Source organism: Salinispora cortesiana (assembly GCF_000484695.1).
GTDB classification, from domain to species: Bacteria; Actinomycetota; Actinomycetes; order Mycobacteriales; family Micromonosporaceae; genus Micromonospora; species Micromonospora cortesiana.
Window position 1 is genome coordinate 1 of the sequence record NZ_AXVR01000037.1, and the last position, 49,734, is coordinate 49,734.

Below are 49,734 nucleotides of genomic sequence, written 5' to 3' on the forward strand. Positions count from 1 at the left end.
GGTGAGGTTGCCGCCGGGGTTGACGAGGATGCCGCCGCCGTTGTCGTCGGTCTGTCCGCCGGTGATTTTGAGTTTGTTGAGGGTGAGGTCGCCGCCGGTGTTGATGGTGAGGATTCTGAATCGGTCGGTGGCGGCGGCGCGTTCGATGGTGGTGTGTTTGCTGCCGTTGAGGGTGATGGGGGTGGTGATGGCGGGGAGTCCGGCGCCGTCGATGTCGGCGGTGAGCAGGTAGGTGCAGTCTGTGGCCAGGTCGAGGGTGGCGCCGCCGCGGGCGTTGGCGAGGGTGATCGCGGCGATGAGGGCGTCGGCGTCGCAGGGGACCGGGGTGCCCGGCGGCTTCCCCGTCTCCTTCCCCTTGTCCTTGCTGTCCTTCCCCTTCCCCTTGCTGTCCTTGCCGTTGTCCTTGCCGTTGTTCTTGCTGTCGCGCTGGTGGTTGTCGGCGGGGGGTTGGTTGGTGTTCTTGAGGCGGTCGCCGGTGGTGGTGTGGGGCTGTTCGACGGGGTTGGCGTCAACGTTGGCGTTGGCGGCGGGGGTCAGGCCGGCGGTGCTGAGGGCGAGGCCGGTCACGCCGGCCAGCCCGACGGCCCACCGCCGCCGTCGACGCGCGGTTGCCTGGCTTGTGCCAGGAGATCTGGTGTGGTGTTGGTGCTTCATCGCGGTGTCGATCTCCTTCCCCGTGCGGCGAGGAGCTGCCAACCCCGGGACAGGCCAGGGCGGCGCTTCTCGGCTACCAAGCCGGCGGCAGCAGCTAATCCGGACTTTAGGTGTGTAAGGTGACAAAGGAATATGAATCCGAAGAAACTCATAAAACTGGGTGAAAGTGACTTACGTTGGTTGAAGAGTGTGCGGGCGGCGTCCGCGAGCTGCGGGGCCTCGGCAGGCCGGCGGAGCTATCTGGCTGCCCCGGAGTCCAACTCCGCGTGGCTAGGCTCGGCGACCATGAACGCATCCCCCGCTCTCGCCGCGCCCCGGACCGGGGCGGCCGCCCGATTCTTCGCCGGTGTCGGCCTCTTCCTGCGTGGCGTCGGCCTCTACCTCCGCAGCCCCGGCCTGATGCTGCTCGGCGTCCTACCGGCCCTGATCTCCGGAGTGTTCTTCGTCGCCGCGTTCGGTGCGCTCGTCTACTTCGTGGACGATCTGGCCGCGTTGATTACACCGTTCGCCGACGACTGGCCCGCCACCGGGCGAGTTCTGACCCGGGTAGCCGCCGGCTTGGCGTTTCTCGGGCTGGGTGGCCTGCTCACGGTGGTCGCGTTCACCGCCGTCACGCTGGTCATCGGGGACCCGTTCTACGAGAAGATCTCCGAGCGGGTCGAGGACGGCCTCGGTGGTACGCCCAACGCGGTGGACGTGCCGTTCTGGTCGTCACTGCGGCACAGCGTCGTCGACTCACTGCGGCTGGTGGGGTTGGCGGTGCTGTTCGGCGTACCCCTCTTTGCCGCCGGCTTCATCCCGGTGGTCGGCCAGACCGTGGTGCCGGCACTCGGTGCGGCCATCGGCGGCTGGCTCCTCGCGGTGGAGCTGGTCGGCGCCCCCTTCTACCGGCGTGGGCTGCGGTTGTCCGACCGGCGGGCCGCCCTCCGGGCCGACCGACCGACCGCGCTCGGCTTCGGGGTGGCGGTGTTTGTCAGCTTCCTGATCCCACTCGGCGCCGTGCTGCTCATGCCGGCGGCTGTCGCGGGCGCCGCCCTGCTGGCCCGCCGCGTGCTGGGTCAGCCCACCACCGTAGGGTTGACCGGGACCACTCAGCACGGTGCGTAGCGCGCTGTCGCTCAGCTCATCTCCCGGAGGCAGCTCCACTGGGCGGCGACCGGCCGATAGCCGAGACGTTCGTTGATCGCGAGCATCGGCTTGTTCGCCTCGTCATTGCCGGTGTATGCGATCGTCACCCCGCTGGCCGCAGCCCGGCGCAGGGCACCAAGCTTCGCCGCCACGGCGAGCCCTCGCCCCCGGTGTTCCGGCCGGGAAGCGGTGTAGTCCGACCACATCCGCGAACCGTCCCGTTGGACCAGGCTGATTGCCGCCAAGACGCCGTCGACCTCGACGCCGGTGCTGGCTTCCCGGTCCAGGCCGACGTCGTCCCACGTATCGGCCCGCCAGTGCTCGTAGGTGAGGGCGTCGGAGGCGACGTCTCCCGGCTCGTCGGCGCTGGCGTCGCGCTCCACCTCGTACATGTGGTGGGGGTCAACCTCGGACAGCGGCATCAGCCGGGCGCCCGGGGGAACGGCCAGGGGTGGCAGGGCCGTCAGCTCGAGCGCGGAGTAGCGTTCCTGGCGGCTGGGTAGGAAGCCGCGCCGTCGCGCGTATGGCAACGACTCGGGAAGCACCCGCCCACGCAGCAGGGGAAGCCGGAGCGGGGCGAGGTGGTCCAGGACCGCGGTCAGCAGCCGGCTGCCGATCCCATGTCCCCGATGCTGGGGGTGGACGTGTAGGAGCGAGATCTCGCCGACGCTTCGGGAGGAACTGGCGTTGCGGAAGGCTGAGACCCAACCGACGATCTCGTCGTCCACCTCGGCGACGAAGGCGGTCCAGTGCCGCCCCGGGGGCGGTTGGGAGAGCGTTTGGCGCGTTGCCGCCACCCCACGAACCAGCTGCGGAAAGAGTTGGGTGCGGAGCGCCACCACGGCGGGCGCGTCGGCGGGCTGTGCGGCGCGGATCCTCACGCGGCGCTCACGGCGGCGACCGCCTCGACCTCGACGAGCTGCTCGGAGTAGCCAAGCGCCGCCACCCCGAGCAGGGTGCTGGGCGGGTCGTGGTCGCCGAAGGCGTCCCGGACGACCTGCCAGACGGTCACCAGGTCGGGTTGGTGCGCCGAAGCCACGTACACCGTGGTTTTGACGACATCGGTGAGGCGGGCACCCGCTGCGGTGAGGGCGGTCTCCAGATTGGCCATCACCTGCCGGGCCTGGGCGGCATGATCACCGGGGGTGACCGTACGGCCGTCCGCGTCGAGCGGGCACGCCCCGGCGGTGAAGACGAGGCGCGTTGCCGGCTCGACGGTGCTGACGTACGCGTACTCGGCCTCGGCGAGGGCGGAGACGTGGCGGAGTTGGGGCATGAAGTGACGCTAGTGCAGTCCCGACGGTTGTTCGATCTGGTTTTCGTCGGTGGGCTCAGCCAGAGTCACGGAGGATCAGCTCGGTGGGGAGCACCACCGCCGGTTCGATCGGCTCACCGGCAGCGAGGCGCAGTAGCTGGCGGGTCATTCGCCGGCCGATCTCCCGAATCGGCTGGCGGACAGTGCTCAGGGGCGGGTCGGTGTACGCGGCGGTCTCGATGTCGTCGAAGCCGATCACCGCGACATCGTCGGGCACCCGTCGCCCCGTCGCGCGTAGCGTCCGCAGGGCGGCGTGTGCCATCAGGTCGGAGGCGGCGAAGATCGCGTCCAGTTCGGGGTGCTCGGCGAGGAGCTGCCGGGTCGCGGTGGCCCCCGACTCGCGGGTGAAGTCGCCGTACGCCACCCACTCCGGCAGCCCGGCCGGGGTCATCGCGGCCTGGTATCCGGTCAACCGTTCGATCCCGCCCACCATGTCCTGTGGGCCGGCGATGGTGGCGATGCGCCGCCGGCCGCTGTCGATCAGATGTTGGACGGCCCGGTTTACCCCGCCGATGTGGTCAACGTCGACGTAGGGGACCGGGGCGCCGCCGAGCGGCCGACCGCTGCACACCACCGGAATGCCCAGCCGGGCCAGCCGGCCGGGGAGTGGGTCAGCGCCGTGCAGCGAGGCGAACAGCACCCCGTCAACGTGCCGGCCGGTGGTGTACCGCTCCACCCGCTCGTGCCCCGCCGGCGAACCGGCCAGCATCAGCACCAACTGTTTGTCGGCCGCCTCCAGCTCCTGGGCGGCGCCGCGGATGATGCCGGGAAAGTACTGGTCGTCGGAGAAGACCCGGGTGGCCGCCTCCGGCATGACCAGCGCGACCGAGTCCGTTCGCTGGGTGACCAGGCTGCGCGCGGCCAGATTCGGTACGTACCCCAGCTCCGTGATGGCTCGGCGGACGGCCTTTTGGATCGGCTCGGCCACTGTGGTGGAGCCGTTCACCACCCGGGAGACGGTGGCTCGGGAGACACCGGCGCGGCGCGCCACCGCCTCGAGCGTCGGCCGTTGCGCCGTCGTCATCGCCCTCCCCCGCGCGGAGTCCGTTCCCGGATCGACCTTCCCCGCTCAGAGCCCGTTCCGGGAGATCACCTGGTGGTACCAGTGGGCACTCGTCTTCGGTGTGCGTCGCTGGGTCCGGTAGTCGACGTGGACGATCCCGAACCGTTTCCGATAGCCCTCGGCCCACTCGAAGTTGTCCAACAACGACCATACGAGATAACCGCGTAGGTCCACCCCCCGGGCGATGGCCTCGTGCGCGGCGCGGAGGTGCCCGTCGAGGTAGGCGATCCGGTCGGTGTCGACCACCGCGCTGGCCCCCTCCGCCGCCGGCTGGTCCGGGCCGGCTGCAGGCGCGGCGTGGTCCGGGAAGGCCGCCCCGTTTTCGGTGATCATCAGCGGTACGTCCGGGTAGTCGGTGGCGAGGCGTTCCAGCAACCGGGTGAGCCCGGCCGGCTCGATCATCCAGCCCATGTCGGTCAGCGGTCCGGCGGGTGGCAGGAACTCCACCGCCCCGTCGGTGCCGGGGAACGCCCCGCCGCCGCCGGTGCCGTCCGGCCTACCCGCGACGTAGAGGGGCGCGTAGTAGTTGACGCCGAGCAGGTCGATCGGAGTGGCGATCACTTTCTCGTCGCCGTCCCGGAGGAACGCCGGTGGCACGATTCGGGCGACGTGCTCCAGCACATCCTCCGGGTACGCGGCCCGGAACAGCGGGTCCAGGAAGATTCGATTGTGGAGCCCGTCGACCAGGCGTACCGCTGCGGCGTCGGCGGCGCTGTCCGGGTCGGCGGGGCGGACATCGGCCGGGTTGAGCGTGATCCCGACGCTCCCCGCGCCGGCCGCGTGCAGCGTCCGGGCCGCCAGGCCGTGCCCGAGCAGCAGGTGGTGTACGGCGGTGAAGGCGGCACCCGGGTCCGCGATCCCGGGGGCGTGCACCCCGTTGCCGTAGCCCAGGTACGCCGAGCACCACGGCTCGTTGAGTGTGGTCCAGGAGTGCACCCGGTCACCGAGGCGACCGTGGACGGCGGCGGCGTACCCGGCGAAGTGCTCCGCGGTCTCCCGAGCAGCCCAGCCGCCCTGGTCCTGCAGGGTCTGCGGCAGGTCCCAGTGGTAGAGCGTGACCATCGGGTCGATCCCCCGGGTCAGCAGGGCGTCCACCAGGCGGTCGTAGAAGTCCAGCCCCCGCGGGTTGACCGGGCCGGTGCCGTCCGGCTGGACCCGGGGCCAGGACACCGAGAACCGGTACGTCTGGATCCCCAGCCCCGCCATCAGCTCCACGTCGTCGGCGTACCGGTGGTAGTGGTCGCAGGCGACATCACCGGTGTGGCCCTGGTAGACCTTGCCCGGCGTACGGCTGAAGGTGTCCCAGATCGACGGCCCCCGGCCGTCTTCGCGGGCCGCGCCCTCGATCTGGTACGCCGCTGTGGCCGTGCCCCAGCGGAAGTTCTCGGGAAAGTGAAGTGTGCTCACTGGGCCGCTCCCTCCGTTCGCGACTGCGGGGCTCGCAGGGTCGGCTCACTCCTCGCGCTCACCGGGCCGCTCCCTTCGTTCGCGCAGCGTCTCCCGACGCGTCACCCAATGTCAAGAGAGCGCTCTCCCTGGCTGAGCTCGGGTCCATGGTGGGGTGGAGCGCCGGGGGCGGCTCGTGCGCGAGCAGCCCCCGGCCGGATGCGGCCCCGGGCGGCGTCAGGCGGTCCGGAGGCCAGCCAGGAGAGCGCGTTCACCCGTTACCGCCAGGGTGTCGAAACTGACTCGCCCCCAGAGCGCGAGCAGTAGATCGCTGGCGGTGCCGACGACCTGGACCCGGGCGTGATGATCGTGGTCGTCGAAGATCGTGGCGGTGTCCAGCAGGGCAACCCCCTCGCCGCGCAACCGCAGGAACCACTCCTGTCCGGCGTCGGAGGCCGACAGGTGTACCACGCCGTGCCACTGCTCATGATCCGGACGTCGTCCGGCCGGCAAGCAGGTGTCGAGCACCTCGCTCACCCCATCGGTTGCGAGCTTCGTCTCGATCGGGTCGCCCGCACCGATGGCGAGCTGGGCGTCCCAGCGGTGCACCGCCGTCTCATGCGCGATCCGGCGAAGCCAGAAGCCGGCCTTCTTCGGCTGCGGTGCCCAGTTCCACGCCGGCGCCTCCGGATCGAGCGCGTCGAAACGCACCAGCAGCTCGTCGTACGTCCGCTGCCACAGCTGGAGGGGGGCCTCGCCCGGATCCGGCTCTGGCTCGGACCGGCTGGGCGGCGGGGTGACGGAGTTGGCCGACACGGTCCCGTGCACCCAGCGGTAGACGCTTGCCAGGTGCCGGGTCAGGTCGGTCACTGTCCAGCCGGGACAGGAGAGCACCGGAGCGTCGGCGGGTGCTTCGGCGATCGCTGCGGCGAAGGCTGGCCCCTCCGCCCGCAGCGCCCCGATCCAGAAGTCCTTCGTGCCGTGTGTTCTGTTCATCGCCATCCTCCCGGGGGTGACCGGGCCACCAGTGGGTGCCGCGGCTACCCCTCAGCTTAGGGTGATGAGCGTGGCAGAGGTTCTCCAGTCGACATCCGGTGCCCAACGCGACGCCGAGTGTCATTTGTCGCGATACACGACACTTCGTCTCGGCGGCCGGGCTTCCCGCGTGGTCACCGCCACCAGCGCAGATGACCTCGTCCGCGGGGTGCGGGAGGCGGGGGAGCGCGGCGAGCAGATCCTGGTCCTCGCCGGTGGCAGCAACGTGGTGATCGGCGATGCGGGCTTCCCGGGGACAGTGGTGTTGGTCCGGTCCCGGGGCCTGCGAATCGTCGACACCGACACCGACACCGACACCGACACCGACACCGTCACGGTGCGGGTCGAGGCCGGCGAGCCTTGGGACGAGCTGGTCGCCCACACCGTGGCCAACGGGTGGTCCGGCCTGGAGTGCCTGTCCGGGATACCCGGCTCGACCGGCGCGACGCCGATCCAGAACGTCGGCGCGTACGGGCAGGATGTCGCCGAGACCATCACCGGGGTGCAGGTGTACGACCGGGTGGCCGGCACCACCGGTCGGATCGAGGCCCGTGACTGCGGTTTCAGCTACCGGTCCAGCATTTTCAAGTACAGCGAGCGGTGGGTGGTGCTGTCGGTCGACTTCCGTCTCGCCCGGTCGCCGCTGTCCGGCCCGGTCCGCTATGCCGAACTCGCTCGGGCGCTCGGCGTGGCGGTCGGTGACCGGGTGCCACTGGCGAAGGCCCGCGCCGCCGTGCTGCGGCTGCGCGCGGGCAAGGGCATGGTGCTCGACCCCGCCGACCCGGACACCTGGTCGGTGGGCTCGTTCTTCACCAATCCGGTGCTGGACCAGGCCGACTACGAGCGGCTGCGGGAACGGTCCACCGAGTTTGGCGAGCCGCCGTCTTGGCCCGGTGCCGACGGTACGATGAAGGTCAGTGCCGCCTGGTTGATCGACAAGGCCGGCTTCGGTAAGGGCCATCCGGGCCCGGAAGGCGTCGTCGCCATCTCCACCAAGCACACCTTGGCGCTGACCCACCGTTCTGGCACCGCCCGGACTGAGGACCTGGTGTGCCTGGCCCGCGAGATTCGCCACGGGGTGCAGACCCGCTTCGACGTGACCCTGCACCCCGAACCAGTCCTGATCAACTGTGCCCTCTGATCGCGGCCGGTCACCGGGGCGGCGGGGAGTGCCGCCACCGGATCGACCGTCAGCGGGGAGCCACCGCCGCCCAGTCGACGGTGACCAGGCCCTGGCGCCAGCGGCGGGGTTGGTACGCCAACGGCCAGCCCCCGTCCCGGACGGCGGTCACCGTACGCAGCCAGCGGTGGCGGGGACCGAAGGGGGCATAGGGGGCAGCTGCCCGCCAGGCGCTCTCCAGGTCCTGGAGCAGGGCGTGGATCGGCTCCCCCTCGACGTTGCGGTGGATCAGGGCTTTGGGCAGCCGTTCGGCGAACCGGGCGGGGCTGTCCAGGGTGGCCAGCCGGGCGCCCAGGGTCAGGGTGCGCGGGCCGCCCTCGTCGATTAGCACCCACCCGCCGAGCCGCCCCAACTCGTCGCAGGTCCCCTCGACCAGCAGGCCGCCTGGGGCGAGCGCGCCGGTCACCGTCGCCCAGGCACCCGCCACCTCACCCTCGTCGTACTGGCGTAGCACGTTGAAGGCGCGCACCAGGGCGGGGCGGAGACCGGCCAGCTCGAAGCCGCCCCGGGCGAAGGTGAGCCGGGGTGGGTCGGCGACCGGTTGGGCGGCGGCGACGCGGACCGGGTCGATCTCCAGCCCGACCACGCGTACGTCGGGGCGGATCGCGTGGGCCAATCGGGAGCGCAGCTCGACGGCGGTGACCCCGGTGGCGCCGTAGCCCAGGTCCACGACGAGCGGGTCCGCTGCCGCACGCAGCACGTCCCCGCAGGTGGTGGCGATCCAGTTGTCCACCCGGCGCAGCCGGTTGGGGCTCGTCGTCCCGCGGGTCACGACGCCGAGCGGGCGTTGTGCCGGCACCGCCATCACCCGGCTCAACCGGCCCGGTGGACCTTGTGCTGCGCGGCCTGCGCCAACGGACGGACCACCAGCCGGTCCACGTTTACGTGCTGCGGGCGGGTTGCGCACCACGCGACACAGTCCGCGACGTCGTCGGCGACCAAGGGCTCGGACACCCCGGCGTATACGGCGTCCGCCCGGTCGGCGTCCCCGTGGAAACGGACCAGCGAGAACTCTTCGGTCCGTACCATCCCGGGGTCGATCTCGACGACCCGAACCGGCCGGCCGCACAGCTCCAGCCGCAGGGTGCCCGCGACCGCGGTCTGCGCGTGCTTGGCGGCGGCGTAGCCGCCCCCGCCCTCGTACACGGTGAAGCCGGCGGTGGATGACACGACGACGATCGTGCCGGCTCCGGAGGAGACCAACGCCGGTAGGAGCGCCTGGGTGACCCGCAGCGTGCCCAGAACGTTCACGTCGTACATCCACTGCCAGTCACCGACCGCGCCGGTCTCCACCGGGTCCAGGCCGCGTGCTCCCCCGGCGTTGTTGACCAGCAGGGTGACCGGACCGGGCGCGGCCGCCGCGGCGGCGGCGAGGCCGGCCACCGACTCGTCCGAGGTCACGTCGCAGCCGATCGCGGTGGCTGCCCCGCCGTTGGCTTCGACCTCCCGGACCAGGTCGGCGAGGCGGTCGGTGCGCCGGGCGGCGGCCAGTACGTGGAAGCCCTCGGTGGCGAGCCGGCGGACGGTGGCCGCCCCGATCCCGCTGGATGCCCCGGTGACGACAGCGACGGAAGTCATCCGCCCATTCTGGCCCCGAGCCCGGGAGCGGGGGCGATGAGGTCCGTCACGCCTGGGGACGGCCGGGAGGAATTACCGATCCCCGATCGGGAAGATGACACCTGGCGTGGAGGTTGACCGAGAAGCGCCGGTCGTGCGGGACGGCAACCGTGACAGAAGGAGCGGACGTGGCGGAACAGCACACCGGTGTCGGTCGTCAGCGAGGTGCCCGTCCGTGGCCCCGGCCCCGCCGAATCGCGACACTCTCCGTGCACACTTCGCCGCTGCACCAGCCCGGCACGGGTGACGCGGGTGGGATGAATGTCTACATCCTGGAGGTCGCCCGGCGGTTGGCCGAGGCGAACGTCGAGGTCGAGATCTTCACCCGGGCGACCGCAGCCGACCTGCCGCCGGTGGTCGAGATGGTGCCGGGCGTACACGTCCGGCACATCATCGCCGGACCGTTGGGTGGGCTGACCAAGGAGGAGTTGCCCGGCCAGCTCTGCGCGTTCACCTCGGGGGTGCTGCGGGCCGAGGCCGCGCGGGCCGCGGGGCACTACGACCTCATCCACTCGCACTACTGGCTCTCCGGGCAGGTCGGCTGGCTGGCCAAGGAGCGGTGGGGGGTTCCGCTGGTGCATACCGCGCACACCCTTGCCAAGGTCAAGAACGCGCAGCTCGCCGCCGAGGACCGGCCGGAACCCAAGTCCCGGGTGATCGGCGAGGAGCAGGTGGTGGCCGAGGCCGACCGACTGGTCGCCAACACCAAGACCGAGGCCGGTGACCTGATCGACCGGTACGACGCCGACCCGACCCGGGTTGAGGTGGTCGAGCCCGGGGTGGATCTGACTCGGTTCTGTCCGCCAGCCGGTGATCGCGTCCGGGCGCAGGTCCTCGCCCGTCGTCGGCTGGGCCTGCCCGAGCGTGGGTACGTGGTGGCCTTTGTCGGCCGGATCCAGCCGCTCAAGGCGCCCGACGTGCTGATCCGCGCGGCGGCGGCGCTGCGCCAGCGGGATCCGGTGCTCGCGGACGACATGACGGTGGTTGTCTGCGGTGGCCCCAGCGGCAGCGGGCTGGAGCGGCCGACTCGCCTGATCGAACTGGCCGCCGAGCTGGGCGTGGCCGACCGGGTCCGGTTCCTGCCGCCGCAGACCGGCGACGACCTGCCCGCCCTGTACCGGGCGGCCGACCTGGTGGCGGTCCCGTCCTACAACGAGAGCTTCGGGCTGGTCGCGTTGGAGGCGCAGGCCTGCGGCACACCGGTGGTGGCGGCCGCCGTCGGCGGTTTGATCACGGCGGTACGCGACGAGGTCAGTGGGGTCCTCGTGGATGGCCACGACCCGGTCGCGTGGGCCGGTTCGTTGGGTCGCCTGTTGCCGGACGCCGGCCGGCGCGCGACCCTGGCCCACGGCGCGCAACGCCACGCCCGCAGCTTTTCCTGGGACCGGACGGTGCGCGACCTGCTGGATGTCTACGGCGAGGCGGTCGCCGAGCACCGAACCCGATCGTCTGACTTCGCCACCTGCTCTGGGTGAGCGGCACCGACCGTCCGCGACGGAGGCCGGGCCGGCGCGGGACGCGGTGGGGCGGGAGCGGTCGTAGAGTGGGGCGGTGAACGGGAGAAGCGAGCTCGGGGCGTTGATCGAGTCGGTCTGCGCGGAGCGGGACCTGGCCTGGGAGGCCACCGGCCCGAACTCGTACGCGGTGACCCTGCCCGGCACCCACAAGCTGCGGACGATCTGCAACCTGATCATCGGCGAGTATGCGCTGCGGGTCGAGGCGTTCGTGATGCGCCAGCCCGACGAGCGACGCGAGGAGCTGTGGGCGTGGCTGCTGCAGCGCAACGCCCGGATGTACGGGGTGTCCTTCTCCATCGACGCGGTTGGTGACGTCTACCTGACCGGCCGGGTGAATTCGGCGGGCGTGGACGCCGACGAGTTGGATCGGCTCTTTGGGTCGGTGCTCACGTACGCCGACGACTCCTTCGACACGATGCTGGAGATCGGCTTCGGCAGCTCGATTCGGCGGGAGTGGGAGTGGCGGGTCCGGCGCGGCGAGTCGACCGCCAACCTCGCGGCCTTCGCCCACCTGGTCGAGTCGGCTGGCAGCGGGGCCGCGCCGGCGGCCGGGAAGCCCGCTGCCGGGAACCCGCCCGCCGCCCCGGGGGATTCGACGCGGTCCTGACGGGTACGCCCTGGTGTGCGGTGCGGTACTGGGACCGGCCGCGCGCCGAGGACGGACTGGCGGAGGAGCGTTCCATGGCTCAGCGAAGCAGCGCAGGCCGCGGTGGTACGGCGACCCGGACCGCACGCCGGCCAGGAAACCAGACCCCGGGCACGCCGCAGGTGTCCGAGGCCACGATCTCCCGGATGCGGGTGGACGAGATTCGGGGGCAGTTGCGCCAGCATGGCGTCTCCGGCACCTCCGCGCTGCGCAAGCCGGAGCTGGTGCGGACGCTGGTGAAGACCCTGCGGGCGGAGCGTCGGTCGGGTGGGACGAAGGGGCCTGGCCGCGGTGCGACGTCCGGCGGGCGGTCGGCGGGTGGCGCCGCGGTGCGCACCGGGCCCCGTACCTCGCGGTCGGTGCGGTCCTCGCAGGTCATCGCCGCCCTGACCGATCGGCCAGAGCGTCCGGGCCGGAGCCTGGTCACGACGAACCACGAGGTGATCCGGCGGTGGGCCCGGGAGCGCAGGGCGAAGCCGGCAACGATCCGGGGCACCGAGCGGGATGGCCGGGCCGGGGTGCTCACCTTCAACATGCCGGGGTATCGGCAGAGCTCTCGGGTGCGCGAAATCACATGGGACGAGTGGTTCCGGACCTTTGACCTGCGGAAGCTGAATTTGATCTATCAGGAGCGGCTGCGGGACGGCAGAATGAGCAACTTTTTCCGGACAGAGTCACCCGATCGGGAGGACGGATGAGTTGTTTGCCGGAGTTGCCGGCGGGTAGACCGCTGGTGGCCGGAGGGGCGGACCGGACCGCCGGGTAGCCGGCTTGTGACCGGCGAGACAGCGGGTCAATTTGTATCCGCATTCTGGGCGAACTAACTTTATTGCACCGTGCGGCGCTCGGTTCCGTTCGGGGGAGCGGAGGATCAATCAGATCCGAGCATCGAGTGTGGCGCGGGGACGGGTGGAACAACACCGTTGGGGGACGGTGTCCACCCGTTGACCGGCGGCGTGAGCGGGCGCCGCTTACGGGGGTGAGTGCCGCCCGCCGCCGCCGGTCGTACGCAGCGAAACGCCCATCGTGACGAACTCACGATGGGCGTTTCGCGTACCCGGTGGCCCGGGACGTCCCGTTCCAGGGCGCTCACCCCACCTCGGTTGCCTGCTGCTGCCCGACCGTGGTTGGCGGCGGCTGGTTGACTGCCCGCAGCGCGGCGGCCCGGCGCTCCCGCGTCGGTCCGGAGATCAGATGTGCCACCGCTACCAGTCCGCCGATCAGGGCGCAGCCCAGCCAGAGGATGGCGTTGCCGGCCCCCTCCCGGACCAGCCCGCCGAGCACCGGCGCCGCGGCGCCGGCAATCTGCCAGGAGAGCGAGAAGACCCCCTGGTAGCGGCCGCGTAGCTCATTCGGGGAGAGCTCGGCGATCAGGGTGGCGTTGGATGGCGAGTTGAGCATCTCGCCGACGGTCCAGATCAGGACGGTCAGACCGTAGAACCAGGCGGTCTCGGCGAATGCGGTCAGCCCGAACCCGACCCCGAGCACCACCGCCGACAGCGCCAACACGTGGGACCGGTTACGACCCTTGATCAACCGTGGTACGAAGAGCTGGCCCACCACGATCAGCACCCCGTTGAGTGCGATCACCGAGCCGTACGTGGCGGGGCTCAGCCCCGAGTCGCCCATCGCGATCGGCAGCATCGAGATGTGCTGGAGGAAGACCACCGCGGCGAAGAGGTTCAACGCCACGAACCCGAGGTAGACCCGGTCGGTCAGGATGACGCGCAGCGCTCCGGTCTGGGCCTTCGGCCCGCCGGCGGTGGCGACCAGCGGTTGGTGGGTCTCGCTGACCTTGAAGAAGATGATCAGCGCGGTGATCAGGGTGGTGACCGCATTAACCACGAAGAGCAGCAGGTAGCCGGCCTCGGTCGCGAACCCCGCGAGGATCGCGGCGCAGGCGAAGCCGAGATTGATCGCCCAATAGTTCAGGCTGAAGGCGCGCAACCGGTCCTTCGCCGGCACGACATCGATCATCATGGCGCCGAAGGCGGGCCGGGCGGCCTCGGCGAAGAGCCCAAGCAGGAGGGCGCCGAGTGCGATCAACCAGAGGGCCTGGGCGAAGCCGAGGGCGAGCATCAAGCTCGCGGCGCCCAGGTGTGCGGTGAGCAGCGTGGGCCGGCGGCCCCACCGGTCCGCGAGCGTGCCACCGACGGTGGTGCCCACCGCGCCGCCGACCCCCCACAGCCCCAGGACCAGGCCGGCCTGGGCAGCGGAGAAGTCCCGCTCCTGGGTGAGGTAGATGGCGATGAAGATGAGGACGAACGAGCCGAGCCGGTTGATCAGGGTGCCGGTCCACAGATACCAGAAGGTGCGGGGAAGGCCACCGGCCGTATCGTGTAACCAACCTCGCATGGTCCGCACTCGGTGCCCCGCTTCCATAATGAACGACATCGTCTAAGCGCCTTACAACCTAGTTGTGGGCAACGTTCTGGTCACCGGAAATCCTGGTGGCGGTGGTCACCCCTTCGCACGTGACCGGTTCGTCGGTGGGGGAGGATGGCCGACATGACTGCAAGTGAAGGTCCCACCATCGGGACGCTGGTCCTGCTGCGACACGGCGAGAGCGACTGGAACGCCAAGAACCTCTTCACCGGCTGGGTCGACGTGGACCTGACCGCCAAGGGAGAGGCCGAGGCGCGTCGTGGCGGCGAGCTGTTGCGGGAGCACAACCTGTCGCCGGACGTGGTGCACACCAGCCTGATGCGTCGGGCGATCCGCACGGCGGAGCTCGCGCTGGACACGGCCGACCGGCATTGGATCGCGGTGCGTCGGTCGTGGCGGCTCAACGAGCGCCACTACGGCGCCCTCCAGGGCAAGAACAAGAAGCAGACCCTCGACGAGTACGGCGAGGAGCAGTTTATGCGCTGGCGCCGCTCGTACGACACGCCGCCGCCGCCGATCGCGGACGGAGACGAGTGGTCGCAGGTTGGTGACCCGCGCTACCGGCTGCTGCCGACCGAGCTGATGCCGCGGACGGAGTGCCTGAAGGACGTCGTCGAGCGGATGCTGCCGTACTGGTACGACGCGATCGTGCCGGACATCCTGGCTGGCCGGACGGTGCTGGTGGCCGCGCACGGCAACTCGCTGCGCGCGCTGGTCAAGCATCTGGACCAGATCAGCGACGAGGCGATCGCGAAGCTGAACATCCCGACCGGGATCCCGCTGCGGTACGACCTCGACCCGCAGCTGCGCCCGATGACGCTCGGCGGCACCTACCTGGATCCGACGGCGGCGCGGGATGCCGCCGCGGCGGTGGCGAACCAGGGTCGCTGACCTGGGCCGAGCGACCCCGGCGGCACCGGGCCCTGGGCAGGGAACGCCCTGGTGAACGAGGTCGGACGGAGTGGTGAACATCCGCGAAAGTGAGCACAATTCGTCCTGCTCTGTTCGGATGTTGGGTTAACCAGGACCTAGGATCGCCCGGTGGAGTGGGTAGTGGCGGTCGCGGTGGCCGTGGGAATGGCGGTCGGCATGCTGCTGACCCGGCTGGTCCTGGCACGGCGAGTCGGATCGACCTTGGTCGGGAGCCATCAGTCCGGCTCCCCTCGGCCCGGGGGGAGGTCCGCGATAGCCGGCGGTTCACCGTCCGGCCTTGGTCGCCGGACGATCGATTCCCTCCGGGTCGGCGTCGTGGTGCTCGCCGACGACGACGGGCCCGTCCTGGTCAACCCGGCAGCCCGGGCGATGGGGCTGCTCCGCGCTGGCGGCACGCCGGGCACGGTCGCCGCCCATCCGTTGATCCGGACCCTCGCGGGGCAGGTGCGGCGGACCGGCGTACGTCGAGAGATCCAGCTGGACCTGCCCCGGGGGAGCGACGGCGTCGCCGCGGAGAACCCGCTCGGCGTGCACCTGCGGGCGGTCGGTCTCGGCGGCGGCCACGTCGCCGTGGAAGCCGTTGACGTGACCGAGGCGCACCGGCTGGCCCGGGTCCGGCGAGACTTCGTAGCCAATGTGAGTCACGAGCTGAAGACCCCGATCGGGGCGCTCCAGCTCCTCGCCGAGGCGTTGCTGGACGCGACCGAGCCGGTCGACGAGGAAGAGCCGGACCTCTCCGAGGATCTGGTCGCCACTCGCCGGTTCGCCGAACGGATCCGACATGAGTCGACCCGGCTGGGTCGGCTGGTGCAGGAGTTGCTGGAGCTGACCCGGCTCCAGGGCGCCGACCCGCAGCCCGCGCCGGAGCCGGTCGCCGTGGACTGGGTCGTCGGCGAGGTGGTGGACCGGACCCGGACCGGCGCCAGCGCCCGCCGGATCGACGTGGTGGTGGACGGCGAACGGGGACTGACGGTGTACGGCAGTGACACCCAGCTGGCCACCGCCGTGTCGAACCTGGTCGAGAACGCCATCAACTACTCGGGTGAGGGCACCACCGTCCGGATCACGGCCCGGCGCGACGACGAACACGTCACAATCGCCGTCACCGACCAGGGCATCGGGATCGGCCCGAGCGACGTGGACCGGATCTTCGAGCGCTTCTACCGGGCCGACCAGGCCCGATCCCGCGCGACCGGCGGCACCGGTCTCGGGCTCGCCATCGTCAAGCACATCGCCAGCAATCACGGCGGACGGGTGGAGGTCGCGAGCACCCCCGACGAGGGTTCGACGTTCACCCTCCGGTTCCCCGCCCGTCGCCCGGACGACCTCTTGGTGATACCGCCCTCGGCTGAGATCGAGGCCGAACCGGCCGAGTCTCAGCAGACGTGACAGTGAAAGGAAACCTCCGTTGAGCCGCGTTCTGGTGGTCGAGGACGAGGAGTCGTTCTCCGATGCCCTGTCCTACATGCTCCGTAAGGAGGGCTTCGAGGTTTCGGTTGCCGCGACTGGCCCCTCCGCCCTCACCGAGTTCGACCGGACCGGTGCCGACATCGTGCTGCTCGACCTGATGCTGCCCGAGATGTCGGGCACCGAGGTGTGCCGGCAGCTCCGGCAGCGGTCGCACGTGCCGATCATCATGGTCACCGCCCGGGACAGTGAGATCGACAAGGTGGTCGGGCTGGAGATCGGCGCCGACGACTACGTGACGAAGCCGTACTCGCCGCGGGAACTCGTCGCCCGGATCCGCGCTGTGCTGCGCCGAAAGAGCGTCGAAGCGGTGGAGACCGGTGCGGCGACGTTGGCCGCGGGCCCGGTTCGGATGGACATCGAGCGGCACGTGGTCACGGTTGGCGGGGCCCCGGTGCAACTGCCGTTGAAGGAGTTCGAGCTGCTGGAGTTGCTGCTGCGCAACGCCGGTCGGGTGCTCACCCGGGGCCAGCTGATCGATCGGGTCTGGGGGGCCGACTATGTCGGTGACACGAAGACCCTCGACGTACACGTCAAGCGGCTGCGTTCCAAGGTCGAGCCGGAGCCGTCCGCTCCCCGGTACATCGTCACCGTGCGGGGTCTGGGCTACAAGCTCGAGCCGTGACCGGACGTCCGCGCTGCCCACTGCGGCGCTGCCCGGCCCCGCGCTGCCCGGCCCCGCGCTGAACAACCGTGCGTGGCTCGGTCGTGTGCGGCTCGGTCGTGCCTGGCCGGGCGTGCCCCCGGCCCGCGCCGTGCGTGGTCAGTCCGGGTCGGCCGGGTGCGGGGCGACCAGCCCGTGCCGGGCGCGGGCGGCACACAACGCGGCCAGCTCGGTGTACGCGGGCGCACCGATCAGGGCGGTCAGCTCGGGGGCGTACGAGACGTACATCGGTTCGGCCGCCACGTGCGCGTCCCGGGACGAGGTGCACCACCAGTCCAGGTCGTGCCCGCCGGCGCCCCAGCCGCGACGGTCGAACTCCCCGAGCGTGGAGAGAAGTATCTTGGTGCCGTCCGGGCGCTGGACCCACTCCTGCTCGCGGCGGATCGGCAGCTGCCAGCAGACATCCGGCTTGTACTCCAGCGGGTGGGCGCCGTCGCGGAGCGCCTGGGCGTGCAGGGCGCAGCCCACTCCACCGGGAAAGTCGGCGTCGTTGAGGAAGACGCAGGGGCCGTCGGGCCGGGTGGCCGTCCGTCGGGCGGGCGTCTTCTCGTCAACCGTGTCGGTCTCGGTCCAGTTCTTGAAGCCCCGCCGGTGGTGCTGCCAGGTCCCCGGGGTCAGCCGCTGGACCGCCGATCGGACCCGCTGTTCGTCGTCGGAGTCGGTGAAGAACGCGCCGTGCGAGCAGCAGCCGTCGGCGGGGCGGTCGGCGCTGATGCCGTGACAGCCGCGCCCGTAGACGCAGGTCCACCGGGACAGCAACCAGGTCAGGTCGGCCCGGATCAGGTGGGTGTCGTCGGCCGGGTCGCCGAATTCGATCCACTCCCGGGGGAAGTCCAGCGGGACCTCCCGACCGCGTGGATCGTCCGGCCGCCTACGGAGCTCGATCTGCCCTCTCACCTGACCAGCGTACGCGCCAGCGGTTGGCTGGCCCGGTGCGCCGCGGCCGGATGTTGCCTCTAGGGTTTGCCTCATGCGGCTGGGCGTCCTTGATGTCGGATCCAACACGGTGCACCTGCTGGTGGTGGACGCTCACCGGGGCGCACACCCCTGGCCGGCGCACTCGGAGAAGGCGGTGCTGCGACTGGCCGAAAAGATCGGCCCGGACGGCGCGCTCACCACCGCCGGCGCGGATTCCCTGGTGCGGGCGGTTGCCGCCGCGAAGGAGTCCGCAGTCGGACTGGGCACCGACGATCTGATCGCGTTCGCGACCTCCGCGGTTCGGGACGCCACCAACTCGGAGGCGGTGTTGGCCCGGGTCCAGGCGGAGACCGGGGTTCGACTGGAGGTCCTCACTGGTGCCGATGAGGCCCGGATGACCTTCCTCGCGGTGCGCCGCTGGTTTGGCTGGTCGGCCGGGCGGTTGCTGGTGCTCGACATCGGCGGCGGCTCGCTGGAGATCGCAGCGGGCATCGACGAGGATCCGGACGCCGCGGTGTCGTTGCCGCTGGGCGCTGGCCGGCTCACCCGCCGCCATCTCCGGGTCGCCCCGGGTAGTACCACCCCGCCCGGCGCTGAGCAGGTGGAGAAGCTGCGGGCGTACGTGGACGGCCAGCTCGACGCGGTGGCCGGGGAGCTGAACAAGGTGGGCTGGGAGCGTCCGGTCGCCACCTCGAAGACCTTCCGGACCCTGGCCCGCCTCGCCGGGGCGGCTCCCTCCGGGGCGGGCGTCTGGGCCCGCCGGCGGCTCACCCGGGCCGGGCTGCGGCAGGTGCTCGGGTTCATCCGGCACATTCCCCCGGCACAGCTCGTCGAGCTCGATGGGGTCAGCGTCGGCCGGGCGCATCAGCTGTTGGCCGGCGCGGTGGTCGCCGAGGCGGCGATGCGCCGGCTGGACATCGGCACGCTGGAGATCTGCCCGTGGGCGTTACGGGAGGGAGTGATCCTGCGCCGGCTGGATCAGCTTGCGCCGATGTGAGGTCCCCTCGGCAGTCAGCGCTATTTGCTGGGACTCGTCCTGAAGATCCCGATCGGTGCCGGCTACTCTCGATGCTGTGCCTTCCCGAGTTCCGGTTCTCCTGTCCACCTCGTCGGTCTTCCCCGAGCGGACCGCGGCGGCGTTTCAGCTGGCTGCGACGCTCGGTTACGACGGCGTCGAGGTGATGGTCTGGACCGACGCCGTTAGCCAGGACGCTGGCGCACTCGCCGGACTCGCCAAGCACTACGGCGTGCCGGTGCTCTCCGTGCACGCCCCGTGTCTTCTGGTTACCCAGCGGGTGTGGAGCGCCGACCCGTGGGAGCGGTTGCGTCGTTCCGGCGAACTAGCCGAGGAGTTGGGTGCGCCGACCGTGGTGGTGCACCCCCCGTTCACCTGGCAGCGGGACTACGCCCGTAACTTCGCCGAGGGCTTGGACGAGGTCACCGGGCGGTTCGATGGCATCAGTTTCCCGGTCGAGAACATGTATCCGGTGCGGATGGCGGGGCGGCAGTTCGTCCCGTACGCCCCGGGCTGGGACCCGACCACGACGGGATATCCCTCCTACACCCTTGACCTGTCGCACTGCGCCGCATCCCACACCGACGCGCTGGAGCTGGCCGACCGGATGGGCGCCGGCCTCGCCCACGTTCACCTGGGCGATGGCACCGGGGAGGGGCGCGACGAACATCTCGTCCCCGGGCGGGGGACCCAACCCTGCGCCGAGCTGCTGCGCTCGCTCGCCAGCCGAGGCTTCGCCGGCTCGGTGGCGGTGGAGGTGTCAACCCGGCGGGCGAAGAGCCGCGCGGTCCGGGAGGCGGACCTACGGGCGGCATTGGCCTTCGCTCGCCAGCACCTCGATCCGCCGGCTGCGACCCGTGCCGGGCCGGAACCGGTGCGGCGGGGCGACCGGGAAGCCGAGGAGTAGCCGGCGGAGACCGCCGCTCAGCGCACCGTGGTCAGGTTGTCGGCCGGGGTGGTGGACTGCGCCGCCACGGCGACCCGGTCGCGGATCGCGGCCCGCTTGCGGGCCCGATGCGCCGCCACGTGGGAGCGGGTGGCGCAGCGTTCCGAACAGAACCGCCGGCAGCAGTTCGACGAGGTGTCCAGATAGACGTTGCCGCACCGCTCGTCCGCGCAGACCCCGAAGCGGGCGCTGCCGTACTCGCAGAGCCACACCGACAGCCCCCAGACCGCGCCGGCCAGGTACTCGGCACTCACCGAGGATCCGCGGCTGGTGACGTGCACGTGCCAGTCACTGGAGTCGTGCCCGGAGATGCGCGGCTGCACCGGGTACGCCTCCAGCAGCGCATTCAGCTCGGCGACCGCTTGGACGTCCCGTCCCGACGTGCCGTATTCGAAGACATCGCGAAGTCGCTTCTGTGCCCGTCGAAAGATCGAGAGATCTCGTTCCGACACCTCGTCCCGCATCCACGAGATGTCGTCAGGGAAGAGCGAACGGAGGGCGTCGAGGTCGTCCAGCCGGAGATTGATCAGATCAACTCCGGTCCGGGCGTACGCGTCGAAGTTCACGTCACCCACCGTAGACGACTTCCCGGGCATGCGGCGTGTCGATGTAGCGCGATGTGACGGCACCGCCGTTTTGCTGCTATGGGCGCTACTCTTCAGCCCATGCTTCGTACCGTAATTCTCGCTGCGGCCCGGTCATCGCGGTGCGAGCGGCTCGTCGCGACAGCCCCAGTCACTCGGAACGTGGTGCACCGGTTCGTCGCCGGTCCCCGACCCGAGGACGCGTTGCGGGTCACCCGCGCCCTCGTTGCCGACGGGCTCACGGTCACCCTCGACAACCTCGGTGAGGACACCGTCACGCCCGAGCAGGCCAGCGCCGTTCGCGACGAGTACGTCGGCCTGTTGGAGTCGCTCGCCGCCGACGGGCTCACCCCCGCCGCCGAGGTCAGCGTCAAGCTCTCCGCGCTCGGGCAGACCTTCGACGAGCAGCTTGCCTACGACAACGCCCGGGCGATTTGCGCGGCGGCCGAGGCCAGGGGCACCACGGTCACCCTCGACATGGAGGACCACACCACCACCGACTCCACCCTGGACATCCTCGTCAAGCTGCGCGCGGACTACCCGTCCACCGGGGCGGTGCTCCAGGCGTACCTGCGCCGGACCGAGTCCGACTGCCGGCAGTTGGCCGGCGCCGGTTCCCGGGTCCGGCTCTGCAAGGGCGCGTACCGGGAGCCCGAATCGGTGGCCTTCCAGTCCGCTCGGGACGTGGACCGGTCCTACGTACGCTGCCTGAGCATTCTGATGGCCGGGGCCGGCTACCCGATGCTGGCCACCCACGACCCCCGTCTGATCGCGATCGGTGAGGACCGCGCTCGCTGGTTCGACCGGGGGCCGAACCAGTTCGAGTTCCAGATGCTCTACGGCATCCGCTCCGCCGATCAGGCTCGCCTGATCGGTGACGGATACACCGTGCGCACCTATGTGCCGTACGGCGAGGAGTGGTTCGGCTATCTCATGCGTCGCCTGGCCGAGCGACCCGCCAATCTGGCCTTCCTCGCCCACGCCCTGATGGGTCGGTAGCCGGGACCTGTTGGGCCGGTGGCCGCGCCCGGTTGGGCCGGTGGCCGGGGCCTTGCGGCGGTCGTGATCTACCGGTGTCGGGCTCCGACGGGCGCCCTGACACACTGGTGCCGCTCCCAGCACGGAGCCCCGATCCGCGTCCGGAAGCTTCGGGGCGATCGTCCGGTGGCACCGGTGGCGCCACCGGCGCCACCGGGCTCCGTGGGGGCCGAGCGGGGCGCCGTGCGGCTGACGGTGGGGCCCGCCAGGACGCCCCTGGTGTGAATCGTGATGGTTTGTCCGAAGGGATCGCGCCGGTCACATTGGCCCCGCTACCGTACGGGTAACACGCGCGTCGCTGGTCCGGCGGAAGCCCCGTCGGGATAGCACGCGCCGGGCATGGGATGGGCGGTGAGCCATGGCCGGGTCGCGATCCGACGGTCAGCTGTCGGAGGTCAGGTTCCTCACCGTCGCCGAGGTGGCGACGGTCATGCGGGTCTCGAAGATGACGGTCTACCGCCTGGTGCACGGCGGCGAGCTCGCCGCCGTCCGGGTCGGTCGGTCGTTTCGCGTCCCCGAGCACGCGGTGCACGAGTATCTGCACGGTGCTTTTCAGGAAACCGCCTGACCGCCCGTCCACGGGGCGGGAAGCGGCCGTGATGACCGGCATTGAGGGGCCGCGTTGGTCCTGCTGAGGCTTCCCGGCTACCCTGGACCCGACCGTGACCACAGATGCGCGCCGCCGCCCGTCCCGCAGGTCCGGTCCGTTGTCCGCAAGCGGACGCCGGTGTCATCCGGTCCGCCCCGCACATTGCATCGAAAGGCTGTCGTATGGGCTCGGTGGTCAAGAAGCGCCGCAAGCGCATGGCTAAGAAGAAGCACCGCAAGCTGCTGCGCAAGACCCGCGTCCAGCGTCGCCGTCTCGGCAAGTGATTCGGTGCCGGGTTGGTCCCGGCACCGTCATCACTTGCCAGCTGTCGACCCTCGGAGGCTTAGGTGATCAAGCCGCGGATATTACGGCTCGGTCCCGCCTGCCGGGGACGGTGTGCGGCATGACCCCCGGTGGCCCCTCCGGCGCCCCGGGGGTCGTCGTCGTGACCGGGGTCAGTCGCTACCTCGGCGCCCACGTCGCCGCGCGGCTCGCCGCCGACCCGCGGGTCGGGCGGGTCCTCGGAGTCGACCCATCCGATGCGGGTGGGGAGCTCACCGACCTGCTCAACGGGGTCGAGCGGGTCCGGGTGGATGCTGGTTCGATCGGTGGCCTCCTCGCCGACCTCGACGTTGACGCGGTGGTGCACCTGGCCCTGGTCAGCGCTCCCGACCCGCAGCACGGGGGCCGCGCGGCCATGAAGGAGCAGAACGTCATCGGCACGATGCAGCTGCTCGCCGCCGCGCAGCACGCGCCCCGGCTGCGCAAGCTCGTGATCCGCTCCTCGACCGCCGCATACGGCGCGTCCTTCCGTGACCCGGCGGTCTTCACCGAGGAGACCGAGCCGCGGGAGGTACCGCGCGGTGGCTTCGGCCGGGACATCCTGGACATTGAGGGGTACGTGCGGGGTTTTCGTCGCCGCCGCCCCGACGTAACCGCCACCGTGCTGCGGTTCGCGCCGTTCATCGGCTCGACCGCCGACACCACGCTCACCCGCTACTTCGCCCAACCGCTGGTGCCCACCGTGTTCGGCCGCGACCCGCGGCTGCAGTTCCTGCACTTCGAGGATGCGCTGGAGGTGCTGCACCGGTCGGTCGTGCTGGACCATCCCGGCACCTACAACGTCGCCGGCCCCGGGGTGCTGGCGCTCTCCCAGGCCATCCGGCGGGCCGGCCGGGTCGCGGTGCCGGTGCTGGAGCCGGGCCTGTCCGGGGCCGCCGCGCTGGCCCGTACGCTCGGCTTCGGCCGCTACGGGCTGGACCAGGTCGACCTCTTCGTGCACGGTCGCGTCGTGGACACCAACCGGCTCGAGCGGGAGTTCGGCTTCACCCCGCGCTCAACCGCTGCCGCCTTCGACGACTTCATCCGCGCTCACCGTAACGGGATCGTGGTGACCCGGGAGCGGCTCGCCGCCGCCGAGCAGCTGGTGCTCGACGGGGTCCGGCAGGTCCGCTCCGCCGCCGGGGAGCGGTCGTGAGCGGCGGGGTGGTCTCCGAGCAGCCCGGCGACCACTGGGACCGGAAGGTGGCGAGCGGGCTGGCGTTTCTGCGCGGACGCCTCGCTGGCGACTACGAGGTGGACGAGTTCGGCTTCGACCCGCAGCTGACCGAGTCCGTCTTTCATCCGCTGCTGCGACTGCTCTACCGAGACTGGTTCCGCACCGAGGTCACCGGGCTGGAGCATGTGCCCGACGTGGGGGCGGGCCTGGTGGTGGGCAACCACTCCGGCACCGTGGCCCTGGACGCGCTGATCCTCTCGGCGGTGCTGCACGACCAGCACCCCCGGCACCGGTTTCTCCGGCTGCTCGGCGCGGACCTCGTCTTCCGGATGCCGGTGGTGTCGGCGGTGGCCCGCAAGGGCGGCGGCACGGTCGCCTGCAACCCGGACGCCGAGCGCCTGCTCGACTCCGGTGAGTTGGTCAGCGTCTTCCCCGAGGGCTTCAAGGGCATCGGCAAGCTCTACGCGGAGCGCTACAAGCTACAACGATTCGGTCGGGGTGGCTTCGTCTCCGCGGCGTTGCGCACGGGTACCCCGATCGTGCCGGTGGCGATAGTCGGGGGCGAGGAGACCTATCCGATGCTCGCCGATGTGAAGCCCCTCGCCCGGCTGCTGAAGCTGCCATACTTCCCCGTCACGCCGACCTTCCCCTGGCTCGGCCCGCTGGGCATGGTGCCGCTGCCGAGCAAATGGATGATCGAGTTCTGCCCGCCGATCGCCACCGAGCATCTGACCGACTCGGCCGATGACCCGATGGTCGTGTTCAACCTCGCCGACCAGGTGCGGGAGATCATTCAGCAGACCCTGCACCGGCTGCTGGAGCAGCGGCCGGACCCGTTCGGCCCCTGACCAGGGGCGCCACCAGCGGCGAGCCCGCGGGCGTCCTGGCCGGGGTCATCACGCTGAACAAGCTGGTCGGTCCGGCGCTCGGTGCCGTGCTCTTCGCAGCCGGTCGGTCCTGGCCGTTCGCCACCAACACGGTTCTCCTCGCGGCCGGGCTGCTGTTGGTGTCCCGGGTGTCGCTGCCACCGCGGGTGCGGGAATCGGCGGGTCAGCACCGTGCTCTGCGGCAGGACATCGTGGCCGGGTTCCGCTGGACCGTTCGTCATCCGGCCGTTCGGACGCTCTGTCTGACCGTCCTGGTCTTCAACATCACCTACGGCGCCGCCTGGTCCATCCTGGTGCTCTACGCCGAGGCGCGGCTCGGCCTCGGTGCCGTCGGCTTCGGCCTGATCAGCACGGCGTTGGCGGCCGGCGGGCTGCTCGCCACCGTCGGGTACGGCCGGCTCACCCGCCGGGTGAGCCTCGGGGGCGTCATGCGGGCCGGGCTGATCATCGAAACCCTCACCCACCTCGGTCTCGCCGTGACCACCTCGCCCTGGGTCGCCTCGGCTATCCTCTTCGGCTTCGGGGCGCACGCGTTCGCCTGGGGCACCACCGCCCTGACCATTCTGCAGCGGGCGGTTCCGATCTACTTTCAGGGTCGGGTCAACAGCATCTACACCATGAGTGGGTTCGGCGGGCTGGTTGTCGGCGCGGCCCTTGGTGGCCCGCTGGTCACCCTCCTCGGGATGACCGGTCCATTCTGGTTCGCCTTCGCCGGCTCGGCGCTGCTCGTCGGGGGGCTGTGGCGTCAGTTCGGCCACATCGCCCACACCGACGACCCGACACCGACCCCGGTTCCGGCCGGGTCAACCACCCACTGACGGTGGCGTGGACGTCTTGGCGGGGGAGCCTACGTCCGGAGGGACGAGCGGCGGCGGTGCCGGGCCAGCCCCGCGGTGACTGCCCCGGCGACTAGCCCGACGGCGGCGGTGGAGGGGACGGCGATCTTGACCGCCCGACGTCCGGTACGGAAGTCCCGTACCTCCCATCCGCGTCGGCGGGCCTCCCGCAGCAGCGCGGAGTCCGGGTTGACGGCGACCCCGCGGCCGGCCGCGGCGAGCATCGGCAGATCATTGGCGGAGTCGCTGTAGGCGGTGCAGCGGGACAGGTCCAGCCCCTCCGCCGCGGCGAGTCGGGTCACCGCCTCCGCCTTCGCGGGCCCGTGCATCAGGTCGCCGACCAGCCGTCCCGTGTACGCGCCGTCAACCACCTCGGAGACCGTTCCGATGGCACCGGTGAGCCCCAGCCGGGCGGCGATCACCCGGCCGATCTCCACCGGCGCAGCGCTGACCAACCAGACCCGTTGCCCGGCGTCGAGGTGGCCCTGGGCGAGTTGGCGGGCGCCGGCCCAGATCCGGGGTGCCATCAGCTCATCGAAGATCTCTTCGGCGAGGCGCTCCACCTCCTCCACCCGCCAGCCCTCGACGAACGCGAGAGCGGCCTCCTTGATCTGCGACATGTCGCCGACATGCTCGGTGGCGAGCACCCGGAACCGTAGCTGTTGCCAGGCGAATCGGAGTAGGTCGCTGGTGGTGACGTAGTTGCGCGCGGCGAGTCCACGGGCGAACCAGTAGATCGATGCTCCTTGCATCATGGTGTTGTCCACGTCGAAGAAGGCGGCCGCGGCCCGATCCGGCGGCGGGATCGACACGCCGCCGGCCGAGCTCCCCCCGGAGATGTGACCACGGGTATCGGTGTCGACGGGCACCTTTCGGCTGGCCACGTGCTCCCCTCCATCCGACCGGCGCACCGTGCGCCACCTGGCGAGGGTAGCCGGGCGGCTGACCGAGGCGGGCCCGCAACCGGGCAATCGACCCAGGTGTGCGGTGGGCCGGCGGCGGTTGTTGGCGCCTTGGGTGGAGCGGGGCCGGCCCGCCGCGGGCGGTGTCAGCGGTCGGCGGGGCAGCTCGCCGGAGTGGGGCCGAGCGTGTCGCTGCCGCTCGGCGCGGGCAGGCCACAGCCGATGGCGGCGCGCAGCGCGTCCGAGCGCCGAAGGGCGTCGTCGAGGAGCGCGAGTGAGCGCTGGGTGCGGTCGCGGTCGGCGCGGGTTCCGTCGCCCAGGAGTTCGTTGACCGCCGTACGCTGCGCGGCGACGAAGGTGTTGACCACGTCCAGCGCCGTCAGGTCGGAGTCCTGTACCGCGGCGGTGGTGAGCAGGCGTACGCCCTGGCGGGTGTCGGCGTCCATGTCGTCCAGGACGCCGCTGTAGCCGGCCCGGTCGCCGGGCAGTTGGGCCGCCTCGCTCAGGCGGGTCCGCGCGAAGTCCAGGAAGAGTTGCCCACGGCTGTGGTCCGAGCCGGTCAACGCGAGCTGGGCGCGCTCGGTCGACCGCTTCATCCCGTACAGTGCGTCGCCGGGTACCGCGTTCTCGCTGGCCGCGGAGATGCCGGAGACGGCGACGGCGCCGGTCGCGATGCCGATCAGGATCGCGCCGCGGGCCCGGGCCCGCCGCGCGGTAACGGAGGGCAGGAGGAAGGAGCGGTTCGGCGCGGGGCGATGTTCCGCCCGGTCGGTGGTGGCCGCCGGGGCAGGCCGACCGAGGCCCTCGCGTTCGGCGGTGGCCAGCAGCATGGCCCGTAGGCCGGTCCGGAACTCGGTGCTGACCTCGACCGTCGGGGCGGCGGCACCGAGCTGCTGCCCGACCGCGACGAGGTCGGTGAGCTTTTCGTCAACCCGAGATCGGACGTGGTGTCGTCGGCCGCCGTTTGCTTCGTCGAGAAGTTGCGCGAAGCGCTCGGCGCGCCGACGGGAGACAAAGAGGTCGCTGTTCACCGCTGGCACCTCCCTCGCTGGGCGCGGCCGGTCGGCCGCGATCGTCACCGGCGACCGGGGACGGGCGGGCGTCGCGGGAGGCTCGAGGCCGGCGGTTGGGGCCGGACCCGAGACCCGGGGGACACCGGGACTGCATCGGTCGCACCCGGATGAACGCGCCGCGCCGGGTCGGGGTTACGGGGCCGGTGGCGGAGAAAGCACGGGAAGTAATCGATATCACCGTAGATCGATTTGTCCGGGCGTCACCGCCCCCGCCAGCGTGGTTATGCCCGGAAGCCGTCCGGGAGCAGCCGGGCGAGGGCCCGAACCGCCCGGTACTGCAAGGCCTTGATCGCGCCCTCGTTCTTGCCCATGGCCCGTGCCGTCTCCGCCACCGAGAAGCCTTGGAGGAAGCGGAGCACGATGCACTCCTGCTGCTCCGGGTTGAGCTGCTTGACCGCGCCGAGCAGGGTGACGTTGGTGATGTGCTCGACCACGGCCGCCTCGGGGCTGCCTTCCGGCCCGCGGTCCTCGCGTTCGGCGTCGAGGACGTCACCCGTGGTCACCTCGAGCCGGTAGCGGCCGGATTTGAAGTGGTCCGCCACCAGGTTGCGGGCGATCGTCACCAGCCAGGCCCCGAGGTCTCGGCCCTGCCAGGTGAAGCTTCCGATTCGCTTCAGCGCCCGGAGGAAGGTGTCGGAGGTGAGGTCCTCTGCCAGTTGACGGTTGCCCACCCGGAAGTAGACGAAGCGAAAGACGGTGTCCACATACCGGTCGTAGATCAGGCCGAAGGCCTCGGCCTCCCCGGCCTGTGCGCGCTCGACCAGGGCCCAGATTTCGGTTGCCGGGTCGGACGGGTCGGGACGGCTCGGGAAGCCGGTGGCGGGCGTGTTGGCGGGCAGCGCGGGCAGTACCGCCGTGTCGGTGGCGGTGGAGTCGGTGGTGGTGGATGGGTCGGCGCTCCGGCGGCCCTGTACGGGCATAGCCGGCCGGGCTGGTGCGGCGACCCGGGCCCCGACCGGCTTGGCGTTCGCGCCCGGTGTCCCGCTCCGGGTGGGAGCCTCGTTGGGGTGTGGACGGCTGCGCACCCCGTTTTCGCTCCAGGCGCCGAGCCGGCCGTCAACTCGGGGCCCACGGGGTGTCAATCGTTCATTCGTTGTGGATCGGGAGGGCGGGTCACCCAGGCCGATCGGCCGCTGCGCGTAGCCGAAGGTCGTCATCGGGGCACCTCCGTCGAGCGGCCCGAGTCCCCGGCGTGTGGTTGGGATCGGTCGGGCACGCATGGTTTGGGTAGGGGACGTGCCGGCGCACGGCGAATCCCCTTGAGGTGCTGGTCCAATGCGCTGTCGGGCACGGGGGCCTCCTCGGGCTGAGGGGTTGTTGACTCACGGAAAACGGGGTGAGCCAACCCGAGTGATGATAGGGGTCAACGTCACCCGCGCGTGGCAAGTCCGTTACACAGGGCCAAAGTATTTCCGGTCGTGTCGCACTGCTGCCGGACCAGTTGTCCGTCGTGTGCGGTTGACTTTCGGATTCCCCGGTGTTCCGAGGAGACTCCCAGGTGGATCGGGGGTGTGGAGGGTCGTGGCGCGGTGTGCGCCGGCCGGTCGGAGGGGCGAGATGGCGGCAGTGGCCGCCCACGGTGGCAGGTGGAGGGCGTCCTTGAGTTCACGGCACGTGACGACTCGGTCCCATGGATAGGACGGTCCGAGGTGGGCTCCCGACACCCCGGACGCGCCGCTGGTCGGCGTCCGCCGCGCCGATCGTGGACGTAGTGACGCGCTACAACCCGCCTCGGCGTCGGTGCGGTCGGCCGTTCGCCGCTGTGCCAGACTCGACGGTTGTGCAGGAGGTGGCCGGTGCCGGTGTGAACGCTTCTCCGCCCGAGGGGAGGCGGGTGCCCGCCGGGTCACCCAGGTGTGGCGCAGGGCGGTACGGGGTGTGCCGCACCCCGCCAACGGCGAAACTGTCCACGCGTACGCGCCGCAAGACACTGCTCCGGTCGTCGGGCCGGGGCCGTCCCGACGGAGGAGACCGATGCGTGAACCCCGCCTCACCCTGATCACCCGGCCTGATTGCCACCTCTGCGAAGACGCGAAGGCGGCGCTGGAACGGGTGGTGTCGGTCACCAACGATCGGTGGGTGGAGAAGGACGTCACCGACGATGTGGAGCTGGAGCGCGAGTACGGGGACCGGCTGCCGGTGGTGCTGCTCGACGGCAAGGAGCACGGCTACTGGCGGGTCGAGGAGGAGCGGTTGCTCCGTGACCTGACCACCCCTCAGCTCTGAGGGTGCCAGGTAGGGTGCGGCGATGAGTTCTGCGCACCCGCACCTGGTCTGGGACTGGAACGGAACCCTGCTCAATGATCTGGACCTGATCGTGGCATCGACCAATGTCGCCTTCGCCAGCGTCGGTGGGCCGTCGGTGACCGCCGACGAGCATCGGGTTCGGTTTCGGCGGCCGATCGCCGACTACTACGCCGAGGTGCTCGGGCAGGCCGTGGACGAGGCGGCGTTCGGCCAGCTAGACAAGATCTTCCACGAGGCGTATCTGGACGGGCTGACCACCTGTGCGCTGGCGCATGACGCGGTGGACGCGATTTCGTCCTGGCCCGGGAACCAGTCGTTGCTGTCCATGTGGTTCCACGCGGCTCTGGTGCCAACTGTGCAGACCTACGGACTGACCAAGCACTTCCTGCGGGTGGACGGGCTCCGGACTGAGGTCGGTGGTGACCGGAAGGCCGAGTCATTGACCCGGCACCTGGCCGAGCTGGGGCTGGACGGCCGGGACGTGGTGCTGATCGGCGACTCGCTCGACGACGCCGAGGCGGCCCGATCGGTCGGTGGCCGCGCGGTCCTCTACGCCGGGGGTCTCACCGACCCCACCCGGCTGCGGGCCTCCGGCCATCCGGTCGCGGAGACCCTCACCGAGGCGGTCGCCCTGGCCCACTCGCATTGATCATGGGCCCGGCTCAGCCGCGGAGGTAAGCCAGGACAGCGCGAACCCGGCGGTGCTGCCCGACGTCGGGTGGGAGGTCGAGCTTGGTGAAGATGTTGCGGACGTGCTTCTCGACCGCACCGTCGGTCACCACCAGAGTGCGGGCGATCGCGGTGTTGGAGTGGCCCTCGGCCATCAGACCCAGTACGTCGCGTTCGCGCGGGGTCAGGGCCCGCAGCGGATCGTCGCGGCGGCGGCGGGCGAAGAGCTGGGTGATCACCTCGGGGTCGAGGACGGTGCCCCCGGCGGCGACCCGGTCCAGCGCGTCGAGGAACTCGTCGATCGCGGCCACCCGGTCCTTGAGCAGGTAGCCGACGCCGACCCCGGTGGCCAGGAGGTCGTCGGCGTAGGACACCTCGACGTACTGGGAGAGCACCAGGATCGGCGCCGCCGGCACCAGCGCACGCGCTTGGACGGCAGCTCGGAGCCCCTCGTCGGTGTGTGACGGCGGCATTCGTACGTCAACGATCGACACGTCGGGGTGGTGGGTGACCACCGCCTGCACCAGGGCATCGCCGTCACCGACGGCGGCCACCACCTGATGGCCGCGTTCGGTGAGGAGTCGAATCAGCCCTTCTCGGAGCAGGACGGCATCATCAGCGATCACGATCCGCATGGCTGTGTTCCTACCACTTTCCGGTCGTCGCGGGGAGCTCGGCCCGGATCGCGGTGGGGCCGCCGGCGGGACTGGTCACATGGAGCTGCCCGCCGGCTGCCCGGATCCGGTCCGCGATGCCAACCAGCCCGTGCCCCTTGGCCAGGTGCGCGCCGCCCTGGCCGTCGTCGTCGATGCCGACCCGCAGTCGCCGTCCGGCCCGCTCCACGAATACCCGGCACTCGGTGGCCCGGCTGTGTTTGGCGACGTTGGTGAGCGCCTCGGCGACCACGAAGTACGCGGTGCTCTCCACCGCTGGGTCGAGCCGGCCGCCGGGCTCGCCGAGCGCGGTGTCAACCTGCAGCTCGATCGGGATCAGCCCGCGCCCGGCCAGCGCCGCGAGGGCGCTCGGCAGTCCGCGGTCAACCAGGATGGGCGGTGCGATGCCCCGGGACAGCGCACGCAGCTCGCTGAGGGTCTCCCGGGTCTGGCCAACCGCCTCGTCGAGCGTGTGCCCGGCCGCCTCCGGGTTGCTGGTGAGCTGATCGCGGGCCCGGCTGAGGTCCATCGCGAGTCGAACCAGCCGTTGCTGTGGCCCGTCGTGGATGTCTCGCTCCAGCTTGCGCAGCGCATTCGCCTCGGCGGAGGCGGCTGCTCGTTTCTGTTCTTCGAGGGTGGTGATCCGGTTGCGCAACTCGGCGACCCCGGTGAGCAGAGCGCGGGCCAGGCCACCCTCGGTCCGCGCGCACGCGCGGACTACCAGCGGCAGGGTGAGCAGGGCGAAGACACCAATGGCGGTGTTCAGGAAGATGCGGGCACCGGCGCCATCGCCCATCCCGAGGAGTTCGCTGAGGGACACGCTGTCTGCGTCGTACGGAATGTACCGATCATATGCTGCGTAGTAGATGCCGGCGAGTGCCAGTACCCACCAGCAGACCAGGATGACGAAGGCCGGCACCGCCACCAGTAGCTTGCTGAATGCGTGGAGCAGGTCGAGCCACGACTGCGGATCGCGTACCGGTGCCAGGACCCGGCGCCAGAAATTGGCATCCGGATCGGGGCCCCGGTAGACGGGGCGGATCCGAGGCGCGCTCAGTACGGTGGGCAGCCGGAGCCGTTCGATGTCGGCCAGCACCCGGACGGCGTAGAACGTGCCGGCCAGGACCGGCAGGCCCAGCGTGGTCACCAGCAGGCCCAGGCTGAGGGTGAACCCGGTGACGGCCACCACGAAGCCAGCCACGGCGAGAGGTAGGCCGGAGAGTACGTAGCCCGAGTCGCGCAGGAGTTGGCGGAGCAGGTTGCGCAGCGGGTGGGAAGCGGGGGTGGCGGCCCCGCGGGTGGCGGTCATACCCCGAGGCTAGGCAGTGCGACCGAACCAACCCATCCTGCCTGCCGCCGAAAGTCTGGAGGTGCTGGCGCTACCACGCCCGTTGCTGGCGCTGGTGTTACCACGCCCAGCGGGAAGTGGGCGACGCGCCCCCCGTGTGATTGGTCAGAGAAGTCTTAATTGAGTAATAATCGCCGGACGGCGTGGGCGAAGTCGAGACATTGATCTTGTGGAACGGGGGGGCCGGGTGGAGTCGCGTCGTGGGCGACCAAGATCGCGATTTGTGCGTGTCTTCACAAGCGCTTACTCTGTAGTTCCGACCCGCCCCGCTAGCACAGCCGGTCTCCTCGGTGGCCAGCGGGAGTCCCGACCCGGCCCGGCGGAGTTGGCCCAGGATCCCACCGCACGGAGTTTCATGAGTCAGCACCGCCCGCCCGGCGCGCCCGAACGCCCTGTCGCCGTGCCGGCGTTGCCGGACCTGCCGGAGGCGACCGTCGCCCGGCTTCCCGAGTATCTCCGGGCCCTGCACAACCTGGCCGAAAATGGTCATGAGACGGTCTCCAGTGAGTGGTTGGCCACGGCTGCGGGAGTCAATTCCGCCAAACTCCGCAAGGATTTGTCGCACCTTGGTTCCTACGGCACCCGGGGTGTTGGCTACGACGTAGCCCTGCTGATCGATCAGATCGAGTACGTCCTGGGGCTAACTCAGCGGCGGACGGTCGCCCTGGTCGGGGTGGGTAACCTCGGTCACGCCCTCGCTGGCTACGACGGTTTCGCCACCCGTGGCTTCCGCATCGCCGCGCTCTTCGACTCCGACCCCGTTCGGGTCGGTGAGGAGATCAATGGTCTGGTCGTCCGGCACGTGGACGAGCTGTCCCGGGTCGCCACCGAGGAGTCGATCGCGATCGGTGTGATCGCCACCCCGGCCGCCGCCGCGCAGCGGGTCGCCGACCGGCTCGTCGCCGGCGGAGTCACCAGCATCCTGAACTTCGCGCCCTGCGTGCTGACCGTGCCGGACGGGGTTGACGTACGTAAGGTCGACCTCGCCGTCGAGCTGCAGATCCTGTCCTTCCACGAGCACCGTAAGGCGTCCCTGACCGCACTTCCCGCCGCCGGCGAGGCCCCCCTCACCCCATTGCCGGGTAGCCTCGCCGCCACCGACCCCCAGGAGGCGATCGGCACGTGAAGCTGCTAGTCGTCGGCGCGTCTTACCGCACCGCCCCGGTCGCCGCTCTGGAGCGACTCACGGTCACCCCCGCCGACCTCCCCCGCGTCCTGACCCGCCTGGTAGCGCAGCCGTACGTGAGTGAGGCCGTGCTCGTCTCCACCTGTAACCGGGTGGAGGTGTACGCCGTCGTGTCCGGTTTCCACGGCGGCCTCGGCGACATCTGTGCCGTCCTGGCCGAGCCGACGGGCTGCCAGCCGACAGCCCTCGCCGACCACCTGTACGTGCACTTCGACGCCGCGGCGGTCAACCACGTCTTTCGGGTCGCCGCCGGGCTGGACTCCATGGTTGTGGGCGAGGCCCAGATCCTCGGCCAGCTCCGGGACGCGTACCACTGGGCATCTGGGGCGGAGACCGTCGACCGCCTGCTGCACGAGCTGATGCAGCAGGCCCTGCGGGTGGGGAAGCGAGCCCATTCCGAGACCGGTATCGACCGGGCCGGGCAGAGCGTCGTCACTGCCGCGCTCGGCCTCGCTGCCGAGCTGCTCGACCGGGACCTGGCCGGCCGCCCCGCGCTGGTGGTGGGGGCGGGAGCGATGGGCTCGCTGGGCGTGGCCACCCTCTCCCGGTTGGGTGCCGGGCCGGTCACCGTGACCAACCGGGGTGCCGACCGAGCGGTCCGGCTGGCCGAGTCGTACGGCGCGACCGCCGTGCCGATCGCCGACCTCACCGAAACGCTTTCCACAGTGGATATCGTAGTGGCTGCCACAGCCGCCCCCGAGGCGGTCCTCACCCGGTCGGTGGTGACCCAGGCACTTGCTGGTCGGGACCCATCCCGGGGGCCGCTGGTCCTGCTCGACCTGGCCGTCCCGCGGGATGTCGAGCCGGGCGTGGCCGAGCTGCCCGGCGTCCAGGTGATCGACATCGACCGGATGGCGGCACTGGTCGCCGACGGCCCCGTCGCCGCCGACGCCGCCGCGGTGGAGCAGATCGTCGCCGCCGAAGTTGACGCCTTCCTCACCTGGCTGCGAGGAGCTGACGTCGCGCCGACCGTGGCCGCGCTGCGGGGGCGTGCCGACGACGTGGTCGCCACGGAGCTGGGCCGGCTCGGCCAGCGTCGCCCGGATCTGACCGACGAACAGCGGGCCGAGGTCGCCCGGACGGTGCACCGGGTCGTCCAGCGCCTGCTGCACCAGCCGACCGTACGGGTCCGCCAGCTCGCCGCCGAGCCCGGCGGCGACCAGTACGCGGCGCTGCTGCGTGAGCTCTTCGACCTGGAGGTGCCGCAGACCTCCGCGGTCGGCACCGTCCCCAATGTGGTGGTGTCCGACATCGATCCCCAGTTCGGCGGCGACGCCGAGCCGCTGTCCACCGGAGGTGAGTGATGAAGGTCCCCCTACGTCTCGGTACTCGGGGCAGCGCCCTGGCGATGGCCCAGTCCGGGCAGGTCGCGGCGGCCCTCACCGCGGCCACCGGCACCCCGGTGGAGCTGGTCGAGGTGGTGACCACCGGTGACCGCTCGACGGCCCCGGTGCACCAGCTCGGTGTCGGTGTGTTCGTCTCCGCGCTCCGGGACGCCCTCGCTGCGGGCAGCATCGACTTCGCGGTGCACTCGTACAAGGACCTGCCGACCGCGGCGGCCCCCGGCCTGTACGTCGCCGCCGTCCCAGCCCGGCAGGATCCCCGGGACGCGCTTGTGGCCACCGACGGTCGTACCCTCGCCGAGCTGCCGCCCGGCGCCCGGGTCGGCACCGGTGCGCTGCGGCGTATCGCCCAGCTGCACGCGCTTGGGCTTCAGCTCGAGGTCCAGCCGATCCGGGGTAACGTCGGTACCCGGCTGGGGCGGGTGCTCGGGCCGGAGGCCGACCTGGACGCGGTGGTCCTGGCCCGGGCCGGGCTGTCCCGCCTGGGTCGCACCGACACGATCACCGAGACGCTCGATCTGATGCTGATGCTGCCCGCTCCCGCCCAGGGGGCGCTGGCAGTGGAGTGTCGGTCCGACGATTCGGCTCTGGTCGAGCTGCTCGCGGTACTCGACCACGCACCGTCCCGCGCCACGGTCGTCGCGGAGCGGGCGCTGCTCGCCACCCTGGAGGCCGGGTGCAGTGCCCCGGTCGCCGCCTACGCCGAACTCGCCGAAGGCGACGTCGGTGAAGAGATCTACCTGCGCGGGGCGGTGATCAGTCCGGACGGAACTCGTGACCTCCGGCTGTCCCGCACCGGAACGCCCGCCGACGCGGTGGAGATCGGTAAGGCCCTCGCCACTGATCTTCTCGACCTCGGCGCCGACTCGATCCTCGGCCAGCAACGGAACCTTGGCCCGGGGACCCAGCAATTTGGGAGCACAGTATGACCCGCACCCGTAAGCCCGTAGGCCGCATCGTGTTCGTCGGGGCCGGTCCCGGCGATCCGGGCCTGCTGACCCGCCGGGGATACGACGCCCTGGTCAGCGCCGACCAGGTGGTATATGACCGGGGAGTCCCCGAGGCGCTGCTCGATGTCGTCCGCGCCCAGGCGAAGCAGGAGGCTCAGCTAACCCTGGCCGAGGGCGGGTCGGGCGACGTGGCGAAGGTCCTGATCTCGGCGGCCCGCTCCGGGCTGAACGCGGTGCACCTGGTCGCCGGTGACCCATTCGGCCACGACGCGGTGGTCCGGGAGGTGCAGGCGGTCGCCCGCACCGCCGGCCAGTTCGAGGTGGTCCCGGGCGTCGGCCAGGCCGAGGGGGTGGCGACCTACGCGGGTGTGCCGCTGCCCGGGGTCCGGACGGCGGCCGACGTCGAGGATGTCACCACGCTCGACTTCGAGGCGCTGGCCGCCGCCGTCACCCGGGGTCCGCTGGCCCTCGCGGTGGACGCTGGTGACCTCGCCGCGATCCGGGACGGGTTGCTCGCCGCCGGAGTCGACGATGCGACCGCGGTCGGCGTGACCGGCGACGGCACCGGCGAGACCCAGTACACGACCACGTCGACGGTGGAGTCCTTCGTCGCGGCGGCGCTCGGGTTCACCGGCCGGGTCGTGCTCACTCTCGGCGAGGGCGTCGGCCAGCGGGACAAGCTCAGCTGGTGGGAGAACCGCCCGCTGTACGGCTGGAAGGTGCTCGTCCCGCGGACCAAGGAGCAGGCGGGGGTGATGAGCGCCCGACTGCGCGCGTACGGCGCGATCCCCTGCGAGGTGCCGACCATCGCGGTCGAGCCGCCGCGTACCCCGGCGCAGATGGAGCGGGCGGTCAAGGGACTGGTCGACGGCCGGTACGCCTGGGTGATCTTCACTTCGGTGAACGCGGTCCGCGCGGTCTGGGAGAAGTTCGCCGAGCACGGCCTCGACGCGCGTCACTTCGGCGGTGTGAAGATCGCCTGCATCGGCGACGCGACCGCCGACGCGGTGCGCGCCTTCGGAATCCGGCCGGAGCTGATCCCCGCCGGGGAGCAGTCCTCGGAGGGGCTGCTGGCCGAGTTCTCGCCGCACGACGAGGTGCTCGACCCGGTCGGTCGGGTGCTGCTGCCGCGCGCCGACATCGCCACCGAGACACTCGCCGCCGGGCTCACCGAGCGCGGCTGGGAGGTTGACGACGTGACCGCCTACCGGACGGTCCGGGCGGCGCCGCCGCCGGCCGAGATCCGCGACGCGATCAAGTCGGGTGGGTTCGACGCGGTGCTCTTCACCTCGTCGTCCACGGTCCGGAATCTGGTCGGCATCGCCGGGAAGCCACACGCGCGTACCGTTGTTGCGGTTATTGGGCCCAAGACGGCGGAGACCGCCACCGAGTTCGGCCTTCGGGTTGACGTGCAGCCACCGCACGCCTCGGTCCCCGACCTGGTGGAGGCGCTGGCCGGCTACGCCGTCGAGCTGCGCGAGAAGCTCGCCGCGATGCCGGCGAAGCAGCGGCGCGGCTCGAAGGTGCAGGGGCCGACCGCCCTCCGGTTCCGCTGACCCTGGAGGACCCGTGCCGTATCCCGAGATGCGACCCCGACGGCTGCGCCGTAGCCCGGCCCTGCGGCGGCTGGTCGCCGAGACTCGCGTCGACCCGGCCGAGCTGGTCGTGCCGATGTTCGTCAAGGAGGGGTTGACCGAGCCCCGGTCCGTGCCGTCCCTGCCGGGGGTGCTTCAGCACTCCCGGGAGTCGCTCCGCAAGGCCGCGGTGGCGGCGGCTCAGGCCGGGGTCGGCGGGATCATGCTCTTCGGGGTTCCGGCCGACCGGGACGAGCGCGGCTCCGGTGGGGCCAACCCGAACGGCATCCTCAACGCGGCCATCCGGGACGTCGTCTCCGAGGTGGGCGACGCCACCGTGGTGATGAGCGACCTCTGTCTGGACGAGTTCACCTCGCACGGGCACTGCGGTGTGTTGGCGTCCGACGGGTCGGTGGCGAACGACGCCACCCTCGCCGCCTATGCCGAGATGGCGGTGGCGCAAGCCCAGGCCGGGGTGCACGTGGTCGGGCCGTCCGGAATGATGGATGGTCAGGTCGGCGCGGTTCGGCGGGCGCTGGACGCCGCCGGCCACCAGGACGTGACCATCCTCGCCTACGCGGCGAAGTACGCGTCCGCGTTCTTCGGCCCGTTCCGGGACGCGGTGGAGTCGACACTGGACGGCGACCGTCGGACCTACCAGCAGGATCCGGCGAACCTGCGGGAGTCCCTGCGCGAGGTGGCGCTGGATGTGGCCGAGGGCGCCGACATGGTGATGGTCAAGCCGGCGCTGCCGTACCTCGACGTGGTCGCGGCGGTCCGGGCCGCCGTGGACGTTCCGGTCGCCGCCTACCAGGTCTCCGGCGAGTACGCGATGGTCGAGGCGGCTGCCGCGAACGGCTGGATCGACCGTGAGAAGGTGATGCTGGAGACGCTCACCTCGATCCGTCGGGCCGGAGCCCAGATCATCCTCACCTACTGGGCGGTCGAGGCCGCGCAACTGCTGCGTCAGCGCTACTGACGCCGCCGCGCCCGGTCGGCCCATCGCCGCCAGCCGGGTCCGTAGCATCGCCACGGCCCGCGGGCCCGGTACTCGACCGGGCCGGCGGGCCGTGGTGACTTCCAGGGTGTTTCAGTCACCGAGAGGTGACCTCCAGGGTTTTTCAGTCGCCGGTGGTGATGTCAGCGGCGGTCAGTCGTCGTTGATGATGGTCCCGGTGCCGAGCGGATCGGCGTTTCGGATCCCAGGGCCACCGATTACCAGCAGAGTCAACGTCTCGTCGGCCTCTTGTTTCCGGTCGCCGCGCACCGACACCGGGAAGGTCAACGTTGTGTGGCCAGCCTGCAGCGTCTGGCAACCGGCGTATGACCGGTAGTCAACGCCAGGCCGCGCGCTTCGGCCCAGGGTCAGGGCACAGACCAGGGCCGGCTCGGAGAGGGGACGCGAGACGGTGACCGGGAAGGCCAGCTCGCTGCTGCCCCGATCGCCTTCGACCACCGAGGCGTCGGCGACGGTCAGCGTCGGGCGCGACCGGAACCGGGCCACCTGCGGATCGTGGTCGCTGGCGCCGCGCGATCCGTCCCCCGCGTACTCCGCCGGCCAGTCGGCGTTGATGTGCGCGGCCCGCATCTGTACGAGCTCATTATGGAGCGCCGCGGTGACGAAGAGGTGGTCCAGCGTCTGGGCCTGGCCGGCGAAGCTGTACGAGTAGGCGGACGACGGCGCGTCGGCGAGCAGGTCATCCCAGAGGTTGCGCAGCCCCACCTCGTACAGGGGAGCGAGCTGGTCCGACGGGGTCGGGTCCGCGGCTGTCGCGATCGGATCGTCGGGACGGGGAAAGACGTTCAGGTCCCCGCCGAACACCACTCGGGCGTCCGGGTCCGCCGCCGCGACCGCGGAGACGATCGCAGCGCCGTACGCCGCCTGCTCCCGGCGCTGCCCCACCCGGCGGTCGGGGCCGGACGAGTAGTGGTTGCTGGCCGCCCAGAGCGTGAGCCGTTCCCCCGAACCGGGGGCGGCGGCGATCGTGAACCGGCCGAGCTGCGGCGCGCGGGTGAAAACGTTGTCGCCGTCCTTGCCGGTGCTGGTGTCCACGTCGGGCGGAAGGACCGCGTTGAGTGCCTTGGGGTTCTGCACGTCGGCGTTGGATGGCAGCCCGGGCGCGCGGTACTGGACGGTTGGGGCGGCGCCGAGCAGTGGATCGTCGACGGTCGCCTCGGCCAGCGCGACCCGGTCGGTGCGGTAGAGGAAGGCCGAGGTGATGCCCCGGGCATCGGCGCCGCTGCGGTCGTAGGCAGCCGCGTAGGACGGGCCACCGTTGTCGCCGATGGTCAGCGCGAGCTCCTGCAGCGAATCCGGAGCGCCGTCGGCGTCGTCGGTGCTACCGCAGACCAGCGTGCCGCCGTCAACCACGCAGATGTCCTGATCCTCGGTCTCCTGGACCAGGATCAGGTCGGGGGAGTGCAGGTCGTTGGTGATCTGGTCGGCGAGCGCGGCGAGCTGGTCCCGGTACTCCTGCTCGCTGTCCGGCACGTAGTCGAAGGGCGGCCGTACGCCGGTGCAGCCGTCATTTCCGGCAAAGTCGCAGCCGTCGAAGGGGTCGTCGCGGAAGTCGTAGAGGTTCTCCACGTTGTACGCGGCGACCGCGTACTCCGTCGACCGCTGGGCTGGCTGCGGTGGGTGGTTCGTTGCCGGGTCGGCTCCGGCCGCGAACGCCGCGGACTCGACCTGGACGCCGTACTTCTGGAACGAGTAGTAGAGGCCGCCCACCGCGTCGTCCGTCAGCGTGTCGAAGGTGCGTGCCGGTGGGAGCAGGGTGGTGTTGTCGCCGCTGGCGGCCTTGACGCCCAGGCTGCCCAGCATGATCCGCTGGCCGTTACCGTCGTCGAAGATCTGGGTGGGGTCGTTGTCCAGCGGGTGGGCGTCGCGGAACACCCGGCGGGTGTGCGGGTCGCTCCGGTCCAGGAGCGGGTCATCCCGGTCGACCAGCCAGGTCTCGGCGTCGGCGGTGGAGGCGAAGACGTTGCGCCCGCTCACCGTCTGACTCTCCGCGCGCACCCGCAGCCGGGCCCCCTCGTGCCGTTCCCAGAAGCGTTCCGCGTCGGCCAGATCGGTCGGGGGCGCCGCGTCGGTCACCGTGACCACTCGGTCCACGTCCAGCCCGGTGGAGATCCGCCGGACCAGCAAGGCGCTGGAGAGCTGCGTCATGTGGTAGTACTCGGAGACCCGGGCGTGGAGCACAACCTCGTCGCCGACGGTCGGCACGTAGCCGCCGATGAGTGACGGGTGCGAGCCCATGAAGACGAAGATGCCGTCGGAGCTGGTGGGATCGCCGTCGGTCGCGTCGGCGCGGCTTTGGAGGAAGAACCCGTGCTGGTCCCGACCAGCGGAGTCGCGGGCCAGGGTGCGCTGGGTGACCACTCCGCGGACGTCGTACCGCGCGTTGCTGGCACCGTTGCCGCTGGTCGGCGCGAGCGGCGAGCGGTCGGTGGCGCCCTCCTCGGCGTCGGTGGTCGGGCCCTGCACCTCGCCGACCGTCAGCTCTCGGGTGGCCTGCACCGGCAGGGTGCAGGTCGCGGTGGTGCCGTCGGTGTCGGTGGCGGTCAGGACCACCGAGTACGCCCCGGCGGCCAGGTCGGCGCTTGCGCTGACGGTGGCCTGAGCGGTGCCACCGACCGCTCCGGCCGGGGTGAACGCCGTCCGGCTGATCGTGCCGGTGGCCGGCGTCGGGCTGACTGACGTGACTGCCAGGTCGACGATCTCATCGTCCGGGTCGGTCGCGGTGACCTCCCGGGACGCCGCGGTGCCCGCCGGCGTAACCAGGGGATCGCCGCAGGTGATGGTGGCGGGGGTGTCTACCGGGCCGTCGCCGAGGTGGTGCGCGCCGAGCCCGTCCACCGTGTCGGTGTCGAAGCCGGCCCACTCGGTGGCCGGATCGAAGCTGTCGCCGGGATCGGTGTCCCCCGAGGTGATGCCGCCAAGCCGGCGGAGGGTGTGGTTGGCGGTGTTGGTCAGGCCGGTGCCCCACCCGCTGCCCGGATCGACGCCCACCTGACCGATCGCGTCGAGCACGGTGCTGCCGCGGCGCAGCACGACCGCGTCGTCGCCGTTGAAGAGCCCGGCACCGGTGACCTGGTCGGCCTGGGCGAGGATCGCCGCGTTCGCCGAGGAGTGGGCGAAGACAAATACGTCTCCCGCCGCAACCGTGCCGGTGAGGGCGGTGGTGGTCGGCGTGGTGGAGCCGTTGAAGTAGAGCAGCAGTTGATAGCCGCCGGTGGCGAGGTCGACCGGCGCGCCGGTGCCGTTGAAGAGCTCGATCGCCTTGTTGTTGGACGAGCCTTCGACGTACTCGGAGATGAACAGGTCGGTGGGGGCGGCGGTGGCGGTGCCGGGCGTGACCCCGACGGCCGCGATGCTCGCGGTAGCGGTGACGGTGGCGAAGACGGCGAGTGCGCGGCGCGGGCGCATGGAGCCTCCACGGTGGGTGGATGGGAACGAGCGCAGGTTAGAGGGTGCGCCCTACCTCGCTCTATCCCCCGAAGATCCCGATGATGAATTCTTGGCGGTGGCGTCGAGCCGGTGCACCAACTCGGCAACGTCAACGCTGTACTCGTACCACTCCCGGTCGGGGCGGTAGCCCAGCTCGGCGTTGACCTTCAGCATCGCCTCGTTGTCCTGCGCGTTCCAGGTCTGCACTCCGGTGAGCGCCGGCTCGGCCGAGCGTAGCTCCAACAGCATGCGTGCCTTCATCGCCCGGTCGATGTCGTGCCCACGGTGCGCCGGTACGACGATCGTGTCGTACTGGTCGGCCCGGGTCGGGTGCTGCGCCGGCACCACCACCTCGGTCAGCCCGGCCACCTCCCCGGTCTGCTTGTGTAGCGCGAGGACGATGTACGGGGTCATCCCCCGTCGGTGCAGGCAGTCGAGGCTGTCCCGGAGCCGCTGCGGGTCGTAGGAGCTGGGGCGGAGCTCGCCCTCCTCGACATCGCGGGCCTCCGCCTTGGCCCGCGCGTACGCGTCGATGAGTTGATCGGGCAGCCCACCGGGATGGAACTGCACGTCATACCCCGGGCTGACGCCGTCGGCCGTCCTGCCCAGCTCCACCCAGTCCACTCCGGCCAGGTCGAGCACGCTTCGGTTTTCGACGTACTCTCGGGTGAACCCGAGCGACTGGAAGAAGGCGACCGCCGGGGTGTCGCCGACAACCTCCACGCCGATCGTCTGGAACCCCTCCTGGTAGACCCGGCGGGCGGCGGTCAGGACCAGCTCGTGGCCGAGGCCGCTGCGGCGTGCCGACGGGTGCACCAACACCTCGAGTACGCCGATGCTGCCGAGCAGCAGCACGTTGACCATCCCCGGCACGGCCACCTCGCCGCCCTGGGCCGGGTCGGGCACAGCCACCCAGGAGATCCGCCGTTCGCCCGGCATCATCTCGGTCAGGTACTCCCGCAGGAAGCTCCCCTGCCAGGGCGGGTCCTGCGGCAGATCGGCGGCGAGGACCGCGTTCAACGTGTCCAGCAGGGACACCATCTCGGCGGACGACGCGGCCCGAAGGTCCCATTCGCGCATCATCACCCGTCTAGCTTGCCGTCTACCGCTGCTCTGGGGAAGTAGGGGATTTCCCGGAAACGTGGGTGATCATGTCAGCTCCGGCTTGCCTGCCCGTACTGGTTGGCTTTGTCGAAGACGTCCTGAGCGTACTGCCGCACATCGTTGTACGACAGGATGGCGTTCCACCAGTCGGCGGCGATGGTCAGATTCCGGCCACCCTTGCACAGGTAGTTCGCGGCGGCCAGGGCGGCGTCATCGATGTCGTGCGGGTCCTTGCGGCCATCGTTGTCCGCGTCGGCCCCGATCTCCTGCCAGGTGGTCGGAATGAACTGCATCGGCCCGATCGCCCGGTCATAGGTGGCGTCCTGGTCCAGCGTGCCGCGGTCGGTGTCGCGGATCAGCATCCGCCCGCCCTGCCCGTCTAGCGGCAGGCCGATGATCTCCGGGGCGGCCCGACCATCCGAGCCGAGCCGGGCGTTGTTGGCCTGCCCGTGTGCCGACTCGACGTGCCCGATCGCGGCGAGCGTGGTCCAGCTCAGGCCGCAGCTGCGGTTGGTCTGGGCGAGGACCAGTTCGGCGTAGCCGTAGGCCTGCAACGCGACCGGTGCGATGTCGACCTTCGGAGCGGTCTGGGCTGCCCAACTTGCGAGCGTGTCGGCGGGTCGGCCGAGACCGGGGGGCGGGGCGGTCAACGTGGCGTCCGGTGGGGGCAGGATGCCGGCGGGCGGCCCGTCGGGCACGGAGGTCGGTGCGGCCGTGTCGCCGGCGGTGGCGGCAGCGATGTTCGGGCCGGAGCGCACCGTGGCAGGCACCAGCAGGGCTCCAGCCGCCACGGTCGCCGCGACCAGGAGCAGCAGGAAGCCGCCGGGGAGGGTGAGCTGGCCGCTGGGGCGTCGCGACCAGCGGTGGACCGAACGCGCCGCGCCGACCGCCAAGCGGCTGGGCGAGACGCGGATGGCGTGCGCGAAGGGGCTTCGGCGCCGCCGGACTCTCGCGGCCCGCTCCGGCCCGGCCGGGTCGCCGGACGATTCGACCTCGTCGGCCAGGTCCGCGTCGCCAGAATCGGCTGGTTCGGCCTCGTCGACCGGCTTCGCGTCGGGGTCCGGTGTTGGCTTCGCGTTCGGGTCCGGTGTTGGCTTCGCGTCCGGGTCCCGCGTCGGCTTCGCGTTCGGGTCCGGTGTTGGCTTCGCGTTCGGGTCCGGTGCCGGCTTCGCGTCTGGGGCCGTCGGCGGTTGCAGCCAGGGTCGGCGCGGCCGGGGCACCGGCCCGGGCCGACGGCCGGCGGCCACGTCGGATCCACTCTGCGCTCCCCCACCCGGTGTGGCCGGGCGCAGGGGCCGGAGGGTCTGGTTCTGCTCGCCGTCCACCACCTGTCGAGTATTACCCATGTCCGGCTGTTCGTCCGGGGCGGTCGTAGGCTGGAGGCATGCCCCGGTACGAGTTCCGTTGCCGCGTCTGCGGTGACACCTTCGAGGTCAACCGGCCCATGTCCCGAGCCGCCGAGCCGGCCCGCTGCCGGCAGGGGCACGACGACACAGTCAAACTCCTTTCCGCGGTCGCGACAATTAGTCGTAGCGGGCCGGGCGGGACCGCTCCCACCACAGGTGGTGGCTGCTGCGGCGGTGGCTGCGGCTGCTGAGTCGGCATTCGATTCGTCGACGTCGCACCGCGCTTGCCGACGTCGGCGAGGAGTGGCACGTTGGAGCAGAACCGGCCGTCATTCTCGCGATGCGTGACGGGCTGGATTCAGGCAGCATGAACCAGACGTCCTGGGCGGAGGTTCCACGCATGTCGCCACGGATCCACCTCCCGACCGGGTGGGTGACCTTCGTCTTCACCGACATCGAGGGCTCCACCCGGCTGGCCCAACTGCTCGGGCCGGACTACCGGCCGGTGCTACGGGAACATCGGCGCCTGCTGCGCCGGACCATTGTCGCCACCAAGGGGGCGGAGCTACTCACCGAGGGTGACTCGTTCTTCCTGGCCTTTGCCGACGCATCCGCCGCGCTGACCGCCTGCCTGGCCGCCCAACGTGCCCTGACCAACCACGACTGGCCGACGCCGGATGCCACCCCGCGGGTGAGGATGGGGCTGCACACCGGGTGGGCGGAGCCCCGCGATGGCGAGTACGTGAGTGCGGAGGTGCACCGGGCCGCCCGGATCGCCGCCGCTGCGCACGGTGGACAGGTGCTCTGCTCCGCGGCGACCGCCCAGCACGCCCACCCGTTGCCCGGCGGTGCCTCCCTACTCGACCTGGGCCTGCACCGACTGCGTGGCTTCGACGACCGGGAACGGCTCTTCCAGCTGACCGCAGCCGGTCTGGAACGGCAGTTTCCGCGTCCGCGTACCGCTGACGCGGCGGCACACAACCTGCCCACCTCGGTCACCTCGTTCGTCGGCCGACAGGCTGAGTGGGCCGAGCTGCGCCGGTTGGTGGAGAACTATCGCCTGGTCACGGTGGTCGGCGCCGGGGGATCCGGCAAGACCCGGCTGGCGGTGGAGCTCGCCGCCGACCTGGTCGAGTCTCATCCGGACGGTGTCTGGTTCGTTGACCTCTCCACGGTGGCAGAGCCGGGGCTGGTGGCGTACGCGGTCGCCGCCGGGCTCGGCCTCCGCCCGGAGCCAGGCCGCTCAATGGTGGACACCCTGGTGGAGTACGCCGCGGCCCGCCGGATGCTGATGCTGCTGGACACCGGTGACGCCCAGCTGGCGGCGTCAGCCCAGGTGATCTCCCAGCTGCTCGCCGGTGGGGTGGGGGTGCGGGTGCTCGCGACCAGTCGGGAGTCGTTCAGACTTCCCGGTGAGGTGGTGTGGCGAATTCCGCCACTCCCGGTCGACCCGCCGATGGCCGGAGCGGAGAGCGACGCGGTTGCCCTGCTGCTCGACCGCGCCACGGCGGCGCGGGGCGGTCGGCGGCCCGACCCGGCGGAGTGGGTGGACCTGCGTCGGGTCGTACGTCGATTGGATGGCCTGCCGCTCGCCATCGAACTGGCCGCTGCCCGGCTGCGGGTGCTCTCGGTCGGGCAGCTCGCCGACCGTCTCGACGACGTTCTGGGTGCCCTCGACGCCGGCCGGGGCGATGCCGAGACCGGGCTGGCCGTGCGGCACTACAGCATGCAGGCGAACCTCCGCTGGTCGTACCAGCAGCTGGGCGCGGAGGCGGCCCGGCTGCTGCGCTGGCTGGCGGTGTTCGCCGGGCCGGTGGATCTGGCAACGGTGGAGTGGCTGTTGGACGGCGACCCGCTCGGCCCGCTGTCGGTGCTGGTGGAGAAGTCGATGGTGTTGGCCGAGCCGGAGGTCGGTGGTAGCACCTATCGAATGCTTGACCCGATTCGCGCCTACGCGGCCGGCCGGTTGGTGGCGGCGGGCGAGGAGCAGGCGGCGCGGGATCGACACGTGGCCTGGGCCGCACACGCGCTACAGCGGTTGGGCCTGGGGCCGGACGGCCGGCCGGTAACGCTCTCGCTGTACGCGTTCGATCCGTTGGCCGGGGAGCTGCGGGCCGCGCTTCGGTGGTGCGCGACGGGTGGTAGCGCCCGGGCGGGGCTCGCGCTCGTCGTCGGGCTGGACCAATGGTGGCGGGAGCGCGGCCTGGCCGGGAAGGGCCGGCTCTGGTCGTCCCGGCTGTACGACCGGAGCGTCGAGACCGGTGAGCACATCCCGGACGCGGAGCTGGCGGCGGCGCACCACGCGCATTCGTTGCACGCGGGGGCGGACGGCGACTTCGTCGAGGAGCTGCGCTTGTCGGAGCAGGCGGAGACGGTGGCCCGGCGGGCCGGTGACGCCGGCCTGCTGGCCCGGGTGTTGGCCAGCCGAGCGGCTCCCCTGGTCGACCTAGGGCAGTTCGCCGAGGCAGAACAGGTGTGCCGGGACGTCATCGACTGGGCGCAGCGGCAGGACGTGGTCGAAGATGCCCTCTTCGCCGTCCTCAGCCTGGCGGAGTTGCTGTGGCGTCGCGGTGCCCTGGGGGAGGCAGCAGAGCTGCTCGGTGCGGCCCGCCCGGTGGAGGCGGCCCGCCCGGTGGAACGGGGCCGCCGGACGGTGGACATGCTGCTCGGCCTGGTGGCGCTCGCCCGCGGCGACCTGATCGCCGCGCACGAGCATCTGTTGGTCTCGCTGCGGTCCCGGATGGCGCACGGTTTCCACCGCCGTGCCTGTGACACGCTGCAGGCGATTGCGGTGCGCTGTGCCGCGGGGGGCGATCCGTTGACCGCCGCCCGACTCTTCGGCGCGGGGCAGGCGCGGGGGGCCGCCCTGGGGGCGGCGCCGGGCATCAACGGCGACTACCTTGCGCGGTGGCAGGCGCAGGTGCGGTCGGCGCTCGGCGATGTCGTCTTCGACCGGACGTACGGCGAGGGTGCGGTGTTGGGCATTCGGGAGGCGGCGGCGGTTGCGCTCGGAGTCGAACACCCGGACCTGGCCGCTGATTCGACCCGTTTCGCCGCTGGGGTCGCCCCATCCGCACTCGTCAGCCCCCGGGAACGGCCTCTTCGTGCCCCGAGCGCGCCGGACCCCACCCGGGTCGGTCCCGAGCCCGACTGAGCTCAGGCGAAGAAGCGAGCCAGGTGGGCCTGCGTGGGGGTTGGCGCACCGGGCGGCAGGAGGGTCAGGTCGGCGAAGATGCTGGCCCCGTCACAGCCGGCGTGCAGGGGGTACCAGCGCGGAGCGTCCGGTGGGCGTTGGAGGCAGATGCCCTTGATGGTCTGGATGTCGAGCAGCCGTACGTGGGTGGGGTCGGCGACCGCGTTGACATGCCCCCACCAGGGGCTCATCACGTGCAGGACGCCACCGGGCCGGAGCACCCGGTGCGCCTCGTCCACCAACGGCAGGAAGTCGATCAGGTGTTCCAGGATATGGACGGCGAAGAAGACGTCCACCGAGTTGTCGGCCAGCGGCAGGGTGCGCGACAGGTCGGCTACCGCGTCGACCCCGACCGCGGGGTAGATGTCCAGGCCCAGGTTGTCCGGCCACTGCTTGGTCCCCCCACAGCCCAGGTCCACCACGACCGGATTCCGGCCGCCGACCCGGACCCGAGCCCAGACGGCCAGGACCCCGGCGAGCCGGCCGACCCGGTCCCGCACCAGACGTAGGTCACCCGGCTCATCGACCTCTCCGGTCAGGTGGGCTACGCCCCGGTCGAAGTCCACCTCGACGGCGAGATCCCGCAGCCGGCTGTCGTGCCGCGCCTGGTCTGCCCAGGCCTCGGCGAGGAACTCGTCAACCGCCCGCAGCCGTTGGGCTGAGGGCGGTGTCTGTGTCAGCGCGACCATGGCCCACCTCCGGCCGCCCGTTACCCGGAAACTCGCTCGGTATGCCTCCTGTCTCGGCGGGCGGAGACCGGCTGTGGGTCGCTTCGGGTTCCCGCCCCCGACCGGTGAACCTATTCTCAACCGGTAGGACGGCTGCCGCCGGCTGGTGTGCCGGGTGTCCACCGTGCCGGTGGTGGCAGGGTGCCGACACGACATGAGGGGGTGGGTCGGATGGATCTGCTGGCCGAGTATCGACGGGCGACCCGATACTTCGAAGCTGGGGACCCGCATGAAGCGGCTCGGCTGCTCGAGCCCATCCTCGCGGCCGAGCCCGGCAACACCGCCGTGCGTCAACTGCTGGCCCGGGCATACTTCTCCTCGGCGCAGCTCGGTCGAGCCGAAGAGCAGCTACGTGAGTTGGTTGATCGGGACCCGAGTGACCACTACGCCCACCACGTGTTGGGTCGGACGCTGGAGCGGCTGAATCGGCCGGTGGACGCGTTGCGGCACCTGCGGATCGCGGCGGCGATGCACCATGGCAACGCCGACTACCAGGCGGCGTTGCACCGAGTGCAGGCCCGGGTCGGTCGCTGACCCTCAGTCGTCCGGCTACTGCGCGTCGGCGCCGATCACCGGGCGGCCCCGTCGCCCGCCCCGCCACCTACGATGGTGCTGGCAACGGAATCGACCCGGTGGAGGCCCGGCGGTGAAGCTGAAGCTGGACCTACACGACATCTACAACCGGGGCACCGACATCGACCGGGCCCTGCGCGGAATCATCGACGAGGCGGTGGCGAAGAAGGCCACCCTGGTGGAGATCATCCCAGGCAAGGGGTCCGGCCAGCTCAAGAAGCGGGTGCTGCGGTTCCTTGATCAGAAGGATGTCAAGGCGCTCTATCACCGGGTGGAGAAGGACTCGAAGAATTTCGGCCGGGTCTTCGTGCACTTCCGTTGGAAGTAGTGACGAAACGCTGCCCGGGGCGCTCTGCCTGATTGCCGTGCGGTGATCGTCGTAGGTGGGCCAGCCAGTCGTCGGCCCAGTCGAGATGCGGACAACCGTTGTTCACGCACCGGGGGCAGGTCCGTCCTCCCCAGTGGCTACGGATGATCATTTCGATTCCGCGGAACACCAGGTCTGGGTCCAGGTCTGCCGGCTCGAAGGCGTTGGTTGTGGGGTGTTCGGGTTCCGCCTGCCAGCACCAGTCGACAAACCTCTGCCTGAGGTCCGGTCTGGTGCCGTTGAGTCGGGATAGCTGATCAGATGCTTCGGCCAGGAGCTTGCCCTGGTGGGCCAGCAGCGCTGACCTCCTGCCGCGATACTCGGCCAGCAACGCGAGCCGCGCGGGCTGGCAGGGCCAGTCGGCGCCGCAGGCCCGGCACCGCCACAGCGGGCGCATGGGGTCGTGTGCCTTTCTCACCACCGCCGGCTCCCGCGCGTGTCGTGGTCACGTAGGCAGCGCTTGAGGTCACCACACCGGGGGCACCAACTACCCGAACGGCATTTGGTCACCAGGCCCAGGATCACCCCAACGGCGAGCCCAACGACTATGGCAGTAGCAACGACAACCATCGACGTCCCCTCAGCCTCGCCTGTCGGCGCTCTGGACGGGCTGGTGCGCGGTCACCAGCGACCTCCGTTGGCTCGCCACTGCTGGGCCGGGGTGAGCCAGCCGACGCGGCCTACCTGAGGGTTGGCGACGGTGGGCTGAACCATCCACGCCGGCAGATTG

At 71.0% G+C, this 49,734-nt stretch carries 45 protein-coding genes and 4 pseudogenes; 28 read left to right on the forward strand and 21 right to left on the reverse strand.

All coding sequences use genetic code 11. The features are described 5' to 3' along the window. A pseudogene (locus K228_RS0116350) lies at positions 1–654 on the reverse strand (right-handed parallel beta-helix repeat-containing protein); the annotation flags it as partial. 285 nt (positions 655–939) lie between these two features. Here K228_RS0116350 and K228_RS0116355 point away from each other — a divergent pair. Then, entirely contained in the window at positions 940–1,761 is an 822-nt protein-coding gene (locus K228_RS0116355) for an EI24 domain-containing protein (RefSeq protein ID WP_025619402.1), read from the forward strand. An 11-nt stretch (positions 1,762–1,772) separates the two neighbouring features. On the opposite strand, the gene K228_RS0116360 is transcribed toward K228_RS0116355, so the two are convergent. The 5 genes from K228_RS0116360 to K228_RS0116380 all read right to left on the reverse strand — a co-directional run bounded on the left by K228_RS0116360 (position 1,773) and on the right by K228_RS0116380 (position 6,542). Then, positions 1,773–2,663: a GNAT family N-acetyltransferase gene (locus K228_RS0116360; RefSeq protein WP_025619403.1), complete on the reverse strand. Its 891-nt coding sequence runs from the start codon at positions 2,661–2,663 to the stop codon at positions 1,773–1,775. Continuing rightward, a complete protein-coding gene (locus K228_RS0116365) occupies positions 2,660–3,058 on the reverse strand; it encodes a RidA family protein (protein ID WP_025619404.1) in 399 nt (132 codons plus the stop codon). The genes K228_RS0116360 and K228_RS0116365 overlap by 4 nt, the downstream gene beginning before the upstream one ends. 55 nt (positions 3,059–3,113) lie before the next feature. Beyond that, the gene (locus tag K228_RS0116370) at positions 3,114–4,121 is read right to left on the reverse strand and encodes a LacI family DNA-binding transcriptional regulator (RefSeq protein ID WP_025619405.1); all 1,008 of its coding nucleotides are present in this window, start codon (positions 4,119–4,121) and stop codon (positions 3,114–3,116) included. Positions 4,122–4,166: 45 nt separating this feature from the next. After that, complete coding sequence (locus K228_RS0116375; protein ID WP_025619406.1) at positions 4,167–5,567, reverse strand: GH1 family beta-glucosidase; 1,401 nt, start codon at positions 5,565–5,567, stop codon at positions 4,167–4,169. Between the two features lie 216 nt (positions 5,568–5,783). Beyond that, positions 5,784–6,542: a maleylpyruvate isomerase family mycothiol-dependent enzyme gene (locus K228_RS0116380; protein ID WP_025619407.1), complete on the reverse strand. Its 759-nt coding sequence runs from the start codon at positions 6,540–6,542 to the stop codon at positions 5,784–5,786. Between the two features lie 64 nt (positions 6,543–6,606). On the opposite strand from K228_RS0116380, the gene K228_RS0116385 reads away from it, so the two are divergent. After that, positions 6,607–7,722 carry a UDP-N-acetylmuramate dehydrogenase gene (locus K228_RS0116385; RefSeq protein WP_029723651.1) on the forward strand — a complete coding sequence of 372 codons (1,116 nt, stop codon included), beginning with the start codon at positions 6,607–6,609 and terminating at the stop codon, positions 7,720–7,722. A 49-nt stretch (positions 7,723–7,771) separates the two neighbouring features. Here K228_RS0116385 and K228_RS0116390 read toward each other — a convergent pair whose 3' ends face one another. Both K228_RS0116390 and K228_RS0116395 read right to left on the reverse strand, forming a co-directional pair. Further along, the gene (locus tag K228_RS0116390) at positions 7,772–8,566 is read right to left on the reverse strand and encodes a class I SAM-dependent methyltransferase (RefSeq protein WP_029723652.1); all 795 of its coding nucleotides are present in this window, start codon (positions 8,564–8,566) and stop codon (positions 7,772–7,774) included. Between the two features lie 8 nt (positions 8,567–8,574). After that, positions 8,575–9,339, reverse strand: coding sequence for an SDR family NAD(P)-dependent oxidoreductase (locus K228_RS0116395; protein WP_025619410.1), 765 nt, complete (start codon positions 9,337–9,339; stop codon positions 8,575–8,577). A gap of 167 nt (positions 9,340–9,506) precedes the next feature. Between K228_RS0116395 and mshA the strand changes: the two genes are divergently transcribed. The 3 genes from mshA to K228_RS0116410 all read left to right on the forward strand — a co-directional run bounded on the left by mshA (position 9,507) and on the right by K228_RS0116410 (position 12,239). Then, entirely contained in the window at positions 9,507–10,853 is a 1,347-nt protein-coding gene (gene mshA, locus K228_RS0116400; protein ID WP_025619411.1) for a D-inositol-3-phosphate glycosyltransferase, read from the forward strand. Between the two features lie 76 nt (positions 10,854–10,929). Continuing rightward, positions 10,930–11,502 carry a type III secretion system chaperone family protein gene (locus K228_RS0116405; protein WP_025619412.1) on the forward strand — a complete coding sequence of 191 codons (573 nt, stop codon included), beginning with the start codon at positions 10,930–10,932 and terminating at the stop codon, positions 11,500–11,502. A gap of 74 nt (positions 11,503–11,576) precedes the next feature. Next, the gene (locus tag K228_RS0116410) at positions 11,577–12,239 is read left to right on the forward strand and encodes a hypothetical protein (protein WP_025619413.1); all 663 of its coding nucleotides are present in this window, start codon (positions 11,577–11,579) and stop codon (positions 12,237–12,239) included. A gap of 391 nt (positions 12,240–12,630) precedes the next feature. On the opposite strand, the gene K228_RS0116415 is transcribed toward K228_RS0116410, so the two are convergent. Next, the gene (locus tag K228_RS0116415) at positions 12,631–13,896 is read right to left on the reverse strand and encodes an MDR family MFS transporter (RefSeq protein WP_029723654.1); all 1,266 of its coding nucleotides are present in this window, start codon (positions 13,894–13,896) and stop codon (positions 12,631–12,633) included. A gap of 153 nt (positions 13,897–14,049) precedes the next feature. On the opposite strand from K228_RS0116415, the gene K228_RS0116420 reads away from it, so the two are divergent. From K228_RS0116420 to K228_RS0116430, 3 genes are all read left to right on the forward strand, one after another. Next, a complete protein-coding gene (locus K228_RS0116420; protein ID WP_025619415.1) occupies positions 14,050–14,817 on the forward strand; it encodes a phosphoglyceromutase in 768 nt (255 codons plus the stop codon). 150 nt (positions 14,818–14,967) lie between these two features. Then, positions 14,968–16,248: a sensor histidine kinase gene (locus K228_RS0116425; RefSeq protein WP_025619416.1), complete on the forward strand. Its 1,281-nt coding sequence runs from the start codon at positions 14,968–14,970 to the stop codon at positions 16,246–16,248. A gap of 19 nt (positions 16,249–16,267) precedes the next feature. Further along, positions 16,268–16,951, forward strand: coding sequence for a response regulator transcription factor (locus tag K228_RS0116430; protein ID WP_025619417.1), 684 nt, complete (start codon positions 16,268–16,270; stop codon positions 16,949–16,951). 138 nt (positions 16,952–17,089) lie between these two features. On the opposite strand, the gene K228_RS0116435 is transcribed toward K228_RS0116430, so the two are convergent. After that, on the reverse strand, positions 17,090–17,887 hold the full coding sequence (locus K228_RS0116435; RefSeq protein WP_025619418.1) for a DUF3109 family protein: 798 nt from the start codon (positions 17,885–17,887) through the stop codon (positions 17,090–17,092). A 73-nt stretch (positions 17,888–17,960) separates the two neighbouring features. Here K228_RS0116435 and K228_RS0116440 point away from each other — a divergent pair, with 73 nt between their 5' ends. Together K228_RS0116440 and K228_RS0116445 are read left to right on the forward strand one after the other, a co-directional pair. Then, positions 17,961–18,905 (forward strand): Ppx/GppA phosphatase family protein, encoded by a 945-nt coding sequence (locus tag K228_RS0116440; RefSeq protein WP_025619419.1) that lies wholly within the window; start codon positions 17,961–17,963, stop codon positions 18,903–18,905. A 76-nt stretch (positions 18,906–18,981) separates the two neighbouring features. Further along, positions 18,982–19,830 (forward strand): sugar phosphate isomerase/epimerase family protein, encoded by an 849-nt coding sequence (locus tag K228_RS0116445; protein WP_025619420.1) that lies wholly within the window; start codon positions 18,982–18,984, stop codon positions 19,828–19,830. Positions 19,831–19,847: 17 nt separating this feature from the next. Here K228_RS0116445 and K228_RS0116450 read toward each other — a convergent pair whose 3' ends face one another. Further along, the gene (locus K228_RS0116450) at positions 19,848–20,435 is read right to left on the reverse strand and encodes a CGNR zinc finger domain-containing protein (RefSeq protein ID WP_025619421.1); all 588 of its coding nucleotides are present in this window, start codon (positions 20,433–20,435) and stop codon (positions 19,848–19,850) included. 99 nt (positions 20,436–20,534) lie between these two features. Between K228_RS0116450 and K228_RS0116455 the strand changes: the two genes are divergently transcribed. From K228_RS0116455 to K228_RS0116480, 7 genes and pseudogenes are all read left to right on the forward strand, one after another. Beyond that, on the forward strand, positions 20,535–21,452 hold the full coding sequence (locus tag K228_RS0116455; RefSeq protein ID WP_025619422.1) for a proline dehydrogenase family protein: 918 nt from the start codon (positions 20,535–20,537) through the stop codon (positions 21,450–21,452). A 56-nt stretch (positions 21,453–21,508) separates the two neighbouring features. After that, a pseudogene (locus K228_RS30420) lies at positions 21,509–21,673 on the forward strand (ABC transporter ATP-binding protein); the annotation flags it as partial. Between the two features lie 176 nt (positions 21,674–21,849). Continuing rightward, positions 21,850–22,059 carry a helix-turn-helix domain-containing protein gene (locus tag K228_RS0116460; RefSeq protein ID WP_025619423.1) on the forward strand — a complete coding sequence of 70 codons (210 nt, stop codon included), beginning with the start codon at positions 21,850–21,852 and terminating at the stop codon, positions 22,057–22,059. Between the two features lie 203 nt (positions 22,060–22,262). Then, entirely contained in the window at positions 22,263–22,364 is a 102-nt protein-coding gene (locus K228_RS27310; protein ID WP_007465623.1) for a 30S ribosomal protein bS22, read from the forward strand. Between the two features lie 119 nt (positions 22,365–22,483). After that, positions 22,484–23,557, forward strand: coding sequence for an NAD-dependent epimerase/dehydratase family protein (locus K228_RS0116470; protein WP_025619424.1), 1,074 nt, complete (start codon positions 22,484–22,486; stop codon positions 23,555–23,557). Continuing rightward, the gene (locus tag K228_RS0116475; RefSeq protein WP_025619425.1) at positions 23,554–24,426 is read left to right on the forward strand and encodes a lysophospholipid acyltransferase family protein; all 873 of its coding nucleotides are present in this window, start codon (positions 23,554–23,556) and stop codon (positions 24,424–24,426) included. The genes K228_RS0116470 and K228_RS0116475 overlap by 4 nt, the downstream gene beginning before the upstream one ends. A gap of 26 nt (positions 24,427–24,452) precedes the next feature. Continuing rightward, positions 24,453–25,283, forward strand: a pseudogene (locus tag K228_RS0116480) (MFS transporter); the annotation flags it as partial. 29 nt (positions 25,284–25,312) lie between these two features. Here K228_RS0116480 and K228_RS0116485 read toward each other — a convergent pair. The 3 genes from K228_RS0116485 to K228_RS0116495 form a co-directional block, all read right to left on the reverse strand. Then, entirely contained in the window at positions 25,313–26,185 is an 873-nt protein-coding gene (locus K228_RS0116485; RefSeq protein WP_025619427.1) for an HAD family hydrolase, read from the reverse strand. A 164-nt stretch (positions 26,186–26,349) separates the two neighbouring features. Next, positions 26,350–27,234, reverse strand: coding sequence for a DUF5667 domain-containing protein (locus K228_RS0116490; protein WP_025619428.1), 885 nt, complete (start codon positions 27,232–27,234; stop codon positions 26,350–26,352). Between the two features lie 263 nt (positions 27,235–27,497). Beyond that, positions 27,498–28,433, reverse strand: coding sequence for an ECF subfamily RNA polymerase sigma factor, BldN family (locus K228_RS0116495; protein WP_025619429.1), 936 nt, complete (start codon positions 28,431–28,433; stop codon positions 27,498–27,500). Positions 28,434–29,250: 817 nt separating this feature from the next. On the opposite strand from K228_RS0116495, the gene K228_RS0116500 reads away from it, so the two are divergent. Together K228_RS0116500 and K228_RS0116505 are read left to right on the forward strand one after the other, a co-directional pair. Further along, the gene (locus K228_RS0116500; RefSeq protein WP_025619430.1) at positions 29,251–29,502 is read left to right on the forward strand and encodes a glutaredoxin family protein; all 252 of its coding nucleotides are present in this window, start codon (positions 29,251–29,253) and stop codon (positions 29,500–29,502) included. Between the two features lie 22 nt (positions 29,503–29,524). After that, a complete protein-coding gene (locus K228_RS0116505) occupies positions 29,525–30,172 on the forward strand; it encodes an HAD family hydrolase (protein ID WP_025619431.1) in 648 nt (215 codons plus the stop codon). Between the two features lie 13 nt (positions 30,173–30,185). Here K228_RS0116505 and K228_RS0116510 read toward each other — a convergent pair whose 3' ends face one another. Continuing rightward, complete coding sequence (locus K228_RS0116510) at positions 30,186–30,827, reverse strand: response regulator (RefSeq protein WP_025619432.1); 642 nt, start codon at positions 30,825–30,827, stop codon at positions 30,186–30,188. A 10-nt stretch (positions 30,828–30,837) separates the two neighbouring features. Further along, on the reverse strand, positions 30,838–32,154 hold the full coding sequence (locus tag K228_RS0116515) for a sensor histidine kinase (RefSeq protein ID WP_025619433.1): 1,317 nt from the start codon (positions 32,152–32,154) through the stop codon (positions 30,838–30,840). A gap of 394 nt (positions 32,155–32,548) precedes the next feature. Between K228_RS0116515 and K228_RS0116520 the strand changes: the two genes are divergently transcribed. Genes K228_RS0116520 through hemB form a run of 5 tightly spaced genes read left to right on the forward strand, consistent with a single transcriptional unit; the run spans position 32,549 to position 38,225 of the window. After that, positions 32,549–33,319 (forward strand): redox-sensing transcriptional repressor Rex, encoded by a 771-nt coding sequence (locus K228_RS0116520; RefSeq protein WP_025619434.1) that lies wholly within the window; start codon positions 32,549–32,551, stop codon positions 33,317–33,319. Beyond that, positions 33,316–34,683 (forward strand): glutamyl-tRNA reductase, encoded by a 1,368-nt coding sequence (locus K228_RS0116525; protein ID WP_025619435.1) that lies wholly within the window; start codon positions 33,316–33,318, stop codon positions 34,681–34,683. Before K228_RS0116520 ends, K228_RS0116525 begins: the two co-directional genes overlap by 4 nt. Continuing rightward, on the forward strand, positions 34,683–35,651 hold the full coding sequence (gene hemC, locus K228_RS0116530) for a hydroxymethylbilane synthase (RefSeq protein ID WP_025619436.1): 969 nt from the start codon (positions 34,683–34,685) through the stop codon (positions 35,649–35,651). Before K228_RS0116525 ends, hemC begins: the two co-directional genes overlap by 1 nt. Continuing rightward, positions 35,648–37,228, forward strand: coding sequence for a bifunctional uroporphyrinogen-III C-methyltransferase/uroporphyrinogen-III synthase (locus K228_RS0116535; RefSeq protein ID WP_025619437.1), 1,581 nt, complete (start codon positions 35,648–35,650; stop codon positions 37,226–37,228). Before hemC ends, K228_RS0116535 begins: the two co-directional genes overlap by 4 nt. 13 nt (positions 37,229–37,241) lie before the next feature. Next, positions 37,242–38,225: a porphobilinogen synthase gene (hemB, locus tag K228_RS0116545; protein ID WP_025619438.1), complete on the forward strand. Its 984-nt coding sequence runs from the start codon at positions 37,242–37,244 to the stop codon at positions 38,223–38,225. A gap of 171 nt (positions 38,226–38,396) precedes the next feature. On the opposite strand, the gene K228_RS0116550 is transcribed toward hemB, so the two are convergent. The 3 genes from K228_RS0116550 to K228_RS0116560 all read right to left on the reverse strand — a co-directional run bounded on the left by K228_RS0116550 (position 38,397) and on the right by K228_RS0116560 (position 44,143). Beyond that, positions 38,397–41,672, reverse strand: a complete 3,276-nt coding sequence (locus K228_RS0116550) for a lamin tail domain-containing protein (RefSeq protein WP_025619439.1) — start codon at positions 41,670–41,672, stop codon at positions 38,397–38,399. Positions 41,673–41,723: 51 nt separating this feature from the next. Further along, entirely contained in the window at positions 41,724–42,776 is a 1,053-nt protein-coding gene (locus tag K228_RS0116555; RefSeq protein ID WP_025619440.1) for a GNAT family N-acetyltransferase, read from the reverse strand. A gap of 71 nt (positions 42,777–42,847) precedes the next feature. Next, positions 42,848–44,143 carry a lytic murein transglycosylase gene (locus K228_RS0116560; RefSeq protein ID WP_050581000.1) on the reverse strand — a complete coding sequence of 432 codons (1,296 nt, stop codon included), beginning with the start codon at positions 44,141–44,143 and terminating at the stop codon, positions 42,848–42,850. A 38-nt stretch (positions 44,144–44,181) separates the two neighbouring features. On the opposite strand from K228_RS0116560, the gene K228_RS27320 reads away from it, so the two are divergent. Next, on the forward strand, positions 44,182–44,394 hold the full coding sequence (locus tag K228_RS27320; protein ID WP_025619442.1) for an FmdB family zinc ribbon protein: 213 nt from the start codon (positions 44,182–44,184) through the stop codon (positions 44,392–44,394). A gap of 116 nt (positions 44,395–44,510) precedes the next feature. Continuing rightward, complete coding sequence (locus K228_RS0116570; protein WP_033776999.1) at positions 44,511–47,297, forward strand: ATP-binding protein; 2,787 nt, start codon at positions 44,511–44,513, stop codon at positions 47,295–47,297. 2 nt (positions 47,298–47,299) lie between these two features. On the opposite strand, the gene K228_RS0116575 is transcribed toward K228_RS0116570, so the two are convergent. Further along, positions 47,300–48,025, reverse strand: coding sequence for a methyltransferase domain-containing protein (locus K228_RS0116575; protein WP_025619444.1), 726 nt, complete (start codon positions 48,023–48,025; stop codon positions 47,300–47,302). Between the two features lie 210 nt (positions 48,026–48,235). On the opposite strand from K228_RS0116575, the gene K228_RS0116580 reads away from it, so the two are divergent. Then, positions 48,236–48,598 carry a tetratricopeptide repeat protein gene (locus K228_RS0116580; RefSeq protein WP_025619445.1) on the forward strand — a complete coding sequence of 121 codons (363 nt, stop codon included), beginning with the start codon at positions 48,236–48,238 and terminating at the stop codon, positions 48,596–48,598. A gap of 112 nt (positions 48,599–48,710) precedes the next feature. Next, positions 48,711–48,965, forward strand: coding sequence for a Smr/MutS family protein (locus K228_RS0116585; protein ID WP_018218167.1), 255 nt, complete (start codon positions 48,711–48,713; stop codon positions 48,963–48,965). A gap of 34 nt (positions 48,966–48,999) precedes the next feature. Here the strand turns inward: K228_RS0116585 and K228_RS29605 are convergent. Further along, positions 49,000–49,401, reverse strand: a pseudogene (locus tag K228_RS29605) (flavin reductase); the annotation flags it as partial. Positions 49,402–49,734: the final 333 nt, after the last annotated feature.

Coding starts and splice junctions, on each gene's coding strand:
- K228_RS0116355 (WP_025619402.1), top strand. CDS start 940: ATGAACGCATCCCCCGCTCTCGCCGCGCCCCGGACCGGGGCGGCCGCC.
- K228_RS0116365 (WP_025619404.1), bottom strand. CDS start 3,058: ATGCCCCAACTCCGCCACGTCTCCGCCCTCGCCGAGGCCGAGTACGCG.
- K228_RS0116370 (WP_025619405.1), bottom strand. CDS start 4,121: ATGACGACGGCGCAACGGCCGACGCTCGAGGCGGTGGCGCGCCGCGCC.
- K228_RS0116380 (WP_025619407.1), bottom strand. CDS start 6,542: ATGAACAGAACACACGGCACGAAGGACTTCTGGATCGGGGCGCTGCGG.
- K228_RS0116385 (WP_029723651.1), top strand. CDS start 6,607: ATGAGCGTGGCAGAGGTTCTCCAGTCGACATCCGGTGCCCAACGCGAC.
- K228_RS0116390 (WP_029723652.1), bottom strand. CDS start 8,566: ATGGCGGTGCCGGCACAACGCCCGCTCGGCGTCGTGACCCGCGGGACG.
- K228_RS0116395 (WP_025619410.1), bottom strand. CDS start 9,339: ATGACTTCCGTCGCTGTCGTCACCGGGGCATCCAGCGGGATCGGGGCG.
- K228_RS0116410 (WP_025619413.1), top strand. CDS start 11,577: ATGGCTCAGCGAAGCAGCGCAGGCCGCGGTGGTACGGCGACCCGGACC.
- K228_RS0116415 (WP_029723654.1), bottom strand. CDS start 13,896: ATGCGAGGTTGGTTACACGATACGGCCGGTGGCCTTCCCCGCACCTTC.
- K228_RS0116420 (WP_025619415.1), top strand. CDS start 14,050: ATGACTGCAAGTGAAGGTCCCACCATCGGGACGCTGGTCCTGCTGCGA.
- K228_RS0116440 (WP_025619419.1), top strand. CDS start 17,961: ATGCGGCTGGGCGTCCTTGATGTCGGATCCAACACGGTGCACCTGCTG.
- K228_RS0116455 (WP_025619422.1), top strand. CDS start 20,535: ATGCTTCGTACCGTAATTCTCGCTGCGGCCCGGTCATCGCGGTGCGAG.
- K228_RS0116460 (WP_025619423.1), top strand. CDS start 21,850: ATGGCCGGGTCGCGATCCGACGGTCAGCTGTCGGAGGTCAGGTTCCTC.
- K228_RS27310 (WP_007465623.1), top strand. CDS start 22,263: ATGGGCTCGGTGGTCAAGAAGCGCCGCAAGCGCATGGCTAAGAAGAAG.
- K228_RS0116470 (WP_025619424.1), top strand. CDS start 22,484: ATGACCCCCGGTGGCCCCTCCGGCGCCCCGGGGGTCGTCGTCGTGACC.
- K228_RS0116495 (WP_025619429.1), bottom strand. CDS start 28,433: ATGACGACCTTCGGCTACGCGCAGCGGCCGATCGGCCTGGGTGACCCG.
- K228_RS0116500 (WP_025619430.1), top strand. CDS start 29,251: ATGCGTGAACCCCGCCTCACCCTGATCACCCGGCCTGATTGCCACCTC.
- K228_RS0116505 (WP_025619431.1), top strand. CDS start 29,525: ATGAGTTCTGCGCACCCGCACCTGGTCTGGGACTGGAACGGAACCCTG.
- K228_RS0116510 (WP_025619432.1), bottom strand. CDS start 30,827: ATGCGGATCGTGATCGCTGATGATGCCGTCCTGCTCCGAGAAGGGCTG.
- K228_RS0116515 (WP_025619433.1), bottom strand. CDS start 32,154: ATGACCGCCACCCGCGGGGCCGCCACCCCCGCTTCCCACCCGCTGCGC.
- K228_RS0116520 (WP_025619434.1), top strand. CDS start 32,549: ATGAGTCAGCACCGCCCGCCCGGCGCGCCCGAACGCCCTGTCGCCGTG.
- hemC (WP_025619436.1), top strand. CDS start 34,683: ATGAAGGTCCCCCTACGTCTCGGTACTCGGGGCAGCGCCCTGGCGATG.
- K228_RS0116535 (WP_025619437.1), top strand. CDS start 35,648: ATGACCCGCACCCGTAAGCCCGTAGGCCGCATCGTGTTCGTCGGGGCC.
- K228_RS0116550 (WP_025619439.1), bottom strand. CDS start 41,672: ATGCGCCCGCGCCGCGCACTCGCCGTCTTCGCCACCGTCACCGCTACC.
- K228_RS0116555 (WP_025619440.1), bottom strand. CDS start 42,776: ATGATGCGCGAATGGGACCTTCGGGCCGCGTCGTCCGCCGAGATGGTG.
- K228_RS0116560 (WP_050581000.1), bottom strand. CDS start 44,143: ATGGGTAATACTCGACAGGTGGTGGACGGCGAGCAGAACCAGACCCTC.
- K228_RS27320 (WP_025619442.1), top strand. CDS start 44,182: ATGCCCCGGTACGAGTTCCGTTGCCGCGTCTGCGGTGACACCTTCGAG.
- K228_RS0116570 (WP_033776999.1), top strand. CDS start 44,511: ATGAACCAGACGTCCTGGGCGGAGGTTCCACGCATGTCGCCACGGATC.
- K228_RS0116575 (WP_025619444.1), bottom strand. CDS start 48,025: ATGGTCGCGCTGACACAGACACCGCCCTCAGCCCAACGGCTGCGGGCG.
- K228_RS0116580 (WP_025619445.1), top strand. CDS start 48,236: ATGGATCTGCTGGCCGAGTATCGACGGGCGACCCGATACTTCGAAGCT.